The following is a 54,986-nucleotide window of genomic DNA, read 5'->3' on the forward strand; positions in this document are numbered from 1 at the left end:
GAAAAGGTGGGAGAGGCACCACGTGGTACCCGAATCTGGAAAGAAGGTAACCTAACTTTATTGGAAGATACCTTGTCAGGATTACTTTCAGGGCTATCCATTGCGATTGTGGTCATCTTCTTTATGATGTCCGCCTATTACCAATCTGTTCGAGTAAGTCTGGTTATCCTATCTGTAGTTCCTGCAGTGATTGCCGGTTCTTCCATTATGATCTGGATCTCAGGAAGTACCTTGAACCTACAATCCTATATGGGCATCATTATGTCCATCGGTGTGTCGGTTTCCAATGCGGTCTTGTTGATCAATCAGGCAGAATGGTATAGAAAGAAACTGAATCTAACGGCTTCCCGATCGGCTTTATTGGCTGCCAAATCTAGGTTCCGTCCTATTCTGATGACCGCCTTGGCCATGCTTGCGGGAATGACTCCAATGGCATTGGGAATGGGAGATGGTGGTGAACAGGTTGCTCCATTAGGCCAAGCAGTTATTGGTGGACTGCTTAGCTCTACCATAACTATTCTATTGATTATTCCATTGATTTTCAGTCTTATCATGAACAACGCATCTTATGGATCACCTTCATTGGATCCTGATGATTCAAACAGTAAATTTTATTTAGATAAATAAACCATGAAAAAACTTAGCATATTCGGACTTGTCTTATTATTAGCTGGTTGCCAGGCAAACAGCAAAGAGGCAGATACTAAAAAGGAAAGTCCATCCAATAATACGGTTTCGGTCAAGGTTACCCAACCCATTGAACAACAACCTTCGTACAGCTTGAAGTTGCCGGCAGAATTGCATCCCTATGAATCGGTGGATGTCTTTGCAAAGATCAAAGGCTTTGTCCGAAAGATCAATGTTGATGTGGGCGATCAAGTGAGCAAAGGTCAGATCCTTGCGGTTTTGGAAGCTCCTGAAATGGATATCCAATCCACAGCGGACCGAGCAAAATCCCAGCAATTGAGTGCAAATTTCGAAGTTAGCAAAAGCCGGTTCGATCGCTTGAAAAAGGTAAAGAACCAAAGTTCAGGTGCAGTTTCTGACCTAGAATACGAGCAAGCCTATGGTTCGATGTTGCGGGATAGCGCCGCATTGGAAGAGAGTAACTTCTCTTACAAAAAATCAAACCAGATGCGTGAGTATCTGGTGGTAAGGGCTCCATTCTCTGGAGTGATTACCCAAAGGAACTTTTCTGTAGGTGCATTGATGGGCGATATGGGAATGCCATTCTTTAAATTGGTAGACAACAATAATTTAAAGTTAAAGGTGGTCGTGCCTGAATTACATGCACAATCGATCTCAGACAGTACCGTCGCAAGATTCAAGGTGCTGAGCAAACCTGATACGGTATTTACAGCCCAGTTGAAAAGGAACGCTTTGGTGATTGATCCTGTTTCTAGATCCTTGGCATTAGAATTTGATGTGCCAAATAGGAGTAGAGCCTTGAATGGTGGTGATTATACGGATGTGCAATTAAACCTTAAGCGTAAAAGACCTACGGTATTTGTACCCCAATCTTCCGTGGTGAATTCCCAGTCAGGAATATTTGTCCTGAAACTGGTTGAAGGAAACAAGGTAGAACGCGTTCCAGTGGTTTTAGGTCAGGCCCAAGATAAGATGATGGAAGTTTTTGGTGATCTAAAACCAACAGATCAGGTCATTGAAAAAGGCTCAGAAGAAATTAATTCTGGGCAAATAGTTCAAATAATAAAATAATCTAAGCAAATTTAAATATGAAAACGAAGCAAATGATTTTGGGAATCTCTATGTTAGCCCTATTGGCAGTTGGATGTAGTTCCGGGACCAAAAAGGAAGGTTCTGCTGATTCAACGGTTCAGGTTGATAATACAGAAGAAGTTCAGGAAGCAAAAATGGTCGGCAAACAAAATGACCTGAAAGCTAGTTTTACCAATATCAATGGTGAAACTGTTGCATTGAGCGACCTTAAGGGAAAGGTGGTAGTCATGAACTTCTGGGCCACATGGTGTCCTCCATGTATTGCAGAAATGCCTTCCCTGCAAAAATTGCATGAGGAATTGAAATCTGAAAAGGATATCGTCTTTATGGCCATTGAAGTGGATCAAGATATTGATAAGGCCGCCAAATTTATGGCCAAGAACAAATATACCTTGCCCTTGTACACCGTTGGTTCGGAACTCCCTGAGGAGTTAATGTCCAATTCCATTCCAATGACCGTAATCCTTGCCAAAAATGGAGACATTATCGGCAAGCAGGTCGGGATGATGGATTTTAAGTCCGAGAAACTTAAACAAGGATTAATCGACCTTACAAAAGAAAACGAAAGATAATATCAATGAAATACATAATAATTATGGTGCTACTCGCTGGATTACATGCAGATGATGCTTTTGCGCAGTCACGTGAAGAGCTGATCGCAAAAAATCAACAATATATAGGTGCAGATACGCAAAAAGAACAGTATAAAGCCGTGTATCAATTGGATACCGATAATCCTGATATCGTAAAGAAAGCTTTCAGAAACATCAATAACCTCCTCAAAGATCCACGTTTAAGTGGCAAACTAGAAGTCGAACTGGTAACCTTTTCCGGAGGTACGGAAGTGATGCGCAAAGACAATCAATATGAAGAACAACTTTTGGGACTTATTGAAAAAGGGGTACGTGTGGTTCAATGCCTGAATTCTCTTGATGAAAGAGGATATAAAAAGGATGAACTCTTTGACTTTATTGGATACACCCCAAGTGGCAATGGAGAACTCGTGATCTTAAATAATGAAGGCTGGACAGTGATCAAGCCTTAAGGATCATAGCAGAAAATAAAAAAAAGCAACCCAGAAAGGGTTGCTTTTTTTGAACCAGGATGGGGGGTCGACTCCGCTCACCCAACGAGGATTGGAGGATGGGCCAAGATTTACACTTCTAATAGAAAAATAGCAACTTCCAATTCTGAACGGATAGGGAGGAATCTGTACGGTTCCCCTACCAAAGACCCTGACATCTTCAATCGAAGATTGAAGAACTGTACACCATTTTTTTCCATTCTCTTGGCACATCCGGTGGGTGAGCCTGTCGAACCCCCATCCCGTACCCTGAGCTGCGTGCAAAGGCATCCTGGTACAACACATCTTACAGTTCCTGCACCTTTGGTGAAGGATGACATGATTTTAAAAAAAACAGCGAACAGATTCCTCACTGATCGTTCAGAATAGCAGAGAGCTAAAGAAACTTCCTTTTGGTGCTTTAATCTTGTTTCATCCTCTCATCCTTTCCATCCTGGTTCAACCACTTCCCTTTAATCCCACTAAAATTCTATAAATTATGAAGGCTATTTTTCGAACCCTCCTTTGGTCTCATTCGAGACATATTCGGAAAATTCGGAATGTGTCTCGAATAAGGTCAATCCAAAACCCTACAAGAATTCTCAAACGAAAGGCAGGTCGGATCATTGAAAATTCCTTAAAAAAGAGATTGGAAAAAATGTAAAACACTTTTATTTTCTTAATTAATCGACAACACAATGTTAATATTCTCTTAATAAAGCTTTGTTATTTTCGTGACCATAACTTAAGCTGATTAAACTATGAAAATTAAATCTACTCTATTGGGGGCATTGCTTCTTTCAGTAGTTGTTACGCAAGGCCAAACTGATCATGGCATTATGGAATTATCGGAGTTTGCATATCCAGTCAAACGCAAGAACTTAAATATTCCCAATGTCAATGGTTTCCAGGTTTTGAAATGTGATTTTCATATGCATACGGTCTTTACGGATGGTCATGTGTGGCCAAATGTCCGTGTTCAGGAAGCTTGGCGTGAAGGATTGGACGCTATTTCATATACCGAACACATGGAATATAATCCGCACAGTGCGGATGTTAAGGTAGATCATAACCGTTCCCATGATTTAGCCGTAGAATTAGCGAAAGAAAACAATATCCTTTTGGTGAAAGGTACTGAAATCACCCGTCAAACTCCTCCAGGCCATTTCAATGCCCTGTTTATTCAAGACGCCAATACCCTCGTTTCCGATAATAATGCAAGCCTGGACCAAGAAGCGATCGATAAGGTTTATGGCCAGAAAGCCTTTATCTTTTGGAACCATCCTGGTTGGCAAGTAAATAACATACCTGGCTCTTACGAATGGATCGATTTTGTGGAAAAGATGTACCAAGAGAAAAAACTCCATGGCATCGAAGTGGTAAATGGACTTGGATTTCATAAGAAAGCGTTGGATTGGGCGTTGGACCGTAACCTGACCATTATTGGAAACACGGATATCCATAACCTGATTGCCCATGATTATGATATGGAAAAACCAGGGGTCCATAGAACCATGACATTGGTCATGTCAAAGGACCGTTCCGCAGCTGGCATCCGTGAAGCTTTGGAAGCAGGCCGTACCGTAGCTTGGTCAAGTAACTATCTTTTTGGTAAGGAAGAACATGTTAGGGGATTAGTGAACGCCTGTGTTTCGGTTTCAGCATCCTATCATGAAAAAATCAATGGCAAAACAAAAGTAAAGACCCGATACTATGAAATCCAGAACAATAGTGACCTATACTTTGAACTGATACTAAAAGAAGGAAAGGGAACAAAACGATTGGTCCTTTATCCGGAATCCACTCAAATCTTGACTGCCGAAGATGGTCAATCGAAGCTGTCCTATGAAATTGTTTCCACTTATATCAGAAGTGACAAACATTTGCAGTTTGAGATCAATCTTAGATAAGCATACAACCAACAAGTTAATATTAAAAAACCGCTCCGGAAATTCTGTGAGCGGTTTTTGTTTATACCGTATTTTGGATCAATGGATCAGCAGCAGAGAAATGCTTACCAGGATCATCAATAGGATTGAAAAAGCAAATGAATTGACAATAAACACCAATAGCCCAATCAGGATACTCCTTCTTTTCCTAGTCGCATAGAAACGATGGTGTGCAATAAAGAAGTACAGGCCTGCATATATCATGGCAATGCCGTATATCCATGTGGAGAGATGGTTGAACCAGGCATAAGCGTGAAGGCTTGGTTCGATCAGGTTCATGATCAGGAATAAGGTAGCAATCATGAGCAAGAAAGAAAAATAATGAAGTGTAAAAACGCCATGGTCGTAATACCACCATTTTTTCTTGTCATGGAAGAGGTACAGGATCAGTGCAAAGATCGGTAGGTAGAAAAATAGGGCTTTTGGGAAAGTATGCATAAAAACAGTCACAAAGCTCTGTACTATATCATTCAATGGAACCTGATGCTCCTTCAGTTCAAAATATTTATTGACATAAGGCCTGAAAATCTTTCTGATGATGGATGGATTTACGCTGGAGATGGAGTCGTACTCAGCTAAGGAATTAAAATTGAACAGCTTAGTATTGCTTAAATCGGCATTCTTTTCATGCTGTAAGCTATCCAGATTAAAGACTTGTTCAATTTTTGAATTTAATTCCGCAGAATCTAAAACTCCAATGCTTCCATTGTCTAAAAGATCCTGATTTAGCTCCTTACGTAAGATTTCCTTTTGTAAGGAATCTAAGGAAACATTTCCTGAATTGTCATCATGACTATTGGTGCCTACGAAAGAAGCAATAAAGAAGGTTACAAAGGAAATGAAGATATACAATTTGACTGGGGGTACATATCCTTGTCTTTTTCCAGAAAGGAAGATTTTGGTCAACTTTCCTGGAAAGAACAACAGGTACTTCATGGTTTTCCAGAACTGTCCATCATAGTGGGTAAAATCTTCAAAAAAGTGGGTGAAGAGATAATGAAAAGGCTGTCTGTTTTCCGTGTTTTCCTGTCCGCAATGGGGACAGAACCTTTCTTCGACGAAGTGACCGCAGTTTAAGCAGTTTTTTTCTTCACGTAGTTTTCCGTGGCTCATTAATTTGGTTAGTATTTTAATGCAAAATATTAAATATTATTAAAAAAATAAGGCCTTATTCCAACAAAAAAAATTAGCCATGGAGTCTTTGTAAGGACGCTAGTGCTTGGGGTTAATTTTTCTAAATAATAAAAAAATAGAAAGTAATTGAATAAATATTTAACATCGAACCCTGTATTGCAGCCTTATCTTAATGTTTATTTTACAATTCCTTTACACAAAAACATCAATATGCATATTCGTTAATATTGGCTTAATAATTTGTTAATTCTTAATCTTCATTTTTGTGGGGATGAGAAATAGTATAATTCGCTTTTTTCCAATCCTAACTTTGTTAGGTACTACGTTTTTCTATTCATGTAGTAATAATTCCAATTCCATCAAGATGAAGGGGTCTGATACGGAGGTAAATTTGGCGGTTAATTTGGCGGAGAAATTCACCAAGTTGGATCCGACTTTCAGTATTGCCATTTCTGGTGGTGGATCGGGGTTAGGAATCACTTCCTTGATGAATGGACAGGCAGACATTGCCAATTCCTCGAGGCCACTTTCCGAGGAGGAGGTGCAGCAATTCCAAGATAAGAACATCGATATCAAAACGGTTGTTTTTGCCGAGGATGCTACAGCCTTTATTGTTCATAAGGATTTGCCAATTGATTCCATTGATGTAGAAACCTTGGCAAAGATCATGGACGGAAGCATTAAAAATTGGTCGGAGGTTAAGGCAATCAATTCTCCGGTCAACATTTATGGTCGTCAGAGCAGCTCTGGCACCCATTCCTTTGTGAAAAAGAAACTGAAGATTGAATTTGCCAATACGGCAAAGGAGATGACAGGGAACGCCCAGATTATCGAGGGTGTAAAGGCGGATAAGACTGGAATAGGTTATGTTGGCGCTGGTTATGTCTCTCCAGATCCGCAAGAATCGCAAGGCATAAAAATATTAAAGATCAAAAAGGATAAAACCAGTCATTCGATTTCACCATTGGATCAGGATGCCATCAATAATGGTACATACTTCTTCCAAAGACCGCTGTACCAATTTATCCTCGCAAAATCTTGGGAAAAGGTACGCCCATTTATCAATTTCGAACGCAGCCCTGTGGGAAGAATATTGATTGAAGACCATGGTTATTATATCTTAGAAAATCAAAAAAATGAAATATAGAGCAAGATTATCCTTGGACGTTTTTTTCAAATTCGTTTTCAAGGCCACAGGATTTTTGGTGCTGGCTTTACTGGGCGGAATATTAGCCATGTTGATTTACAATTCCTTTTCATTTTTCTTGGATGTCAAACCCTTGGATTTTATTACAGGGATGGAATGGAATCCTACCGGAAAGAATCCGAAATACGGGATGCTTCCATTAATCATTAGTACCACGATCGTCACCTTCGGGGCGATGTTGATCGCTATTCCCTTAGGGATTGGAACAGCTGCCTTTATTGCTGAATATGCCAGTCCGAGGTTGAAGAATTTTTTGAAACCGGCGATTGAAATGCTTGCTGCAATTCCTTCCGTGGTGATCGGTTTCTTAGGTATTGTGGTGGTAAGCCCAGGGATTGCGAGTTTGGCTGATCTTTCGAATGGTTTAAATGCCTTGAATGGTGCCATATTATTGGCGGTAATGGCTTTGCCAACCATCATTACGGTAGCTGAAGATGCCATTCATGCTGTTCCAAAGACCTATAAGGAAGCCAGTTACGGAGTAGGGGCGACTAAATGGCAGACACTATGTAAAGTGGTGATCCCAGCAGCGGCTCCGGGTATTATTGCTGCGGTGATGCTAGGAGTTGGCCGTGCAATCGGTGAAACCATGACCGTATTGATGGCGACCGGAAATGCCTCCATCTTACCGACAAGTATGTTTGATTCCGTAAAAACCATGACAGCGACCATCGCCATTGAAATGGGGGAAGTTCCATATCAAACAACACATTATTTCGCACTATATGCCATTGCAACCGTATTGTTCATCATGACATTAGCGGCCAATATGTTGGGCGAGTATTTTATTAACCGATTCAGAAAATATCATGCAGCGTAGAAAACATAGATTATCAAGTATCATTGAGTGGGGTACTTTATTGACCAGTACCTTATTGGTGTGTTTCTTTCTGGTGGTTGTGATTTGGGAAATTGTTTCCAAAGGCTCTAGTCAACTGTCCTGGGAATTTGTGTCGAAAGTTCCATCCGATGGAATGACCAAAGGAGGGATCCTGACACCTATCATTGGAACCGTTTTGCTTACCTTGATTACGGCATTGTTTTCCATTCCATTTGGAGTTGCCTGTGCCATCTACCTCCAAGAGTATGCAGAGGATAGCTGGTTGACCAGGACGATTCGTGCTTCCATCCGGAACCTTTCTGGGGTACCATCCATAATCTATGGGCTTTTTGGATTGGCATTATTTGTACAGGCCATGCATTTTGGAACATCTTTAATTGCTGCCGGCTTAACCTTAGGGCTCTTGTCCTTACCGTATATCATTACGACAACGGAGGAAGCGCTGATGCGAATCCCGAATTCAACCCGAGAAGCAGCATTAGCTGTTGGAGCAACAAAATTTGAGACCATTAAAGATGTGATCATTCCATCAGCCATGTCAGGGATTTTGACAGGTGTGGTACTGACATTGTCACGGGCAGCCGGAGAAACAGCTCCCATACTATTTACAGGTGCCGCATTTTACATCAATGGTACCAGTGCATTTATCAATCAAGAATTTATGGCCTTGCCATATCACTTATATATGTTGTCAACACAGCATCAATCCATTGATGAAGTCCGTCCGATTGCTTATGGTACGGCTCTCGTATTAATCATTGTTGTGTTCTTACTGAACCTGACCGCATTTTATATTCGTTATAAGTACAGAAAAAATGAAAACTAAGTTATCCGCAGAAAATCTAAACATCAGTTTCGGTACCAAGCATGTGCTGAATAATGTGAACGTGGAGTTTGCAGAGAATGAAATTACAGCCTTGATTGGACCCTCAGGATGCGGAAAGAGTACTTTATTGCGTTCTTTCAACAGAATGCATGACCTTTCAGCAGATGCCAAAATAACAGGCTCGTTGAAGTTGGAGGATCTAGATCTTTATTCCAAAGCCGTTCCTGTTACGGAAATCAGAAAGAGAATAGGTATGGTTTTCCAAAAAGCCAATCCATTTCCCAAGAGTATCTATGAGAATATCGCTTATGGCTTAAAGATCAATAATTTACCGCATGATAAAGCCATCATTGAAAAGGCTTTGCGTGAGGCATTCTTATGGGAAGAGGTAAAGGACGATTTGAAAATGCCTGCCACCCGTTTATCTGGTGGTCAGCAACAACGTTTATGTATTGCACGTGCAGTGGCCTTGAGACCTGAAGTTATTTTAATGGATGAGCCCTGTTCGGCTCTGGATCCCGTGAGTACCTTGAAAATCGAAGAGCTGATCATGCACCTGAAAGAGAAATACACGATTGTCATTGTTACCCATAATATGCAACAGGCGCAGCGTATTGCTGATAAAACTGTCTTTATGTATCTAGGGGAGGTAAAAGAAGAGGGCTTGACCAAGCAAATCTTTGGAAATCCACTGAATGAAGTTACCGCTAATTACATTACCGGCCAATTTGGCTAATCAAACGAGATATTTTTCCGTTCCGTTTATATATTAACATTATCCTTGTGAGAACCTTGAGATTACTTCGGTAAACCAAGGTTCTCTTATTTTTAGGATACCTTCCTCATCTTCAAACCCTTATTAATATTATCCTTAAAACATTTATGTTAGGTTTTTGTTAAACTATTAAAACTTTCTTTGAGTTATGAGAATTTAAACTATATTTAACCGTTAAAATAATTAAGTTATGAGAAAATTAATCGTTTTTTGTGGCCTTTGTGCTTTGGTCCTGAGCAGCTGTGGACTTAAGGGATCAGGTGAAGTCGTAAAAGGCCCTCAATTGTTGACCGTGGAGTTTGTCGGTCAACAAGATTCTGTCCTACAGAATAGCAAAGGAAAAGTGAAATTATTTGCCGTACCAGCAAATGTAGCCGATGTATCAGCGACCATGATAGATGAAGTAGACTTTGAGGCAGCACAAGTGCCCTTTACCGTGGATTTTGAAATCCCAATGGACCATTTAACGTTGATCAAACCTGAAGTACAAGAAGGAGATTCCATCAAATATTATGTTTCCATGGATTGGGATTCCAATGGCGATGGCCAAATTGATTCGATGGATATGTCAATTGATTTTGATAGACAGTTCCCAGATATCGATATCAATCAATTACACCAACAAGTTTTCCTTAAATAAAGGTTGTTGCATTCAAGAATTTTAGTTGTTTTTTAAATTTTTTAGTTAAGGATTTCCGAAAGGGAATCCTTTTTTTGAACCAGGATGCCCTTCGGCGTAGCTCAGGGTACAGCATGGGAGGATGGACCAAGATCATGATTAATTCATTCTCTTTGACCATATACCCTACAATATTCCTTTTAAATGCGTCCAGACGTTTTCTGCTAGGATTTGTTGTCCTTCCTTGGTGGGATGTACGCCGTCTCCTTGGTTCAGGGTTTGGATTCCGGCAACCTTGTCCAATAGGAAAGGTACTAAGGTCATGTTTTGTTCTTTGGCCAATTTCGGGAATATCGCAGCGAAATCCTTGAAATATTGGTCTCCCATGCTTGGCGGAACCATCATCCCTGCAAGAACAAGCTTGCAATCTGGATATGCTTTTTTGACTTTGTCGACAATTTCGTTTAGGTTTTGGTAAGTGGCATCAGGTGAGATCCCACGTAGACCATCATTGGCACCTAATTCAAGGACGAATACATCAATCTTATCTTTTAATAACCAATCGACCCTGTCTTTTCCACCGGCTGAAGTTTCGCCGCTCAGACCTGCATTTATACAGGTGTATCCTAAATTCAGGGAGTCAATTTTGTTTTGTATCAAGGCCGGAAATGCTTCCGACTGGTCATCTAGGCCTAATCCTGCCGTCAAGCTATTGCCGAAAAACAGGATGCGCTTGCTGCTTTCTATTTTGGTCGTATCCAGCGTTGTACTATCAGAAGATGATGGAGATTTCTGCTGTGGGTTGGAGTTATTGCAAGATGCAAGTAAAAAAACAACGGAAACGGCTGATATTATAGATTTGATGTGATTCATAAGGCTAATTTAATTAAAAATAATATATAAATTTATTAGATATGTCATCTACTATGATCCTACAAGTTCAGCATGTCTTCAAGAATTATCAAATTGGAGACCATAAAATCCCAGTCTTAAATGATATCAATTTTGAAATAGAAGAAGGTTCCACCGTTTCTATTGTGGGTCCGTCAGGCAGCGGCAAGACCACCTTATTAGGGTTGTGCGCTGGTCTGGACCAAAGTTCGGAAGGGGATATCCTATTGAATGGAATAAAATTAACAGGGCTGAGCGAGGATAAATTGGCGCAGGTAAGAAATGAACATGTTGGTTTTGTATTCCAAAACTTCCAATTGTTGCCTACGCTCACAGCATTGGAAAATGTATTGGTTCCGATGGAATTGCGGGGAATGAAGAATAAACAAAAGGAGGCTTTGGAACTGTTGGACAAGGTAGGCCTATCTTCTCGTGCGGACCATTATCCTTCCCAGCTATCGGGTGGTGAACAACAACGGGTCTCCTTAGCGCGGGCATTTGCCAATAAACCTAAGATATTATTTGCGGACGAGCCCACTGGAAATCTGGATGCAGAAACCAGTGCGATCATTGAAGACATGTTGTTTCAATTGAATAAAGAATCTGGGACTACTTTGGTTATCGTGACCCATGATCTGGACCTAGCGGCAAAAACGCAAAAGATAATTCCAATTAAGGGAGGAAAGATCCAATGAATTGGCGCTGGATACTCTTAATGGCATGGCGAGACAGCCGTAAAAATAGATCACGGTTATTCCTCTTTATATCTTCCATTATATTGGGGATAGCGGCCTTGGTGGCGATGAATTCCTTTAATGAAAATCTCCGGAAGGACATTGATTCGCAAGCGGCGGAATTGATCGGTGCGGATCTGGAACTGGAAAGTCGAAGGCAGCCTTCTGCAGAAGCCATGAAATTTATTGATTCCCTGAAGGGTTTGAGTGAAGATTTTGCCAAGGAAGAAAGATTTATGTCCATGATCCGATTTCCAAAAGCGGAGGGCTCCAGATTGGTGCAAGTACGTGCCATTGAAGGTCACTATCCTTTTTATGGTGAAGTGGAAACTAATCCATCCAACAGTTATCGGGATTTTGGGACTATGGCCGGGGTATATGTGGAGAATTCACTTTTGTTGCAATTCAATGCTATCGTAAAGGATTCCGTTCAACTCGGGAACAACAGTTACCCAATCTTAGGGAATGTGCTTTCCCAACCTGGACAGGCTGCCATTGCAGGAGCCATGGCACCTTCAGTTTTTGTACCGATTGCCCAATTGAAGAATTCTGGCCTGCAACAGCAGGGCAGTCGTATAGAATACCATTATTATTTCAAATTGCCCAAAGGATTTGCTGTCGATAAGGAGGTTGAAAAATTAGATAAAAGGATTGAGGAACTGCAGTTGAGGGCATCAACCATACAGACTACAAAAGAAAATACCGGCAGGTCTTTTGCCGACATGGCTAGTTTCATGGAACTGGTGGGATTTGTAGCCCTGTTGCTGGGCTGTATTGGCGTATCAAGTTCCGTTCAGATCTATGTTCGCGAAAAACTGCTTTCTGTTGCTGTATTAAGATGTTTGGGTACCACCGCGAAGCAGGCCTTTTATATCTTTTTGGTTCAATTTGCGGGCATAGGACTAATCGGAGGTATCATTGGAGCAGTCTTAGGCTCCTTGATCCAATATTTAATTCCCGTGGTCATGCAAGATGTTATACCAGTCAGCTTAACGACTGGTGTATCCTGGCTAGCTATCTTAGAAGGAATTGGCTTAGGTGTCGTTATTGCCGTTTTATTTGCGTTGTTGCCACTATTGGCCGTACGAAATATATCACCGTTGAACTCTATTCGGATTTCCGATAAGGAGGAAAGCATGTTCAAGGATAAGATGAGCTGGTGGGTTTACCTTTTGATCTTGATCTTTATTACAGGGTTTGCCAGGCTTCAAATGGCAGATTGGATACAGACATTAGTTTTTGTTGCAGGAGTAGGCATTACCTTTTTATTGCTTCACGGCGTGGCAAAGGCTTTCACTTATCTTATCAGGAGGTTCTTTCCCAAGAGATGGCCTTATCTATGGCGACAAGGCCTGTCCAATCTTTACCGTCCTAATAATCAAACGGTGATCTTGATGATATCCATTGGTCTGGGAACGGCTTTGATCTCGACCATGTTTTTGGTGCAGGATCTATTGATCAATCGGGTGAAAATCTCATCTGAACAGAGTCAGGCAAATATGCTGATGTTCGATATTCAACCTTCGCAGCAAGAATCACTTTCCAAAATGGCGAAAGCGGAGGGGTACCCCATATTGGAATCAGTGCCTGTTGTTACCATGCAATTGCAGAGTGTCAATGGTGTGACGTTAAAGGATGTGGTTGCAGATACCAGCAATGAAATTTCTTCTAGAGCGTTCCGCGGGGAAATCCGTGCCACCTATCGCGATTCTTTGACCAAAACGGAAAGCATTACTTCCGGCAGATGGGTAGGGGTTGTGGGAAATAAGGATACCGCCTCGGTTTCTTTGGACCAGAATTATGCCGATAACATCAAGGTTAAGGTTGGAGATAGGTTGTCTTTCAATGTTCAAGGATTGATCATTCCTGCAAAGGTCAGTAGCATCCGGCAGGTAGATTGGAACCGCTTTCAGTCTAATTTTAGGGTTGTCTTTGCCAAAGGTAGCATTGATCAAGCACCTCAGTTTTATCTGATGATGACCAAGGTCCCTACAGAAATAGAATCAAGTAAATTTCAACAGAAGATCGTCAATAATTTCCCGAATGTTTCCGTAATCGATATGAATGCTGTTTTAACGGTATTGCAAGAAATTCTAGATAAAATTGGGTTTATAATCCAATTTATGGGGGCTTTCAGTATCCTGACTGGAATCATCGTTTTGATATCTTCGGTGCGGATCAGCAAGTTTCAGCGGATTCGCGAAAATGTGCTGTTGCGTACATTAGGTGCAAGCAGAAAGCAGATCTATCTCATTACCATCAGTGAGTATCTGTTTTTAGGATTGCTCTCTGCCTTAACGGGCATAATTATTTCACTTCTAGCGAGTTATTTATTAGCTATCTTTGTTTTTGAAAGTGTATTTGTGCCATCTATTGGTATGATCGCTTTGTTGTTGGTGCTGATTGTGGGATTGACCGTTCTGATCGGTTTGATCAACAGTTTGTCTGTCATCAATCGTTCTCCTTTAGAAGCCTTACGAAAAGAATAAAATATTAACCGAAAATATTATAACAATATGTTAAATTTATACACTAACAAATTGAATTTAGATTATGAAAAAATTATTCACATTGCTGTTTGTACTTTTGGGTATGATAAGTACTAAAGCTCAGGTTGCAGGTGATTGGAAGGGGGAACTTGAGGTCCAAGGGACCAAAATGGAGTTGATCTTTCACATCAGTGACAAAGACGGAAATTTAGCGGCAACCATGGATGTCCCTGCTCAAGGAGCGTCGGGATTGCCCATGTCGACTGTAAAGTTCGAGAACAATAAGCTTAATCTGGCGATGGAACAGCCAGCTTTATCCTATGAAGGTGAACTTAAAGGGGATTATCTCGAAGGAATATTTAAGCAATCAGGCATGGAATTTCCATTGAAATTGGCAAAGACCAAGATCAGCAAACCGGGAGATCCAAGTTTAGTTTCATCAGACGCTGAATTGGCGAAATTGATAGAACTTGGGAATGGAAATTACAAATACAAGGTAGAAGACTATTTTGCCAAACCAAAATCCTCAAGTTTTGCCTTGTCGCCAAATGGTAAATACATCTCTTATCGCGAAAAAGACGCCAATAACAAACGCCATGTGATGGTAAAGGAGGTCGCTACAGGCAAGGTGGTCCGAGCTATTGAAGAGAAGGATGAATTGATCCGTGGAATGGGTTGGGTAAATGATGAACGTCTGGTTTACATTATGGATCAGGGAGGAAATGAAAATTACCATTTATACGCTGTCAATATTGATGGCACGAAGAATATTGACCTGACACCATTTGAAGGCGTTCAAGCGGGAATCCTAAATATGCTGAAGGAGCAAAAGGATATAATCATTATCCAAATGAACAAGGATAACAAGCAAGTCTTTGAACCGTACAAGGTCAATGTGCAGACCGGTGAAATGGAGAAATTATTTACCAATACGGATCCTGAGAATGCCATTGTAGGTTATGAATTTGATAAAGATGGAAACTTACGGGGCTATGCCAAGATGCAAAATGGAGTCAATACCCAGTTTTTTTATAAGCCGCACGGAAAAACGGAATTTGAATTGTTTGGCACAACCAAATGGTATGATACTTTTTCAGTATTGTCGTTTAATTATGCCTCTAAAAATCCAGACGAGGCTTACGTGTTAACTAATCTGGATTCGGACAAAGCCAGGATCGTCCTGTATGATCTCGGTCAGAAAAAGTTGATCAAGGAAGTATATTCCAATCCAGATTATGATGCTACCATATTAGGGCTATCCAGGAATAGAAATTGGGAGTTGGACTATGTGGGTTATGAGGGTGAGAAAGTGGAGATTGAGCCTAAAAGTGAAACTTTCAAAGGAATCTATTCCCTGTTCCAGAAGGAATTCCCAAATTATGAATATTCCATAGTTGGGAAGACAGATAAGGAAGATCAATATTTGGTAGTTGTACAAAGCGATAAGTTATACGGAAAGTATTACCATTTAGATGCGGGAACTAAAAAGATCACTTTACTTTATGATCTGATGCCGCAATTGAAGGAAGCAGATATGGCTGAGATGCGTCCGATTTCCTTTAAATCAAGGGATGGACTGACATTGCACGGTTATCTAACCCTACCTAAGGGAGCCGCGGAAGGAAAGAAAGTTCCATTGATCGTCAATCCACATGGTGGTCCACAAGGAGTTCGTGACAGTTGGGGATTCAATCCGGAAGCACAATTGTTTGCAGCTCATGGATTTGCGACCTTGCAAGTCAACTTCCGGGTGTCAGGTGGTTACGGTAAGGATTTTCTAAAGGCTGGATTTAAGGAAATTGGTAGAAAAGCTATGGATGATGTGGAAGATGGTATTCAATACGTCATTGATCAGGGGCAGATTGATAAGGATAATGTGGCTATCTATGGTGGTTCGCATGGTGGATATGCCGTATTAAGAGGACTGACCAAGACGCCGGATCTCTATAAAGCGGGAGTAGATTATGTCGGGGTGTCCAATATCTTTACCTTAATGAATTCCATTCCAGAATATTGGAAACCTTATAAAGAAATGCTCTATCAGGTATGGTATGATCTGGATGATCCAAAAGAAGCGGAAATTGCTAAGGAAGTTTCTCCAATCTTCCATGTAGATAAAATAAAGGCCCCATTATTTGTGGTGCAAGGAGCGAATGACCCGAGGGTAAAAATTGCGGAGGCTGATCAAATTGTTAAGGCTTTGCGTGAAAAGGATGTTGATGTGCCTTATATGGTGAAGTATGATGAAGGACATGGGTTTGGAAAAGAGGAAAATCAGATAGAATTCTATAAAGCCATGATGGGCTTTTTCCACAAACATTTAAATTAATCTGTTGTTATATAAGCGTATAGCTCCTAAATTTAGGAGCTATACTTATTTTATTCAGTTATGAAAATCCTAAACGCAGATCAGTTGAAAACTATAGACCAGGAAACCATCCAAAATGAAGGGATCAATTCTTGGGAACTCATGGAGCGTGCGTCTAGCATAGTCAGCACGGCCATCTTGGATGATTATTTTGATATCATCAAGGAATTGCCCATAGCCATCGTGTGTGGAAAGGGCAATAATGGTGGTGATGGATTAGCCATTGCGAGGCAATTGATGGATTCAGGCTATGATGTTGAAGTTCGATTATTGAAGTCTGATCGGTATACGGCCGACAATCAGTTGAACCAAGATAAATTGGACAATATCCAATATTTCGATTTAGATGATGACCTCGATCTTCCTTTAGAAGGTTTTTTAATAGACTGTTTATTTGGGTATGGATTGAGTGCGGCTCTTTCTGATGAATGGAGAGGAGTCATAGAACAGATCAATGATTTTCAAGGCAGGATAATATCGGTTGATATGCCCTCCGGATTAATGTTGGATGCGGTCGGTCAGTTTGAAGACCTTATTGTCCGTGCCAGCAAGGTCTATACTTTCCAGTGTCCAAAATTGGCACTATTGCTTCCAGAGAATTCCATTTTTGTAGGAGAATTTGAAGTCCTGGACATCGGGTTGGATGAGAATGCGATCCTGAAGCAAAGTACATCATATCGCTATGTTGAAGCAGGCATGCTTGATATCCTATTGCGTTCCAGGTCAAGGTATTCGCATAAGGGCACCTTTGGGCATGTTGCTATCGTTGGTGGCAGTTTGGGGAAAATGGGAGCGGTATTAATGGCTACAAAGGCCGCCTTAAAATCTGGTTGCGGATTGGTAACTGCATATATTCCGAAATGTGGCTATAATGTGTTGCAGATTGGTTTTCCGGAAGCCATGGTCTTACTGGATTCATCGGAAGAAAAGTTAGTAGACTTCCAGGTCCAAGGTGAGTTTTCTGCGTATGGAGTAGGGATTGGGATGGGGAAAGATGAAGAAACCGTTCGCGGTTTTGGAATTTGGTTGCAATCTCTTGCTGAAGACAGTAAAATGGTTTTGGACGCGGATGCCCTCAACATCATCGCTGAGAATGAACATCTGCTGAAGCACCTTCCTATTAATGCCATTCTGACCCCACACCCAAAAGAATTAAAACGCTTGATTGGAGAATGGGAGAATGATTTGGAAAAATTGGAGAAAGTGAAAGCATTTTGCAGTGAAAACCAAGTGATTTTAGTCATCAAAGGGGCAAACACGGCTATTGTTAATCCTGCTGCCGAGGTTTATTTCAATTCTACCGGTAATCCGGGAATGGCAACTGGAGGAACTGGTGATGTACTGACCGGTATTATCAGTAGCTTACTTGCCCAAGGTTATAATGCCTTAGATGCAGCTGTTCTCGGGGTTTATATCCATGGTTCTGCAGGTGATTTTGCGAAAGATTGGGTAGGTGAGACCAGTTTGGTTGCATCTGATCTGATCGATCATCTGGCATCTGCCTTTATGAATCTCTTGAATGAAAGTGAGTAAATATGAAGTTCAAATGATAGCATTGGGCTAGAGGCTAATTTAGGTCCGGTAAAATATCCTTATCTTTATCCAATGCAAGTTCACATCAAAAATATGGTATGTCCTCGCTGCGTTATGGCAGTTGAACAGATCTTGAAAAGGATGGATGTTCCATTCCGTGATGTGAGTATTGGTTCCATTAACTTAAGCAGACCCTTTACAGAAGCAGAACGTGTCCTATTTGGCCAAGAGCTCAAGTTGATTGGATTTGAAGTGCTAAAGGATAGGAAGCAGATTTTGGTCGAAGAGATAAAAATAGCGCTTTCAGAGATGTTGAAGGCGGAGGAGTCCATGTCGATCAAAACATCGAGTTATCTATCGGAAAGGTTCAATCTGGAATATTCCTACCTAAGTAGCGCGTTTTCCGAAATCCAAGGGGAAAGTATCGAAAAATATTTGATCAACCTAAAGGTTGAAAAGGTTAAAGAGCTGTTGAGCTATGATGCCACATTGGCGGAGATTGCGGCACAACTGCAGTATAGCAGTATCGCTCATTTGAGCAGCCAATTTAAAAAGACAACCGGGGTGAGTCCCTCTGTTTATAAGAAACAGTTGGTCTAATCTTGAAAAGTTATATAAAACAGAAAAGCCCGCAAATTGCGGGCTTTTCTGTTTTTGTTCAATTGTTATTTAAGGTTATCACGGTAAACTGTAGCTTTCTTAACTTCAGTTTGGATGTCTTTACGAGATGCATCATAAGTCAAAACTTTCTGATAGTCTGTAATAGCTTTGTTGTACGCATCAGTAGCTGTTGCTTTATTGTAGTTAGCCGCTCCTTTAGTACCTGTAAGGATTCCTAGATCGCGGTAAGCAATAGCGCGGTTTTGATATAATTTAGCATCGTTTGCATTGATAGCGATCGCTTTAGTATAGTCAGCAGTAGCAGATTTCAATAAAGCTTCACGTTCTTGGTTGCTCAATTTCAATTCTTTGTTTACTGCCATGTTGTTGTTCGCTTTTGCTTTGTAGTAGTAAGCAGAAGTGTTTTTGGCATCCAAAGAGATTACTTTGTTGAAGTTAGCGATCGCTTTTTTGTAATCACCATTTTGGAATTGAGAGTAACCTAATAAATACACAACTTCAGGTTCGTTTCCAGCATTAGGTAATGCTTTTTCGAATTGAGTTGCCGCAGTTTTAAAATCACCATCCAATAATGCTTTTTCACCAGCACGTACATTTGGATCGCTGTGTTGTTTTTCTTGTGCTTGTGCACCCATTGTAGCTAATGCCAAAGCAACAGTAGCTAACCCAATCTTAATCGTCTTCATCTGTGTATTCAAGTTATTTAATTTCATGTCTGAATTTTTATGTTGTTTTCCCTGTAAATTTCTATACTCCTACTAATAGAGTAAAAATCTGTTAAATAGTTTAACGCCGCAATCAATAGTTATAAACATTTCCACATTTTGTAACTTGCTTCTAAATTTTGCAGAAATCTATACACAAAGGTGACAAAGAATGTGCTGATTACTGACGATTTAACAGATACAAATCAATAATAGCATAAAATGTACCAAATTTCGGACTTGGCACTTTGCTTGCACTATATGAGTTCATTAATTTTAAAATAAAAAATAGCTGATCGTCTGACAAGATGTCGGCAAGCTGGACATGTACATATGAACAAATTTGATTCATTCAATTTTAATCAAACGTTACCTATCATAAACGAAGAAACTGAATTCTTTCCCTTATTAACCCAACAGGATGAGGATGAAATGAGGAATGCAGAAATTCCTGATCAACTCCCGATTCTACCCCTAAGGAACACGGTTCTTTTTCCGGGTGTAGTGATCCCTATTACAGTTGGTCGGGATAAGTCTATAAAATTGGTAAAGGATGCCTATAAAGGTGATCGCACCATTGCTGTGGTGTCTCAGAAAGATATGACGGTTGAGGATCCTACTTTTGAACAATTGAACAAAGTAGGGACTGTAGCCCATATCATCAAGATCCTTCAAATGCCGGATGGTAACACGACCGTGATCATTCAGGGTAAGCAGCGTGTGAAACTAAAGGAATTGGTTCAAACTGAACCCTACCTGATCGCTCGTGTAGAGAAGTTTCCGGAAGATAAACCAAAAACGAGCAGTAAAGAATTCAAGGCTTTGATCTCTTCTGTTAAGGAAATGGCCTTGCAGATCATTCAACTTTCGCCAAACCTTCCTAGTGAGGCAGGAATTGCTATCAAGAATATCGAAAGTCCTACTTTCCTGGTGAACTTTATCTCTTCAAATCTTTCATTGGAGCTGGAGCAGAAACAGGATCTATTGGAAATAAAGGATTTTGTGAAGCGTGCGAAACAATTGTTGGAGCATTTGACGACTGAAATCCAAATGTTGGAGCTGAAGAACCAAATCCAAAATAAGGTAAGGATTGATTTAGATAAGCAGCAACGCGATTATTTCTTGAGCCAACAACTGAAGACCATTCAGGAGGAATTGGGAGGGAATACTCCGGACCTTGAAATCGAAGAACTGAAGAAAAGGGCAAAAGCGAAAAAATGGAGAGAGGATGTGGGCAAACATTTCCAAAAGGAATTGGAGAAATTGGCCCGTATCAATCCTGCTGCCGCTGATTATTCTGTACAATTAAATTATCTGGAACTGTTGTTGGATTTGCCATGGGGCGAATTTACAAAGGACAATTTCGATTTAGCTCGTGCAGAGAAGATATTGAACAAAGATCATTATGGTCTAGAAAAAGTGAAGCAGCGTATCATTGAATATTTGGCCGTCTTGAAGCTGAAAAATGATATGAAAGCTCCGATCTTATGTTTGGTAGGGCCTCCGGGAGTTGGTAAGACTTCATTGGGGAAATCTATTGCAAAAGCTTTGGGCAGAAAATATACCCGTATGGCCTTGGGAGGTATCCGTGATGAAGCGGAAATCCGGGGACATCGAAAAACTTATATCGGCGCCATGCCTGGCCGTATCATTCAGTCCTTGAAAAAAGCAGGTGCTTCAAACCCTGTGTTTGTTTTGGATGAGATTGATAAAATAGGTTCTGATTTTAAAGGTGATCCTTCTTCTGCTTTGTTGGAGGTTTTGGATCCTGAACAAAACACCCACTTCTACGATCATTATGTAGAGATGGAATATGATCTTTCCAAAGTGATGTTCATTGCCACTGCCAATTCATTGAGTGGTGTGCAGCCTGCGCTCTTGGACCGAATGGAGATTATTGAAGTCAATGGTTATACCATTGAGGAGAAGATTGAGATCGCCAAGAAACATTTGTTGCCAAAGCAACGTGAAATGCACGGTATCCAAGCGAAAGATATTGCTCTGAAACCTAAGATGATCGAGAAAATCATTGAAGAATATACTCGTGAATCGGGTGTCCGTGGTCTGGAAAAGAAAATCGGTTCGATCGTACGTGGTATTGCAACGAGGATCGTAATGGAAAAACCGTATGATCATAACCTTTCGGCAGAAGATGTGGAGGAAATCTTAGGTCCACCGATCTTTGACAAGGACCTGTATGAGAACAATGATATTGCTGGGGTTGTAACTGGTTTAGCTTGGACTTCGGTTGGCGGAGATATCCTATTTATTGAATCTAGCTTGAGCCCTGGAAAAGGGAAGCTGAGCTTGACGGGTAACTTAGGTGACGTGATGAAAGAATCTGCTGCCATTGCCATGGCATACCTACGCTCTCATGCTGATGAATTTGGAATTGATTTTAAAGTCTTTGATCAATGGGACGTGAATATTCACGTGCCAGCCGGTGCAACACCTAAAGATGGACCATCTGCCGGTATCACCATGTTGACTGCCTTGGCATCCTTGTTCACCCAACATAAGGTAAAACCTAAATTGGCCATGACGGGTGAGATCACTTTGCGTGGTAAGGTACTGCCAGTAGGAGGGATCAAGGAGAAAATATTGGCGGCTAAGCGAGCCAACATCAAGGATATCATCTTGAGCAAGTCCAACCAAAAGGACATATTGGAAATCAAGGAAGATTATATCAAAGACTTGAATTTCCACTATGTAAGCGAGATGCGTGAAGTGGTTAAATTGGCGCTTCTGGATGAAAAGGTCAAGAACGCGAAACAACTAAATCGAGAGAATTATTAATTTATATTGCATAATATCCAAGGCACAATTAATTCAAAATTGTGCCTTTTTTATTGTCTTCAGCATCAGCGGTTTCCTTGTTAAGGACTGATTTTCAATTTGGTTTGTCAGGGTCATTCAATCTTATGAGGTTAATTTTAATTATAATTTAATAAACAGTATTTTTGCGGCAATGAATCTCAACAGTAATACAGCGAGGTTTGTCAAGCGGGTCATTACCTCACCTCTATTAATTTATATCATCCGGTGTCTGATTGGTTTTGTTATTGGATACTTAATGTATCTAAGGTTTAAACAGTTCGAGGTCTTCTGGGCATTATTATCCATTATTTTAGTTATTTCTCCTGAGGAGAAGGATTCGAAAAGGCTTTCCATTGAGCGCTTTAAGTCGAATTTTGTAGGGTCTGTCGTAGCCATGGGCTGTGTTTGGCTGTTGCCTAAGTCGGTATATTCTATAATGACAGGTATCGTGCTGACCATCTTTCTATGTTGGGGATTTAAGATCCTGAACATGGCAAGGGTAGCAATCGTGGCCCTATTGATCATTATGATAGAACCCCACCATACCCAGATTGCCTATACGCCAATCTATCGTGCACTATCGACGGGTCTTGGCTGTATTATAGGATTGACGATCGTCATTGTATCTTCAGGTGTGATTCAATTCTTACGGGAAAAATACAAGATATTTACGGAGCCTGCCTAACAGCGAGTTACAATATAAATCCATCACTTACAATTAAATCGTTATTTTTACGGCAATGATTGAATTATATACTGACGGCGCATCCAGCGGAAATCCTGGTCCTGGTGGTTATGGAACTATCCTACGGGCCATTTATCAAGGGGCAAATCCTGAATTTCAAGGTAAACTAATCGAAAAGGAATTTTCTGGTGGCTTTAGGAAAACGACCAATAACCGAATGGAATTACTGGCAGTTATCATTGGTCTGGAAGCCTTGAAGAACCTCAATCAGCAAGTGACCATATTTTCGGATTCGAAATATGTCATCGATGCCATTGATAAAAAATGGGTGTATGGCTGGATTCAGAAAGGATTTCAAGGAAAGAAGAATAAGGACCTTTGGATGCGGTTGATGAATGTATATAAACTGCATAAGGTAAAGTTGGTATGGGTAAAAGGCCATGCTGGGCATCCGCTAAACGAGCGATGTGACCAATTGGCTGTTAAAGCATCAAAAGATAAGTCCACCTGGAAAATAGATTCTGTATTTGAAGCAGAATTGCAAAAAGGCTTAGATATTTAATCTAAGCCTTTTTTGTTTATGTTCGATTGTATGGATTAAATCAGTCCAGCACGTTTCAATAGTGGGTCAACAGACGGTTCTTTTCCTCGGAACTGTTTATAGAGTTTCATTGGATGTTCCGTTCCACCTTTTGAAAGAATATTGTCCTTGAATTTTTTTGCAACTTCCTGATTGAAGATACCTTCCTGTTGAAAATAATCGAAAGCATCCGCGTCCAAGACCTCCGCCCATTTATAGGAATAATATCCCGAAGAGTAACCTCCATCAAAGATGTGGGAGAAAGATGTGGACATGACATTCTCCTTGACATCGGGATAGATCGCTGTTTCTGCGAACTGTTGGGTTTCAAAATCTTTCACCTTGCTGATAGCACTTGGGTCCTGTCCATGCCAGCCTATATCCAAAAGACCGAAGCTCAACTGTCTGACCGTTGCCAGCCCTTCCAAGAAGGAAGCAGAATCTTTGATTTTTTGGATGTATTCCATGGGAATGGTCTCGCCAGTTTCATAATGCTTGGCAAAAAGTTTCAATGCTTCCTCTTCATAGCACCAGTTTTCCATAATTTGACTTGGAAGTTCGACGAAATCCCAAAATACGGAAGTTCCGGAAAGGGTAGGATAGGTCGTGTCTGCCAACATGCCATGTAAGGCATGGCCAAATTCATGGAATAGGGTGGTAACCTCGTTGAATGTTAACAAGGAGGGTTTACTTGAAGTAGGCCTAGTGAAATTGCAGACGATGGAAACATGAGGTCTCTCATTGTGACCATCTTTAATGTATTGCGATTTGTAGGAGGTCATCCATGCGCCATTCCTCTTGCCCTTACGGGGGAAGAAGTCTGCATAGAAAACTGCGACTAAATCACCATCATCTGTACTTACCTCATAGGTCTGAACTTCTGGATGATATTTGTCGATATTCTGGATTTCCTTAAAATTCAAGCCATAGAGGCGGTGGGCAATTTCAAATACACCATTTAATACATTGTCCAGTTTGAAATATGGTCTTAACTTTTCATCATCCAGATTGAAACGTTCTTGCTTCAGTTTTTCTGAATAATAACTGCCATCCCATTTTTCTAAATGGTCTAAACCATCCTTTTCTTTAGCATATTGGCTCAATTCGGCAAATTCTTTTAATGCAGCGGGTTTGCCTTTTGCAAGGAGGTCATTCAAAAATGAAGTAACGGTATTGGGGTTTTGAGCCATGCGTTCTTCTAATTTAAAGTGTGCATGGGAATCATAACCTAATAATTTAGCCCGTTGATGTCTCAGTTTGGCAATTTTTAGAATTATTTCTTCATTGTTATTTGCATTGTCCTGAAAGCCTTTTTTACCAGCTGCAATTGCCAATTCTTTTCGCAATTCACGGTTGCTGGCATAGGTCATAAAAGGGATATAGCTAGGATAGTCCAAGGTGAATATCCATCCTTCTTTGCCCTCTTCTTTTGCGAGTTCATGTGCTGCCTCGATTACAGAATCAGGAAGTCCATCAAGCTCCTCTTTTTTCAAGATGTGTAATTGATAGGCATTGGTATCCGCCAATACATGTTCTGCGAAGTTTAATTTCAATACCGACATTTCCTGGTCGATTTCCCTGAGTTCTTTTTTCTTTTCGTCGGCTAGCAAGGCGCCATTGCGAACAAAATCTCTATAGTTTTTGGTCAATAGCGTTTCTTGTTCAGGGCTAAGATTTAGGCTGTCTTTTTGATCATATACCTCCTTGATCTTTAGGAATAACTCATAGTTCAAGGTGATGTCGGAGCTTAATTCTGCCAACATAGGAGCTACCTGTACAGCAATCTTTTCTAATTCATCATTCGTTTCTGCAGAATGGAGATTGAAAAATATATTGGAAATCCGATCTAATTGCATTCCAGAGAAGGATAGTGCCTCGATCGTATTTTCAAAGGTAGCTGCTTGATTGTTTGTTGCAATCTGTTCAATTTCCCTTTTAGTTTCAGCAATTGCTTCCTGAAAGGCTGGAACGTAATCTTCATTTTTGATTTGGGAAAAGGGAGCTGTATTATAATTCGTCTCGAAAGGCTTTGTAAGAATATTCATAGTATATAAAGTTACAAATAAAAATCTACTGGAAATGGGTCTGGAATAGAGATTTATCAAGATTTTACGGAAACATTACGTATCATTATGCGTTATAACAATAAAAAAAAAGATAAACATGAGAAATATCGCTAAGTCATTATTTGTTGTCCCGGCTCTGTTATTTAGTATGAGTGCTTGTAATAATTCTGGACAGGAGACTAAAGACAATAAACAAAATGATGCTGTGGCAGATGAATGGACCGCTTCAGAACAGGCTGGAAAATATGTGTTTGATGAAAATGGAGATACGATTTTATTGGATCTGAAGAGTCAAAACGACTCCCTTATTGGACCACTAAGCTATAATTTTCAAGAAAAGGACAAGAACCATGGAGAATTCAGAGGGGTAATTAAAGACTCTTTATTGGTGGGTGAATATAGTTTTATGTCAGAAGGTGTAAACTCTGTTAGGGAAACAGTTTTTGGCATTGTTCCAGAAGGATTGATTGAAGGTTTTGGCGATGTGGAAGAAATAGATTCGAAGTTTGTATTCAAAAATATGGATAGTTTGAGGTTTGATCACGGGATGATTTTACATAAAAAATAAGCTTCCAATGGGGGTTTAGTTTATTTTCTTTAAAAAGTTTGGTCATTTGATTAAAATATTTGTTCAATTACTCTAAATGTTCTTACCTTTGGTCAATCTCAAGTGAAAAGCCAAATGATGAATAAGAAGGAAGAGAAGGAATTAGATACATCAACCGAAGACAAAATAAAAGAAGCAGCGCGCATTGTATTTCATAAGAAAGGATATGCAGCGACTAGGACCAGAGATATTGCTGATGAAGCAGGAATCAACTTATCCCTATTAAATTATTATTTCAGAAGTAAGGAAAAGCTTTTCGAACTCATTATGTTGGAAACATTAGGTGAGTTTGTGAAAGGCTTGGTCTTGGTATTAAATGACCGTGAGTCTACCTTACTGGAGAAGGTCAGTGCCATCGCTGAGCATTATATCGATTCGATCAAGGATAAACCCGAGATTCCTGGATTTATCGTGAGTGAGATCCGAAACAATGTCAACAATATTCTTGAGAAAATTCCTGTCCGTGAAATCTTAGGTGAATCATTCTTTGTCCAACAATTGGATGAGGAAATTAAAAAAGGAACCTTGAAGGAGGTTAGTCCTATCCAATTTATCATGAACGTTTTGGGTATGGTCCTGTTCCCTTTTATTGCTCAACCTATGATTATGAGCGGGACGGGGCTCAACAATAATGAATTTTTTGCCTTGATGGAAGAACGTAAAAAGTTGATTCCCATTTGGGTACAGGCTATGTTTAAAGCATAGTCTATTTTTTTGTCTATGAATTGGTCAAATGTTTAAATCAATATATTAAAATATATGATTAAGGTAAATATCTTTACGAAAGTTTTAAGTTTTATTCTATTTATGGGACTGGGGAATAGCCTCGTTATTGCGCAAAGTGAAGTGAGGAACCTGAGTTTGGAGGAGTGCTACACTTTAGCCCGCTCCAATTACCCACTAATCAAGCAACAGGATCTCATATCAAGAACCAATGAGTTTTCCTTGGATAATGCACAAAAGGCTGTCATGCCCCAGTTGTCTGTGGCCGGTCAGGCGACACATCAATCTGATGTGACCTCGATGCCCATTAAGCTTCCCAATATGGAGATTCCAAGCATTAGCAAGAGTCAATATAAGGTTTATGCTGAGCTGACTCAATCTTTGACCGGTCTTTTGAATCTCAAGGACCAAAAGGAAAATCTGAATGCCAATACTGCCGTCGAAAACCAAAAGGTTGAGGTGGAAATGTATAAACTAAAAGAAAGGATCAATAACCTTTATTTTGCCTTATTGCTTTTGGATAGACAAAAAGAACAGATTAATCTGAGTGTTCAAGACCTGCAGAGTGGCATTGAAAAAATGGAAACTGCGGTTGCCAATGGTGTCGCGCTCAGGAGTTCTGCTAGTAACCTGAAAGCGGAAAAACTGAAAGCTGAGCAAAGAATTACAGAATTGGATTTCAATAAGAGAGCTTATCTGGCAGTTCTAGGTGTAATGATTGGTCAACAGCTTGATCCAGACACCAAATTACAGACTCCTGTTTCCTTGCAATGGAATAATGAAATCCATAGACCGGAACAGACCTTGTTTTCTTTACAAAGGAAATCTCTTGATGTTCAGAATAAATTGATTGACAATAAGTCTTTGCCACAATTTAGCCTCTTTGTTCAAGCTGGTGTTGGGCAACCGGCATTGAATATGCTAAATCCCGAAACGCAAGGCTTCTATATTGCGGGATTGCGTTTGGCTTGGAACCTGAACAGTTTCTATACCCAGAAAAATGAAAAGAATATCATAAAGAACAACCAACGAATATTGGATGTGCAGGAGGAAACTTTTCTATTCAATACAAAAATGAACCTTGCGCAACAGCAAACAGAGCTGTCTAAGTTTCAAGAATTGCTGAAAACCGATCAAGAGATAATTGACCTTCGGGAGCAGGTAAGGAATTCTACATTGAACCAGTTGAATTATGGCACTGCCAGCAGCAACGATTACCTTATTTCGGTGAATGTGGTGGAACAGGCAAAACAAAACCTTGCCTTGCATGAAGTCCAACTCATAATGGCACAATATAACTTACAAACAACATCTGGAAAAGCAGAAAACTAATCATAATGAAAAGACTGAAAATTTTTTTGTTCCTAAGTACTGGAATACTGGCTTTGGGATCCTGTAAAAATGATAAAGATACCTTCGATGCCTCAGGTAGCTTTGAGGCAATTGAGACCATCATTTCTGCTGAGGCGAATGGAACTATCAAAGAGTTTAACCTAGAAGAAGGGGACCAGTTAGCCGTGGGGCAACAAATTGGTTATATAGATACGGTGCAGACCTATCTGAAAAAGCGCCAATTAGAGGCTCAGGTTGGTGCTGGATTAAGTAGGAAACCGAATATCCCAGTCCAGCTATCTGCCATTAAAGAACAAATTCAGCATCTTGAAAGGGAGAAAATAAGGACCCAAAACCTGATTGCTGGTGATGCTGCGACACCTAAGCAGTTAGATGATATCAATGCGCAGATCAAATTGCTCAATAGACAGTTAGAAGCCCAACAATCCAGCCTATCGATTTCTAATCAAAGTATCGGGAAGGAAGTCGTGCCTTTGGAAGTGCAGATCTATCAATTGGAAGATCAATTAAAGAAATCGAAAATCGTGAATCCAGTCCAAGGGACTGTCTTGACTAAATATGCCGAAGTGAACGAAACTGCAGGCATGGGAAAACCACTGTATAAGATTGCCGACCTGTCCAGCATGATATTGAGGGCATATATTACCGGCAATCAGCTTCCAAATGTCAAGCTGAACCAAAAGGTTCAGGTGTTGACTGATGATGGAAATGGTGGATACCATACTTCTGAAGGGATCATTACTTGGATTAACAGTAAAGCAGAGTTTACTCCGAAGACCATACAGACCAAAGACGAAAGGGCCAATCAAGTCTATGCTATCAAAGTAAAAGTGAAGAATGATGGAAGGTATAAGATCGGCATGTATGCTGAAATAAAGTTTATCTGATATGGATATGGTGCAAGTAGTTGATCTGGTGAAAACCTACAATAAAGGTGCACTCACCGCAGTAGATCATGTGGATATTTCTGTGAAAAAGGGTGAGCTATTTGGTCTAATTGGTCCGGACGGAGCAGGGAAGACGAGTATTTTCAGGATTTTGACTACCCTCTTATTGCCTACAGAAGGCTCCGCAAGTGTAGCAGGTTTAGATGTTGTCAAAGACTATAAGCAGATCAGGAAGCTAGTTGGCTATATGCCCGGTAAATTTTCACTGTACCAAGACCTAACCATTGAGGAGAACCTTAATTTCTTCGCTTCAGTTTTTGGAACTACAGTTGAAGAAAACTATGATCTGATCAAGGATATTTATGTGCAGATCGAACCATTCAAGGATAGACGGGCGGGCAAATTGTCTGGAGGAATGAAACAAAAACTAGCCCTGTGCTGCGCCCTGATCCATAAACCCGAGGTTTTATTCTTGGATGAACCAACAACAGGAGTGGATGTGGTGTCTAGGAAAGAGTTCTGGGACATGCTAGCGAGGCTTAAGGATCAAGGTATTACGATCTTGGTTTCAACCCCTTACATGGACGAGGCTACGCTTTGCGAGCGTATTGCCTTGATACAAAACGGCAAGATCCTAAGCGTTGAGACTCCAGAAGAAATCATAAAGCAATATCCAGATCCTTTGTATGCCATCAAAGCTAATAATATGGGCAAACTATTGGTTGATCTCAGGAATAATCCCAATATCAAAACCTGCAATGCCTTTGGTGAGTACCATCATATCAGTTTCAAGGAAGATAACGGTCATGCAGAAGAAATGCTGCTGAAATCTCTAGGAAATCAAAGCCATCTGGGATTGGATATCAAGAAAATCAAACCCAATATTGAGGATTGTTTCATTAACCTAATGAACTAACATGACAGACGAAGTTGTAATAAAGACAGATAAGCTCACTAAGAAATTTGGTGATTTCATTGCGACCAACTCCATCAGTTTTGAGGTCTATAAAGGTGAAATCTTTGGTTTCTTGGGTGCCAACGGTGCAGGCAAAACCACCGCCATGAAAATGCTTTGCGGTCTTTCAAAACCAAGTTCTGGAAATGCCAATATTGCTGGTTTTGATATCTATAAACAGACGGAGGAAATCAAGAAAAACATAGGCTACATGAGCCAGAAGTTTTCGCTTTATGAAGATTTGACGGTTAATGAAAATATTGATTTTTTCGGAGGTATCTATGGCCTCAATTACAAGCAGCTGAAAGATAAGCGGACTGAACTGCTAAAGACCTTGGGTCTGGAAAATGAAGCCAAAAAATTGGTAGCCTCCTTGCCCTTAGGATGGAAGCAAAAGTTGGCCTTCTCCGTCGCTGTTATTCACGATCCAAAGATTGTTTTCTTGGATGAACCGACTGGGGGAGTGGATCCCGTTACCCGAAGGCAGTTTTGGGACCTGATATATGCTGCGGCTGCACGTGGAATAACCATTTTTGTGACTACCCACTATATGGACGAAGCGGAATACTGTAACCGGATTTCGATGATGGTGGATGGAGAGATAAAAGCTTTGGATAGCCCGTTAAATCTGAAAAGAACATATAAAGCGGAAACCATGGATGATGTGTTTTATGAACTGGCTCGCGCCGCTAAAAGGAAGGGAGATTAGATGAAACAGTTTATGTCCTTCGTTCGTAAGGAATTCTACCATGTGTTCAGGGATAGAAAGACTTTACTGATGTTGTTTGGATTGCCGATCGTGCAGATCGTATTGTTCGGATTCGCCCTGACCAATGAGGTTAAGAATGCAAAAATCGTGATCTGCGACTATTCTCAGGATATAGCCAGCCAGGAAATAACGAGAAAGTTTGAAGCCAATCGGAATTTCCAAGTCACGAAATCCTTGATGAGCTATGAAGATATCGAGGACTCCTTTCAAAAGGAGAATATAAAGCTAGCTGTGGTGTTTCCATCAAAGTTCAATGAGGATTTAATGCACCTGAAAAAAGCCCAAATCCAAGTGATCTCGGATGGTTCTGACCCGAATACGGCGAGTACCCTTCAGAACTATGCAAATGCTGTCATTATGGATTATCAAATGGACCTGATGCAGGGACAGGAAATGCTTAATTCCATCAATACCGAATTGAGGATGCTCTATAATCCCGAGCTGAAAGGAGCGATGAACTTTGTTCCGGGTATTATGGCATTGGTGCTCATGTTGATATGTGTGCTGATGACAGCAGTTTCTATCGTGAAGGAAAAAGAAATGGGAACAATGGAGATCTTGTTGGTTTCCCCTTTTAACCCCTTTTTGGTGATTGTTTCTAAAGCACTTCCATATTTCATGTTGTCATTGATCAACCTGGCAGTTATCCTGATCATGGCCGTGACGCTCATGGGCATGCCAATTCATGGAAGTCTTATTTTGTTGGTCGCTGAGAGTGCGCTGTTGATCATCTGCGCCTTGTCAGTAGGGCTTTTAATTTCCAATGTCACGAACTCCCAACAGGCAGCAATGCTGATCTCTATGATGGGGATGATGCTGCCGATCCTGTTGTTTACCGGTTTTATGTTCCCTATCGAAAACATGCCCATGCCATTGCAGCTGGTATCCAATTTGGTTCCATCAAAGTGGTATTATATCATCGTAAAATCCATTATGCTGAAAGGTCTTGGAATTACTGCCATATGGAAGGAAACCTTGATTCTGGTTGGGATGACAGTTATCCTCTTGGTATTAAGTTTGAAAAATTTTAAAACAAGGTTAGAATGAGATCATTGTTGTTTTTGTTAAGAAAAGAGTTCAAGCAGATCTTTAGAAATAAAGCGTTGCTTCCTTTGATATTTGTTGCACCGATCATGCAATTGATCATTCTACCTTTTGCAGCGGATTACGAGGTGAAAAATATCAATGTTTCTATCGTGGACCATGACCATTCTCCGGCTTCACAGCAATTGATTGCTAAGATGACAGCCTCTGGATATTTTAGGTTAACCGATTATGGGCAATCCTTTAAAGAAGCACTGAAGCAGATCGAAAGTGAAAAGGCAGACTTAATACTGGAAATCCCGACAAACTTTGAAAAAGATCTGATAAAAGAAAAGTCTGCAGAGCTGTTTATTGCGGCCAATGCCATCAATGGAGTAAAAGCTGGATTGGGATCAAGCTATCTCAGTAGGATCATAAAGGATTTCAATGAAGATATCCGGACCAAATGGGTCAATCAAAATGGAGTTTCTGCCAATTCACTGATAGATGTCACCTCTTCCAATTGGTTCAATCCCTATCTGATTTACAATAAGTTTATGGTACCAGGGATTCTGGTCGCTTTAGTGACCATGGTCTGTTCGTATATGTGCGCCCTAAATATCGTAAAGGAAAAAGAAGTTGGAACCATTGAACAGATCAATGTAACCCCAATCAAGAAATATCAATTCATCCTCGGAAAGCTGATTCCATTTTGGATCATCGGAATGTTTGTCTTTACGGTGGGGTTATTTGTGGTCGGCAGATTTATATATGGATTAGTGCCAGTAGGCAATATGTTTTGGTTGTATGGATACTTGTCCATATACCTTATTGCGATTTTAGGTTTAGGGTTGTTGATTTCTACGATCTCCGAAACTCAGCAACAGGCGATGTCGGTCGCATTCTTTTTCATCATGATTTTTATGATGATGAGCGGCCTTTTCACTTCCATTGACAGCATGCCTCAATGGGCTTATGTGGTGACGAAAATGATCCCTGTAACATACTTCATTGAAGTGGTCCGTATGATAGTATTAAAGGGAAGTGACTTCCAGGATATCCAACATCATTTCTTGATCATTATAGGATTTGCCATTTTGCTGAATGGCCTAGCGATCTGGAACTATAGAAAAACATCATAGGGGTTTATTCAACCCCTATCCACCATTCTTTGGTGTCATTATCTTTATCTAAGTAAATAAGCTGTCCCATTTTTGGAGTCCATATGGGGACATTTTTATTTTTAGCTTCTTTGCTAATCCGGATCATAGGATCATCCCAAGCATGATTGGCAAGAGGGAATTTAGAGTTATGGACAGGAATGATTCTTTTCGCCTGTAAATCCTGAGCCGCTGTAACAGCTTCCTCCGGCATGAGATGAATGTATTTCCATAATTCATTGTATTGTCCATTCTCAAGGATAGCAACATCAAAAGGACCGTATTGCTCACCAATTTCCTTAAAATGTTTGCCATAGCCAGAATCTCCACCTACAAATACCTTCAACGAATCAGATTGAACAACAAAAGAAGACCATAAGCTGGTATTTCTCTTCAACCAACGGCCTGAAAAGTGTCTTGCTGGCGCTGCAGTGAATTGCAAGCTGTCCAGAATTAACTTTTCTCCCCAATATAACTCATGGATTCTTTCAGTAGGATAGCCCCATTTTTCGAAGTGGGCTCCAACACCTAAACTGGTCACGACATCCTTGACCTTGCTTTTCAGTTGCAATATGGAAGGATAATCCAAATGGTCGTAGTGGTCGTGGGTAAGGATAAGGATATCGATTTCTGGAAAATCCTCAGCCTTGTATTTATGGGTCATTTTGAATGCCTTCACGCTGCCTGGAATCGGGGATGCATTCCCATTTAATACGGGGTCCACCAATATTCTTTTTCCATCCAATTGCATGTAATAGGAGGAATGGCCAAACCACACATAGACATCTTGGTCTAATGGAATATTCTTTAAATCAGTAATCTCAACCGGTAATGGTTTTGAAGGAATATTCCTTTTATCCTTTTCAAAGAAAAACGACTTGAATACAGCGACTTGGCTTACACCTTCCTTAATTGCAGGTGTTTTTTCTAGGTTGTCATATATTCCATCTTTAAAAGTGGCGGTATGCTCCATTCTTTTCAATCGATCCGCAGAAGCCAAAGCGCCCATTTGATCGGACCGGCTCAATAAATATACTGCCACAGCGATGATCAAGACTAAGGCAAGGAGGATATACATAAGTATCTTAAATATTTTTTTCATGTTAATGCGGCACAATTTACAGTATTATCTGTAATCTGATTGCAATAAATGAATTAGTTAATGTATTTCGCGTTAAATACCAACAATTATGTAAAAAACAATCAATAAAAAATAAAATATTTAACGAATAGTTAAATATCATTTATAATTTTGCATTAGTTCTTTAACATAAACAGTAAGTCATGTATTTAATTGAAGATTCTTCGATCCAGTCGTTTTTTAAAACAATTAATGATTTGGACAAGAAGTATCAAGAGTACCTCGCTAATGATGGAAAATGGTTAGGCGGAGGATTTCAAAATTTGTTTTGGGTCTTACCAATAGAAGGCTCAAAAAACCTACAACTAAATTTAAAACCCGAGGTATTCATGCAATTGCCTCGACCGTTACGAAAGGAGATCAGTGGGTTAATATTGGTTGAGGGATGAAAGTGAGCATGTTTTAGCGATAAAACAAAAAAGCAAGTTAATTGATATTAACTTGCTTTTTTGTTTTCGAAGTCTTGCCTATTGGTAACCCAATAATTTCATGACTTGTTTTGAGTTTTGCTCTTCGCCAAAAACCTCATAGTTAAATGTTTCATCTCTATTTCTGCGGATCAAAACATGCTTTGGTGATGGCAGTAAACAGTGGTGGATACCTCCGTAACCGCTCAATACTTCTTGATAAGCTCCCGTATGGAAGAATCCAAGGTATTGTACTTTTCTGGTTTTCGGCATAAATACCGAGTTCATATGCGCTTCCTGGTTATAGTAATCTTGGCCATCACAGGTGATACCACCAAGGTTAACACGCTCATATTCTGAATCCCAGTTATTGATCGGTAACAAAATATACTTCTGGTTCAGTGCCCAAACATCTGGAAGGTTGGTAATAAACGAACCATCCAACATCAACCATTTCTCACGGTCGTTCTGTTGTTTTCTGCCCAATACCTTATAAAGGATACCTGAAGCCTCCGCAACAGTGTATTTACCAAATTCTGTAATGATATCTGGTTCTACTACCTCATGGTGTGCACAGATCTGCTTGATGCGGTTTACAATTTCATTGACCATGTATTCATAATCGAAATCATGAACCAATGAGTCTTTAAATGGCATACCTCCACCAATATCCAAGGTGTCTAGATCAGGATTGATCTTTTTGAATTTACAGTAAAGGGTCACATATTTCTCCAACTCATTCCAGTAATAGGGAGTGTCAGAAATACCCGAATTGATAAAGAAGTGTAATAACTTCACTTTAAAGTGTGGGTTATCTACGATCTTGCTGTTGTAGAAGTCGATGACGTCTTCCATACGGATCCCTAATCTGGAAGTATAGAATTGTGAATCTGGCTGTTCTTCCGCAGCAATACGGATACCTAAGTTACAAGGTTCAGACAGCTCAACTTCATCATCATACATGTTGAATTCCTCTTTATTGTCCAGAACTGGAATGATATTGTGGTATCCATCATGCAACATATCGACGATATATTGTTTGTATTGGTAGGTTTTAAAACCATTACAAATCACTGTAATGTCTTTGGTGACTTTTCCTTGTCTCTCCAGCGCATCAATCATGGGCATATCAAAAGCCGAAGAAGTCTCCAAGTGGATGTCATTCTTCAAAGCTTCTTCAACGATATGTTTGAAATGCGATGATTTAGTACAATAACAGTATTTATATGATCCGCGATAATTATATTTCAACATGGCTGTTTGAAATAAGATCTTCGCTTGTTGTATCTTTTTGCTGATAATGGGTAAATAGGTAAAACGTAGGGGAGTACCGTACGTTTCTATCATTTCCATCAAATTCAAATCGTGGAAGTACAATTCGTCATCGATGATATCGAATCCGTCTTGCGGAAAACCAACACTTAAGTCAAGAAATTCCTGATAGCTCTGCATTTTTTATTATTTTTGGCAAAGATATGCTTTCACGATGAATACCTAAATAATCAACGCGTTATTTTTTAAATTCATTATCAGAAAGTTACGAATATTACGAAATATTTACATGGCAAAATCAATCCAAGAGCTGCTTATTGAGAAGACAGTTGAAGCGGTAAATGCATTGTATGGAGCAGAAATCCCTGCTTCTCAACTCGCATTACAAGAGACTAGAAAAGAGTTTGAAGGTCAAATCACTTTAGTAGTATTTCCGGTTACCCGATTTTCTAAAAAATCTCCGGAAGTTACTGGAAATGAAATAGGTACTTATCTAAAAGAAAACATCCAAGAGATCAGCGACTTCAATGTGATCAAAGGTTTCTTGAACCTGAGTTTCTCTGATGATTACTGGATAGAACTGTTGAACAAAACCATCCTCCCTGATTCATTCGGAAAATATCCTCAAAACGGTAAAAAACTGATGGTGGAATATTCTTCACCCAATACCAACAAACCTTTGCACCTAGGTCACATTCGTAACAACTTATTGGGCTATTCCGTGGCCGAAATCCTTAAAGCTTACGGTTATGAGGTGATAAAAGCCAACTTGGTCAACGACCGAGGGATACATATCTGTAAATCCATGCTTGCTTGGCAAAAGTTCGGTAACGGTGAAACACCTGAATCCGCAGGTTTAAAGGGTGACCATTTAGTTGGTAAATATTATGTAGTTTTCGATAAAGAATACAAAAAGGAAATTGACCAACTGAAACAAGAAGGCCAAACCGAAGATGAAGCTAAAAAGAATGCTCCATTGATGAAAGAGGCACAAGTGATGCTCCAAAAATGGGAGGCAAACGATGCTGAGGTCATCAACCTTTGGAAAACCATGAATGGCTGGGTATATGCAGGATTTGATAAAACCTACAAACAGCTGGGTGTAGACTTCGATAAATTCTATTATGAATCTGAAACTTACCTTTTAGGTAAAGATATCATCCAAGAAGGTCTTGAAAAAGGAGTTTTCTTTAAAAAAGAAGACAACTCTGTTTGGATTGATTTAACCGATGAAGGCCTTGACCAAAAGCTGGTGCTTAGAGGGGATGGGACTTCCGTATATATCACTCAGGACTTAGGAACTGCACAATTGAAATATGATGAATTCAAGATGGATGAATCCATCTATGTCGTAGGAAATGAGCAAGATTACCATTTCAAGGTGTTGTTCGCTATCTTGAAAAAACTTGGCAAGGAATGGGCAAATGGCCTTAACCATTTATCCTATGGTATGGTGGACCTTCCTTCTGGAAAGATGAAATCCAGAGAAGGAACAGTCGTAGATGCCGATGATCTAATGGTTGAAATGATCGAAACGGCGAAGGAAAGAACAGAGGAATTAGGGAAGACTGAAGGCTTTAATGAAGAAGAAAAAACTTCGCTATACCAAACCATCGGTATGGGAGCCCTTAAATATTTCTTGTTAAAGGTAGATCCTAAAAAACGCTTGCTTTTTGATCCAAATGAATCGGTAGACTTCCAAGGTCATACCGGCCCATTTGTACAATATACCCATGCAAGGATTAAATCAGTGCTTCGCAAAGCGGAATATACTGGCGCCGATGTGAAAACTCCTGCGTCTATTTCACCGTACGAACGCGACCTGATCCAGGCATTGGCAAATTATCCTGCTATCATCGAAGCTTCTGCGCAAGAATTCAGTCCGGCGCAATTGGCTAATTATGCTTATGATCTAGCAAAACTTTATAATAAATTTTATCACGAGGAAACGATCCTAAAAGCTGAAGACGAAAATGTCAAAGGTTTCCGTCTGCAAATGTCTGCTTCGGCAGCCAGGATTATTGCAGAAAGCATGAACATGCTAGGGATCCAAGTACCGGAAAGAATGTAACTATGAAAAATCTTAAAGTCGGATTAATCGGATTTTCAATAGGGGGGCATGTTTTTCATGCCCCATTTATTGATGGCAATCCTGATCTGGAATTATACAAAGTCACTGCACGCAAACCTGAACAACAGCAAATGTTGGCCGAGCGCTATCCCAATGCTATTGGGGTATTGTCTGCAGATGATATCATCAATGATCCTGAAGTGGATATCGTAGCGATCGCTACATCCAATGATGTGCATTACAGTCTAGCGAAAGCAGCTCTTGAAGCTGGTAAGCATGTGGTCGTTGAAAAACCGTTCACGAATTATAGTGCTGAGGCCGATGAATTGATTGCATTGGCAAAAGGAAAGGGACTTCTACTTTCCGTACATCACAATGCCCGCTTTCATTCAGACTTCAAAACCGTTAAGAAAGTAATTGAATCTGGAAGATTGGGACGGGTGGTGAATTATGAAGCACGTTACGACCGTTTCAGGAACTTTTTGAGGGCTGGAGCTTGGCGTGAAGAGAACCTTCCGGGGTCAGGCATACACTATGACCTAGGTGCTCATTTGATCGATCAGGCATTGCAGGTCTTTGGAAAACCAGAGTCCATTTTCGCTGACCTCCGTGTCCAACGCGATGGGGCCAAGGCTATCGATGATTTCGAGTTTATCCTGTCCTTTCCAGGCATCAAGGTGTCCCTCAAAGGACAGATGCTGGCAAAAATCTCCACCGCTCGGTACGCTGTCTATGGAATGAACGGCTGTTTTGTAAAATGGGGCGTAGATGCTCAGGAAGCTTTATTGCGCGATGGAGCAGTTCCTGCAAATATCCAGGACTGGGGCAAGGAAGATCCAGCCTTTCAGGGTACCCTTTCCATTCTGGAAAATGGAAAAGATGTGGAAGAGAAAATTGAAAGCGAATTTGGTTCAGGCCAGGATTTCTATAAGAATATTGTCGCAGCCATCAAAGGTGAGGAAGACCTGTTTATCAAGCCTGAGCAAGCTCGCGATGTTATTCGCATATTGGAGCTCGCAGAAAAATCTTGGGCAGAACAAAGAACCATTTCTTTGGAAGGAGAGCTGATTTCCTAATGAAAGATTATGACGCGATAATCATTGGAGCTGGTGCCTGCGGACTGATGTGTGCGGTGCAGGCAGGAATGCTGGGAAAAAGGACTTTATTGATTGAACGCAATGAAAAACCTGGTGCCAAGATCCTGATCTCTGGTGGTGGTCGATGTAATTTTACAAACCTATATACCTCAACAGATAATTTCGTTTCAGAAAATCCGAAATTCCTTAATGCCGTGTTTTCCCAATGGACGGTGGAAGATACCATTACCTTCTTCGAACAGTTTGGGAATATTGAAGGCCAGGAAAAGACCTTAGGTCAGTTATTTCCAGTCTCTAATAAAGCCAAGGATATTGTCGCTGTTTTTACCAAGTTGATGTATGATACAGGACAGGATATCTGGTTAGATACCTTGGTGACTGATGTACAGAAAACAGATGCCGGATTCGAAATAAGCTATGAGAAAAACGGCAAAAAAGAAAAAATATCTGCACCTAAGGTCGTTTTAACTACCGGAGGTTTACCTGTTGCTAAACTAGGGGCATCCGATTTTGCCATTAAGCTGGCACGTAAGTTTAACCATAGAATAGTAGAAACAGCACCGGCATTGGCCCCATTGACCATTACCGGCAAAGATGCGAACTGGTATGCTTCACTTGCTGGAAATTCCGTATTCTCTAGGGTATATAACGATAAGATCTCCTTTGAAGAAAATATACTCTTTACCCATTGGGGACTAAGTGGACCAGCAATCTTGCAGATTTCATCCTATTGGAAACCGGGAGAACAGTTTACCATTGATCTTTTGCCCAAATTCAATTTGGACAACCTGATCAAGGAAGAAAGAAACAATGCTGGAAAAAGGACCATTGGGCAGTTGTTGAACGACCATTTTACCAAAAAAATGGTGGATGCACTTGGCGAGTTCCTGCCTGTTCAGCTAAAAATAGCCTCCCTGAGCAAGGCTGATGCTAAATTGGTATCAGACAGCATCCATCAATTTAAAGTGAAGCCTGCCGGCGATAAAGGTTATGATAAGGCTGAAGTTATGCGAGGAGGGATAGCCACTGATGAATTGAACCCTAGGACCATGGAAAGCAAGAAGCAGGAAGGCCTTTATTTCGGTGGCGAGGCTGTGGATATCACAGGCTGGTTGGGCGGATACAATTTCCAATGGGCTTGGGCAGCTGGTTTTGCCATCGCCCAAGATCTATAATCAGAACTTTCGGATATTAAAAAAGGCTGCAACCTATGAGGTACAGCCTTGGTAATTATTTTGGAAAAAAGTAGTTTCTTGTTCTTGGGTTTATGTGATTAAAACTTGTGCTCTAAAAGGCCTTCTTTTTTAATGTCAGTAATGTTAGCCTCTAATTTTTTTACTGATTTATTGTCAACCAAAATTTCTAGGTTCACTTTTCCTGGTTTGTCTACGGTAGTTTTGATCTTCAATGCAGCGTTCTTTGCCGGAGCCGGTCTTCTCAATCTGATTTCTCTTGGAAGTTTGTCCGTGTCTTTAACTACGATAGTTGAATCTTGACCTTTGTATCCAGTTACCACTAAAGATTTTAACTTCAAATCTTTTACCTGCGAGTTAATTCTGTAGACCACATTTACTATCTTGGTCTTTTTCTTTGTTGGTTTTGGATCCTCCTTCTTCGTGCAAGAAATAGTAGTCAATGCGCCTGCCATTGCTGTAACAGCTAATAATGTCCTTAAAAATGTAGTAGTTTTCATGTTAAGTTATAAATAATGTTTAATAAATAATTAAAAAGAACATCTCGTCGACTTATGTTTTATCATATAACGACAATAAAAATCTTCATGCTACAGCGGGATGAAAAAATATTTTCTCTTTTTGTTATTTATTTTTCAATTCTATCAAATATGTATGTTTAGCCTTATTCCATTGAATTTTTCGTAGTTTTGCACATTGAAGCAAACTGGTTCTATCGCTGCATGTTACATGGAGAGGAAAGTCCGGGCAACATAGGGCGATACGCTTCCTAACGGGAAGGCTGATTTTTATCAGACAGCAAGTGCCACAGAAAATATACCGCCCTTCGGGGTAAGGGTGAAAACGTGAGGTAAGAGCTCACGGATTTGTATGGCGACATACATCTCGGTAAACCTCGTATGTTGAAAGACCAAATAGGTTGCAAGATTAGAAAGCGGCTCGTTTTCTGCCTTCGGGCACTTGCAATGGGTAGGTTGATGGAGTCTGTGTGTGAATGCAGACCTAGATAAATGATAGAGATTCTTATTTTAGAATACAGAACCCGGCTTACAAGGTTTGCTTCTTTTTTTGATTATTGTACATTTTCTATTGCCTATAAACAAGTGTGTTAAGTTATGACAACAATTTTAATTATAGATGATGAGCGCCCAATCCGTAGCTCGTTACGTGATATCTTGGAATATGAAGACTATAAAGTCCTAGATGTCGACAACGGTGAGGACGGACTGAAGATCTTGCAGAAAGAAAAAATCGACCTGGTATTATGTGATATCAAGATGAACAAAATGGACGGTATGGAAGTACTGACCGCTGCAAAAGAATTTTCGGACATCCCGTTCATCATGATCTCAGGTCATGGTACCATCGAAACAGCTGTTGAAGCTGCTCGTAAAGGTGCTTTCGACTTCCTGGAAAAACCTCTTGACCTCAACAGGTTATTGATTACCGTAAGGAATGCCCTGGAAAAAGGCTCCTTGGTCAAGGAAACAAAAGTCCTGAAACGTAAAATCTCCAAAACTAAAGAAATCCTTGGTGACTCTTCGGGTATCAATTTGATCAAAGATACCATTGACAAAGTTGCCCCAACAGAAGCCCGTGTATTGATCACCGGAGCCAATGGTGCCGGAAAAGAATTGGTCGCGCGTTGGCTGCACGAGAAATCCTCTCGCTCTAGCTCTACCTTGGTCGAAGTTAACTGTGCCGCAATCCCTTCCGAATTGATCGAATCTGAATTGTTTGGCCATGAAAAAGGATCCTTTACCTCAGCGGTAAAACAGCGTATCGGAAAATTCGAACAAGCTAACAATGGTACCCTTTTCTTGGATGAAATCGGTGATATGAGCCTTTCTGCGCAAGCAAAGGTATTGAGGGCATTGCAGGAAAATAAAATCACTAGGGTAGGTGGCGAAAAAGAAATCGATGTCAATGTACGTGTGATTGCTGCGACCAACAAAGATCTTTTGAAAGAGATTGAAGAGGGCAACTTCCGTATGGACTTGTACCACCGTCTTAGTGTTATCTTGATCCATGTGCCTTCTTTGGCCGAACGTAAGGACGATATCCCAACTTTAGCCAATGCCTTCTGCGAAGAAGTGTGTGCAGAATATAGCATGCCTGTCAAAGCTTTTACACCAGATGCCATGAAAGCCCTACAATCTTTGCCTTGGAGTGGTAACATCCGTGAGCTAAGGAACATGATCGAACGCTTGATCATCTTGTGTGATAAGAAAATCACTGAAGAAGATGTGTTGAAATTTGCTAACCCAGGCGGTCCGATCACTGCAAATAGCCTTGCCGGAAACCATACGAGCAATGGATTTGATATGGAACAATTTACCTCTTTCCAAGACTTTAAGGACTTCTCTGAATGCGAATTCATTAAATATAAATTGGAAAGAAACAATTGGAATGTCTCCAAAACAGCTGATGACCTGGATATACAAAGAAGTCACCTGTACAGTAAGATCGAAAAATTCGGACTGAAAAGAGACTAAGCATAATATCCTGAAATATTATACAAACACAATACAAGGAAAAAGGCCTGATCTAATCAGGCCTTTTCTTATTATACGTATATTTTAATACGTTGTTAATCGTTGAATTTCCGTTTTTGTCGACTATATAACATATATATAGCAACGGTCAAAACTATAATTCCGATTATTAAATACGGTAATGCAGATCCCTCACTCGTGCTAGCGTTGGTGTTGTCCTGTGCAAACAAACCAATAGATACTGCATTTAGTAGTACTAACACATTCCACTTTCTCATGATCAATTTGTTTTTTAAGTTTATATAATAATATACGAATAATATAACGCAAAAACCATGACAAAGCAAATGTATTAACAATTATTTAACCTATTAAATGCCAAAATCCGCTATTGTAATGATAATGTTACCCTGAAAACCTAATTATCATCTATTTAGTTGCTTTTTTATTTCAAAAAACAAAAATTTTCAAATATTATAGAAGATATCTGATTGAATTTCAACCTCTTTATGACCTAAATAGAAATCGTTCCGAAATAAAAAAAGTGTTAATCCTTTTCAGGAAAAACACTTTCTATCTTAATTTAAAATGGAATTAAATGATTTCAGCTAAAAAATTACCCTGTTGATGGATAATTTCGCGCTTGGCGATAATTTCTTGAAGATTAATGGTTCCAATCACATATTTGTGATCATCGCTAAAGAACCGCTCGGAAATACTGATAAAATCAATGTTTTCCAAAACATCTTCATCTTCATATCGGAAGTAAACTTTTAGAGCATAGTCAGTCGAATATTCAACCTGTTGCGCCTCTAAATGTTTTTTGTACTCATATTTGTAATCATATCTTAATGCAGCAATATCTGACAGTACCGCAGAACCCGTCGGGTGGCCACCGGCTCCTTTACCATAGAAAAATTGCTCATCGGCAAAGGCAGCTTTAACCAATACCCCATTGTATTCGTTTTCCACATTCTGCAGGATATTGCCTTTGGAGATAAATTTAGGAAGCACATAAAGGACAACCTTGTTATTTGTTATCTCCTTGGCCAAAGGGATCAATTTGATTTTATAGTTTTTCTCTCTGGCATATCTGATATCGGCATTGCCCAAAGTGTCGATCCCTAGATTTAAGATCTCATCTGGGTTGATGTAAATGCCATAAGCATGAGAAGCTACAATGGCCAATTTGTATTTTGGATCATAACCACCAACATCCAATGTAGGATCTGTTTCTGCAAATCCTAATTCCTGTGCTCTTTTCAATGCCTCATCATAGCTTTGGTTTTCATTGAAGATCTTGGAAAGGATGTAGTTGGAAGAACCATTGAAGATACCGCTTACAGAGTGCAAAAGCTCGTTGTCATAGTATTCTTCTAAGTTTCTGATGATAGGGATACTACCACAGACTGCACCTTCATATAATAGGGAAGTACCATGTTGATTTTGGATCTCGGTCAATTCCTCTAGATGGGTGGCGATCATTTTTTTATTGGCAGAAACAACATTCTTTCCTGTTGTCAATGCTCTTTTTGTAATCTCAAAAGCAGCTTCGGCATCATCGATCAATTCAACCACGGTATTGATCTCTGGGTCTTCCAGAATAGCATTGGCATCTGTGGTAAACAATTCTGCAGGCAAGGTCCTTTTTTTGTCTGCGTTCTTGATAACAAATTTCTTGATCTCTAAGTTTAAGTGCTTTGTTTTTATGATATCGTATAAACCTTGTCCCACCACACCAAATCCAAACATCCCGATGGTAAGTTTCTTACTCATTATTCTTTAATTAAATTTAAGTGATTTTCTGCTTTTGTATTATGTTTCTCAAGAAAGTTGCCTATGACTTGAGTCAGGGTTTTTGTTTCAATTAAGAAGCCATCATGTCCAAAAAAGGAATGCAGCTCATAGTATTCCGCATTTGGAATATGTTTCGCGATAAATTCCTGTTCTTGAGGAGGGAATAGCACATCCGATGGAATACCGATGATCAGGGCATTGACGCCCTCAATCGAGCTTAATACTTGCTCCACCTGCCCACGGCCTCTGCCTAGATGATGGCTATCCATGGCCTTGGTCAAATACCAATAGGAAAATGCATTGAATCTCTTGACTAATTTGTCTCCCTGATAGGCTTGGTAGGAGGATGCCTTGTAAGCATCTGTTTTGTCATGGTCCGATTCCACTTGGGTCGTTCCATAGGCATTGTAAGTCCTATAGGACAATAATGCCATACTGCGGGCCGCCTTTAATCCGTTCAATCCAGCATCATCCCTTTGCTCTTTAAAGCTGGCATCTGCCTCGATCGCGAGCCTTTGGCTTTCATTGAATGCGATTCCCCAAGGTGAGAAAAACGCATTCGTCCCGATAGCAATTAGATTATGGATCTTTATGGTTTTGGACACCGTCCATTCCAAAGCTTGTTGACCGCCTAGGGAACCACCAATCAAAGTGTTGATTTCTTGGATCCCTAGATGATCAGCTAATAGTCCATGTGCTTTAACAATATCTCTGATCGTGAACTGAGGAAAGTCCGAATAATAGGGTAGATTGGTATTAGGGTCAATGGATAGGGGATTCGTCGTCCCATAATGTGAGCCCAATACATTGGCACAGATAATGAAATAATCCTTATCATTAAATAATTCATTCTCGCCAAATAATCCTGGCCACCAGTCAAAAACATCTGAATTTGCAGTCAATGCATGGCATACCCAAATCACATTGGACTTGTCCTCATTTAGCTGACCATAACTATGGTAGGCTATCTGTAGATTTGCCAGTTTTTTTCCACTCTCTAATTCGAAGTCTTGGCTATATCCGAAAGTCTTTACACTCATTCTCTTTAATTATCTTCCTCCTAAAAAATCAGTTAAGCCCCCACTTACTTGATTTTGTCAAATGCTTGTGTTAAGTCTGCTTTAATATCGTCGATGTGCTCAATACCCACCGATAGTCTCAATTGACCTGGAGCGACTCCAGCTGCTTTCTGCGCTTCAGCGCTCAATTGCTGGTGTGTGGTTGCCGCAGGATGGATGATCAAGGATTTTGCATCTCCTACGTTCGCCAAATGGCTGATCAATTCCAAAGAGTCGATAAACTCATTCGCCTTATCTACGCCGCCTTTGATGGTAAATGATAATACCGCACCATATCCATTTTTCAGGTATTTTTGTGCATTCTGATGGTAAGGGTGGTTCTTCAATCCTGGGTAGCTTACTTGCTCTACTTGAGGATGTGCCTCCAACCATTGTGCAATTTCCAAGGTATTGTCAACATGGCGTTGAACACGTAGTGACAAGGTTTCCAGACCTTGTACCAAAAGCCATGAGTTAAATGGAGATAGGGCAGGGCCGAAATCTCTTAATCCTTCAACGCGAGCACGGATAGCAAATTGAATGTTCCCAAATGGTCCACCTTCACCGAATACATCGGAGAATACTAAACCATGGTAACCTTCAGAAGGCTCTGAGAATTGTTTGAATTTACCATTTCCCCAGTTGTAGTTACCGCCATCGATAATCACTCCACCAATACTAGTTCCATGTCCACCGATCCATTTTGTTGCCGATTCTACCACCACGTTAGCACCATGCTCCAATGGTTTGAACAGATAACCACCAGCACCAAAAGTGTTGTCCACGATCAATGGTAGGTCATGTTTCTTGGCAACCGATGCGATACGCTCGAAATCAGGAATATTGTAACTTGGGTTCCCAATGGTTTCCACGTAGATCGCTTTTGTTTTATCGTCGATCAAGGCTTCAATTTTATCAGCATCTGAATCTTCAGCAAATCTTGCCTCAATGCCTAATCGCTTAAACGAAACCTTGAACTGATTATAGGTACCACCGTAAAGATTTGATCCTGAAACAAAGTTTTCACCCGCCTCAAGGATATTGGTCAATGCCAAGAACTGTGCTGCCTGACCGGAAGATACAGCTACTGCTGCCACACCACCTTCTAATGCCGCGATACGTTTTTCAAAAACATCCGTGGTTGGATTCATGATCCGGGTATAGATGTTTCCAAATTGCTTAAGGGCAAATAAATTCGCGCCATGTTCCGCATTCTCGAAAACGTATGAGGTAGTCTGATATATAGGTAATGCTCTTGATCCAGTTGTAGGGTCTACATCCTGACCTGCGTGCACTTGTAGTGTTTCAAATTTAAGATTTTTGTTGTCTGCCATTTTTATGTTGATTATTGATGTTAGTAAATTGAATATATGATTTCCTTTCTTGCTGTGCTATTGGTCGTCTGTTTGCTATTATTTTTGCACTTTTTCCTCGTGCTCAAACATAGTGACGACTATCGCATTCGGGTAATGCAAATAATACAGCTGGAAATAAATTGAATGTTGGGATCTGTTGCTGGTTTTCCAACAAGATACACTAATTCCGATTTTGAAAATTTTGAAGTCATAGTCTATTTCATTTATATGCTCCTGGGCTTTATTGCCTCGGACAGGAATTGGCACCTTTTCAATCCTTATTGAAGGTTGCCAGTGGGTCATTGAGCCAGTCTCTCGCCACTTCTTTATAAATCAAGACCATCTTTTTAGAGAGGTAATGATTAGCGTACCACTATCGAAGTACTCCGCAAATATAGTTCACGAAATTTAATTTTGCAATCTTTTTCTGAAAAGTTTATTCTTTGGCAGTTCCCTTTACCACTTTTCCCTATAAAGACCAGGGCTTCAACCTTTGTTAGTCCCTTCTCTAACGTCGGTTGAAGCCCCAATATTTTTCTGATATCTATTTCCGATCAACTAAAAGGTAGTTGTCTTCGCATCGCGCATTTGAATGATTTTGTCTACCACGTAGCGTGTATTCCCACGCCATGGTAATACGCCATGATATTCCTTATAATGAAGGTCAAAGGCTTTCCCACTATTCAGTTCCAAGATATGGAAAACTGAGTCGTTTTCAATGGAGAATTCAAATTCATTGCTCGAAAGACCGGTCCCCGTCTTCTGTGAACGGATTCCCTCTTGGATCAGCTTCCCTTCATAGGTTTTGAATAAATTTCCCTTTTTTACCGCATAATTCAAAACACCAGATTTAACGCCTTCTCCAAATACAAAATAATATTTGAAATAAACAAATCCGGCAAATGCCAGAAATAGAATAAGTAAAAACCAGCTGATAAATTTCTTGAACTTTGAACCTTTAGTGCTAGGTTGTGGGTTAGTTGTTTCCATTTTTTTTGATTCAGTTTCTATTTGGTAACAAAAAGAATACCTAAAAATAAAAAAGGTTGGCGAATTTCCATTGCCAACCTTATATTTTTTTTAACCGAGTAGCTGCATCTCTGCATCGATCGCTTCTTTGGTCTTATCACTTACCGGAACCAATGGAAGCCTAACATGGTCTTTGCCAATCCCTTTCTTTTCTAGGATATATTTGACACCAGCAGGATTTCCCTCAATAAAACAAAGGTCGATGATCTTCAATAATTCCGAGTGAATGGCTCTTGCTTCCACATAGTTTCCTTCGCGACATAGATGTGCCAAGGCTGAAACTTTGGTAGGGTAGGCATTGCCGACAACCGAAATGATTCCGGCAGCACCCATCGCCATCATAGGCAATGTAACAGGGTCATCCCCAGAAATCAGGAGAAAGTCATTTGGTTTGTCCCGAAGGATCTCACTGAACTGTGCAAAATTACCCGATGCTTCCTTGGTCGCTACAATATTCTTGAAATCCTTGGCCAAACGAACCGTGGTCGCCGGACTGATATTGCTGCCCGTCCTTCCTGGTACATTATAAAGGATAATAGGAAGTTTAGAAGCCTCCGCGATTGCTTTATAATGCTGATAAATGCCTTCTTGTGTTGGTTTGTTATAGTATGGAGAAACCGAAAGGATCGCAGCATAGTCAAGGACCTCAAAGTTCTTGATCTGCTCCACGATTTCATAGCTGTTGTTTCCGCCAATACCAGCAACCAATGGAATACGCTTATTTACGTGCTTCGAAGTAAATTGCCACAGCTTCTTTCGCTCATCTTGGGTTAGGGTAGCTGTTTCTCCAGTGGTACCCAATGAAACCAAATAATCAATGCCACCTTCAATCTGAAAATCTATCAGATTGCCGAGGCTTTCGTAATCTACTGTGCCGTCTGCGTGAAATGGAGTGACTAATGCTACTCCCGCACCTTGAAGCTCGTTCATCGTTTATGTATATTTATTTATTTTATTCTTATTTATTGATCATCGCCAGCAGCTGAACATCCGAGATCATCGGTACCTGTAGTTTTTCTGCCTTCGCTAATTTCGATGGTCCCATTTTGTCCCCTGCCACCAGATAGTTCAGTTTTGAAGAAATACTGCTTAACATCTTTCCGCCATGCGACTCAATCAGTTCTGTCAATTCTTCCCGGGAATGGTCCGCAAATACGCCCGATATCAAAAAGGTTTTGCCCAAGAGGCTATCGCCGGCTAATAACACTTCCTTTTCTTCAATCTCAAACTGTAAGCCCATGGCCTTTAGTTTTTCGATCTCTTCCCAATGCTCTGGATTAACCAGATAGGCATTGATGCTTTCGGCTATGCGCAAGCCTATATCCTGAACAGAAAGAATTTCATCTACCGTAGCAGCACGGATCGCATCGATGTTCTTGAAATGCTGCGCCAATTTCTTGGCTACGGTCTCACCGATATGGCGGATGCCCAAGCCAAACAATACTTTCTCAAAGGGCTTGTTCTTCGACTGTTCGATGCCTTTCAACATATTATCTATGGACTTTTGTCCAAATCGTTCTATGCCGACCAATTCAGGCTCCCTGTCTTTTAGGGTATAGATGTCCGAAATTTTTCGGATCAGACCTAGCTTGAAGAAAGTTTCGATGGTTTCGTCGCCTAAGCCTTGTATATCCATCATCTTTCTGCCGATGAAATGTTGCAGCTTGCCAACGATCTGCGGTTTACATCCATCCTCATTCGGACAATAATGAACCGCTTCGCCTTCTTCCCTGATCAAGGCTGTGCCACATTCTGGACAGTGAGTAGGGTATACAAATGGTTTAGCTCCTTCGCGACGCTTTTCAACGTTTGCTGAAATAATCTTCGGAATGATCTCACCGCCCTTTTCTACAAAGACCGTATCATGTTCGTGCAAGCCCAGTCGCTCGATTTCATTGGCATTGTGCAGAGAAGCACGCTTTACTGTTGTTCCAGCCAACAGGACTGGTTTCAGGTTCGCTACGGGAGTCACTGCCCCTGTACGCCCAACTTGATAGCTGATGCTGTTCAAGATCGTTTCAACCCGTTCCGCTTTAAATTTATAGGATATTGCCCAACGCGGAGATTTTGCCGTAAAGCCCAATTCTTCCTGCTGTGCAAAGTCATTTACCTTGATCACGATTCCGTCGATCTCATAGGAAAGTTGGTGTCTGGCCTCATCCCAATGATGGATGAATTCCAATACCTCCTCGATGGAATTGCACAGTTTACTATGTTCGCAAACTGGAAATCCCCATGATTTCACTTCCTCGATGCTATGCCAATGGTCGTGGAATAATTTGTTTCTGTTATCGCAGTACAGAAAATATAGGAAACAGTCCAAAGGTCTTTTTGCTACTTCCGAGGAGTCCTGTAATTTGATGGTTCCAGAAGCAAAGTTCCTTGGATTGGCATAGGTCTGCTCTCCATTTTCTTCCCTTTCTTTGTTCAACCTCAAAAAGGCCGATTTATGCATGAATATCTCCCCACGGATATCAAAGCTTTCAGGATAGTCGCCTTTCCTCAGTTGATGCGGTATGCTGCGGATGGTCTTCACATTGTTGGTCACGTCATCGCCTTGAGTTCCATCCCCACGGGTGACTGCCTGAACCAATTTTCCGTTTTCATATGAAATAGAAATGGATAGACCATCAAATTTCAATTCAGCAACGTATTGAACCTGATCACCAACCACCTTCCTGACCCTGTTGTCAAAGTCTTTTAACTCCTGTTCGTTATAGGTATTGCCCAATGACATCATTGGCCATTTATGACGAACAGTTTGGAATCTTTGTGTGATATCTCCGCCAACTTTTAGGGTAGGGGAGTTAGGATCTCTGAATTCAGGATATTGGAGTTCCAACGCTTCCAGTTCCTTTAATTTATGGTCAAAATCGTAATCGGAAATGGAGGGTTGCGCTAAAACATAATATTGATAATTATATTCGTTCAGCTCACGTGTAAGTTCTGCTATCTTCGCTTGAATATCTATTGACATAGACCACGAAAATACAAAATATATTAAGGGTAAAATAATTTAAAACAAAATTTGGCAACTACCGTAAAGTGTTGCAAAACAATGAAAATTATCTGGGAAAAGATAATTCAGGACTTTCGCGATTAATGGAAATTATTATCATGAAGGTCACTGTATTTGTGGATTTTATTCATGTAATAATCCCAAATAATGGAATTCTTATATTGTCCTTTTTTGTTCTCTTTTTGCGCATATTTCTTTCTTTTCTTTGCTGTTTTAAAGAAATTCCGAAAAAAATACTGATGACCACGGCTTACAGCCCAGGCATCCGCCGTTTTTCCATCAAAAAGAAACTTGATTAAAGCAAATAAGTCCCACCATAATCGCAACGATATTTTCCAAATCCCAGCAGCAACCGATAGGTTCTTTTGCATCATGACCAAATTGTTCCGGAAGTTGAGGTAGGTCTTCTGGGGATTGCTGGTTTTTAAGGTTCCGCCGCCCACATGGTAGACAATTGAATCTGGACAATAGCCCACCTTATAGCCCATTCGCTTTAATCTCCAGCAAAGATCGATTTCTTCAAAATGGGCAAAGAAATCAGCATCAAATCCTTCTGCTTCTTTCCAAGCCTTGGATTTAATGAACAGAGAGGCACCTGTCGCCCAGAACACTTCTTGGGCATCATTATATTGGCCTTGGTCTTTTTCTACTTTATCCAAGATCCGTCCTCGACAGAATGGAAATCCAAAATAATCAATATAGCCTCCGGCAGCGCCTGCATGCTCAAATTCACCCTTGCTATGGTATGCCTGAATCTTAGGTTGACAGGCTACCAATAATGGGTCTTGCTCCATATAAGCGATGACTGGCTCAACCCAGTTCTCTGAAACTTCTACATCGGAATTCAATAGGATGTAATAATCCGCTTCCACTTGCTTCAGGATTTCATTGTACCCGCCAGCGAAACCTAGGTTCTCGCTGTTGCGAATGATCTTGAACATGGGGAAGTTCTCCTCCACATAACTAATGGAATCATCGGTCGATCCATTGTCGCCGATAATAAACTCTATATTTGGGTATGTACTATTAAATACCGAAGGAAGGAATTTCTCCAAGAAATACTTCCCGTTCCAATTTAATATGACAACGGCAACTTTCGGGTAATTTGACATTTAATTTCTTCTTTTACGCTTCCATCTACGATGGGACCATAACCAATAGGCAGGTTCGGAACGGATGATTTCTTCCGTAAACCTATTATGGATATGGGTAATCTCATGTTCTGGATAGGCATCTGGATTTTCCACCAAGGTGGTAAACTTACAGCTGTAATATCCTCTTTTCTTCTTTCTCCTGACCTCACAGAAAACCACCGGAAACTTCGTCAATCTTGAAATACGCTCGGCACCTGTATAAACCAAGGTGTCTTGGTTCAAAAATTCCATGAAATAATCAGAATCCTGATAGGTAGGTGTCTGGTCCGCTACAAACATACTAATATGCGGAACATTTTTCAACTTTATAATATGTCTTAAGATCTGTTTCATGGGGACCATTTCTGCTCCAAACCGCGAACGGATCTGATTATGAATCTTATTGAAGACTTTATTGTTTAAAGGTTTGTAGACAATCAGCTCGGGTACATCCATCATCAACGATAACCGGTGGATCGATAACTCCCAGTTCCCATAATGCGAGGTCACCCCGATCACACCTTTCCCTTGATCAGTAAATTGATACACTTCCTCAGGATTCAATAATTCAATGCGCTTGATGACTTCTTCGGGCCTGATGGTCGCCATTTTTACCGATTCCACCAATAGATCGGGGAAATAACGGTAAAATTTATAGGCTATTTGTATGATCTCCTCCTCGGGTTTCTCTGGAAATGCATTCCTCAGGTTCTCAAAGACCACTTTCTTGCGATAGCCGAACACATAGTAAATCAGGACGAAAAGGAAGTCGGAGATCAGGTAAAGGCACCAAAAGGGCAGAAGTGATAGCAAATACAATGTCCCGTAAATCAGTTTTTCCTTCATGCCTATTTTAAAGTACTTTACAAATATCCCCAAATAAAGTTATTTTTGCGGACAAATTGAAGTGAATATTCGTTTATGTCAACAGGAATTCTTTTACCGGCACTCTACCTGCCTAATATCAGTTATTTACAAACCATAAAAAATAACGATGGTCCCATTGTCGTGGAACAGTTTGAAAACTTTCCCAAACAGACCTTCCGTACCCGAACTCAAATTGCTACTGCAAATGGGGTGCTGGATTTGTTAGTGCCTATACAGCACGGTAAAAAACAGAGACAGGTCATGAAGGATGTTTTGATCAATTACGACCATCCTTGGCAAAGGCTGCATTGGTTAAGTATTCAGACAGCTTACCGTAGCTCGGCCTATTTTGAATACTATGAGGACGATTTCCGTGAATTTTACGAAAAAGAATATAGCCATCTCCTAGAGTTTAATGTGGACCAATTGAAGCTGATTCTCAAACTGCTCAAGATCAACCGTGAAATTGTGCTCAGTGAAAAATATGAGGCAGAATCGCCTAACGAAATAGATTTTCGGAAAGCAATCCATCCTAAATTGCCGTCTCTAATACAGCAACAAAAGCCATATTATCAGTTGTTTGAGGATAAGAATGGGTTTCTCCCTAATTTGAGTAGCATAGACCTTTTGTTCAGTCAAGGCCCACAGTCGAAAAACTATTTCTAATCAGTTTTTATTTTCTTCTTGAAACAATTTCTTTATGTTTAGCGTTCTGTGTTTAAACCGTCTATTTCATGAAGAAAATTGTATTGATCTGCTTTTGCTTTTTTATGGCGATTTCAGCATTTGCACAAACCGGTGCTGATACCCTACATTACCGTAAAGTGTACTATTTTGGAGGAACTGGCCTGTCATTCCCTTTGGGGAAAACCAAGAACGTCCTCACTACAAAGCTATTTACAGGAAGTATGGGATTGGATATCTCCTTGAAAAATCCAAAATATTACCTGCAACCCACCTTGTATATGTTGAGTTTTGGCTACGATCAATTATTGGATGATTCAGAATACAACCGGGTCTTAAAGAATGCAAGGTCTACGATGTATGTATTGAGTTTGGCAGGAGGGATGCGTAAGCAGTGGGAAAGGTTGAATACCTACGCCTATCTTGGTCCTTCCGGAGCTCTTAATATGGAACCCCGTTCTGAAGATAAGGGAGATGGTACGGTAGAGCTTAATTATGAGTACAGTATATCCCCGGCCATAAAAATGGGGGTAGGATCAGATTATAAATTCAAGGGATTTTTCTTGGGCATGGAGATAGGTTATCTACACAATTTCAGGAAAATGCAGGGTAATCCGGTGAATGTGCTTTCAATAATGGTCGGTCTGAAGTCCGATATTACTAAATTAAGCGATAAAGTTGTAGAAGTTATTTCAAAATAATATAAAACTATTTAACTGAAAATCAACAACTTATATGTTTTCTTCAAAAAAAGTGGTCTTTTTTTTATGATTTCGTACAATATGGCAAGGTATATGTCGTTAATACACTATCTAGATAAATAGAAAATATTTAGGTTAATAATTGGTTTGGTAAAATACCTGGAGTTCTCCGCTCCGGGTATTTTTGTTTTTAGACCTTCCAGAAAAAAATAAAAAAATTCAATCCCTTATAATAAAGATATTTAGTTACCGTTTAGATAGTAAATTCATAATTTCATAATTTAGGTTAATAATTGGTTTGGAAAAATACCTGAGATTCCCAATCTCAGGTATTTTTATTTTTATACATTCCTAGCAATGACAAGATTTTAAATTTTAGTGAAACCTTGGGGGTGAAATATTTTTCAATAAATCTTTCTGAATGGACACAAATCAGAAAAAATAGCTTTCTCATCTTACGATTTCGAAATGACCAAATTTTCCTTAAAAAAACAAAAATAGATTCTTCGTTTCACTCTGAATCCCTCTTTAGCGCATTTTTATTCTGA

The 54,986-nt window shown here is 40.2% G+C and carries 48 protein-coding genes, 1 other RNA gene and 1 riboswitch (1 of these 50 only partly in view); of the genes, 33 read left to right on the top strand and 16 right to left on the bottom strand.

Features of this window, described 5'->3' with window-relative positions:
- The 4 genes in view from RT138_RS16445 to RT138_RS16460 are tightly spaced (at most 17 nt apart) and all read left to right on the top strand, a layout consistent with a single transcriptional unit that may run on beyond the window.
- Positions 1-627, top strand: partial view of an efflux RND transporter permease subunit gene (locus tag RT138_RS16445; protein ID WP_313191544.1) — the end only. It extends 2,529 nt beyond the left edge of the window; 627 of the gene's 3,156 nt are visible here — the last part of the coding sequence; its start codon lies off the left edge, out of view; it ends in the stop codon at positions 625-627.
- A 3-nt stretch (positions 628-630) separates the two neighbouring features.
- Entirely contained in the window at positions 631-1,719 is a 1,089-nt protein-coding gene (locus RT138_RS16450; RefSeq protein WP_313191545.1) for an efflux RND transporter periplasmic adaptor subunit, read from the top strand.
- A gap of 17 nt (positions 1,720-1,736) precedes the next feature.
- Positions 1,737-2,312, top strand: a complete 576-nt coding sequence (locus RT138_RS16455; protein WP_185213608.1) for a TlpA family protein disulfide reductase — start codon at positions 1,737-1,739, stop codon at positions 2,310-2,312.
- 5 nt (positions 2,313-2,317) lie between these two features.
- On the top strand, positions 2,318-2,785 hold the full coding sequence (locus tag RT138_RS16460; RefSeq protein WP_313191546.1) for a DsrE family protein: 468 nt from the start codon (positions 2,318-2,320) through the stop codon (positions 2,783-2,785).
- A gap of 110 nt (positions 2,786-2,895) precedes the next feature.
- Here the strand turns inward: RT138_RS16460 and RT138_RS16465 are convergent, their stop codons facing one another.
- A complete protein-coding gene (locus tag RT138_RS16465; RefSeq protein WP_313191547.1) occupies positions 2,896-3,144 on the bottom strand; it encodes a hypothetical protein in 249 nt (82 codons plus the stop codon).
- Between the two features lie 420 nt (positions 3,145-3,564).
- Between RT138_RS16465 and RT138_RS16470 the strand changes: the two genes are divergently transcribed.
- Positions 3,565-4,713 (top strand): Sb-PDE family phosphodiesterase, encoded by a 1,149-nt coding sequence (locus RT138_RS16470; protein WP_313191548.1) that lies wholly within the window; start codon positions 3,565-3,567, stop codon positions 4,711-4,713.
- A 78-nt stretch (positions 4,714-4,791) separates the two neighbouring features.
- Here RT138_RS16470 and RT138_RS16475 read toward each other — a convergent pair whose 3' ends face one another.
- Positions 4,792-5,865, bottom strand: coding sequence for a DUF3667 domain-containing protein (locus RT138_RS16475; protein ID WP_313191549.1), 1,074 nt, complete (start codon positions 5,863-5,865; stop codon positions 4,792-4,794).
- 292 nt (positions 5,866-6,157) lie between these two features.
- On the opposite strand from RT138_RS16475, the gene RT138_RS16480 reads away from it, so the two are divergent.
- From RT138_RS16480 to RT138_RS16500, 5 genes are all read left to right on the top strand, one after another.
- The gene (locus RT138_RS16480; protein WP_313191550.1) at positions 6,158-7,033 is read left to right on the top strand and encodes a PstS family phosphate ABC transporter substrate-binding protein; all 876 of its coding nucleotides are present in this window, start codon (positions 6,158-6,160) and stop codon (positions 7,031-7,033) included.
- The gene (pstC, locus tag RT138_RS16485) at positions 7,023-7,913 is read left to right on the top strand and encodes a phosphate ABC transporter permease subunit PstC (RefSeq protein WP_313191551.1); all 891 of its coding nucleotides are present in this window, start codon (positions 7,023-7,025) and stop codon (positions 7,911-7,913) included. The genes RT138_RS16480 and pstC overlap by 11 nt, the downstream gene beginning before the upstream one ends.
- Positions 7,903-8,760, top strand: coding sequence for a phosphate ABC transporter permease PstA (gene pstA, locus RT138_RS16490; protein WP_313191552.1), 858 nt, complete (start codon positions 7,903-7,905; stop codon positions 8,758-8,760). The genes pstC and pstA overlap by 11 nt, the downstream gene beginning before the upstream one ends.
- Positions 8,750-9,496 (top strand): phosphate ABC transporter ATP-binding protein PstB, encoded by a 747-nt coding sequence (gene pstB, locus RT138_RS16495; RefSeq protein ID WP_313191553.1) that lies wholly within the window; start codon positions 8,750-8,752, stop codon positions 9,494-9,496. The genes pstA and pstB overlap by 11 nt, the downstream gene beginning before the upstream one ends.
- 229 nt (positions 9,497-9,725) lie before the next feature.
- Positions 9,726-10,175 carry a hypothetical protein gene (locus RT138_RS16500; protein WP_313191554.1) on the top strand — a complete coding sequence of 150 codons (450 nt, stop codon included), beginning with the start codon at positions 9,726-9,728 and terminating at the stop codon, positions 10,173-10,175.
- Between the two features lie 165 nt (positions 10,176-10,340).
- On the opposite strand, the gene RT138_RS16505 is transcribed toward RT138_RS16500, so the two are convergent.
- Entirely contained in the window at positions 10,341-11,027 is a 687-nt protein-coding gene (locus tag RT138_RS16505) for an arylesterase (protein WP_313191555.1), read from the bottom strand.
- A gap of 41 nt (positions 11,028-11,068) precedes the next feature.
- Between RT138_RS16505 and RT138_RS16510 the strand changes: the two genes are divergently transcribed.
- The 5 genes from RT138_RS16510 (at position 11,069) to RT138_RS16530 (ending at position 18,769) form a co-directional block, all read left to right on the top strand.
- Positions 11,069-11,740, top strand: a complete 672-nt coding sequence (locus RT138_RS16510; RefSeq protein ID WP_313191556.1) for an ABC transporter ATP-binding protein — start codon at positions 11,069-11,071, stop codon at positions 11,738-11,740.
- A 20-nt stretch (positions 11,741-11,760) separates the two neighbouring features.
- Positions 11,761-14,268: an ABC transporter permease gene (locus RT138_RS16515; protein ID WP_313191557.1), complete on the top strand. Its 2,508-nt coding sequence runs from the start codon at positions 11,761-11,763 to the stop codon at positions 14,266-14,268.
- A gap of 64 nt (positions 14,269-14,332) precedes the next feature.
- Complete coding sequence (locus RT138_RS16520) at positions 14,333-16,597, top strand: S9 family peptidase (protein ID WP_313191558.1); 2,265 nt, start codon at positions 14,333-14,335, stop codon at positions 16,595-16,597.
- Positions 16,598-16,657: 60 nt separating this feature from the next.
- On the top strand, positions 16,658-18,169 hold the full coding sequence (locus tag RT138_RS16525; RefSeq protein ID WP_313191559.1) for an NAD(P)H-hydrate dehydratase: 1,512 nt from the start codon (positions 16,658-16,660) through the stop codon (positions 18,167-18,169).
- Between the two features lie 72 nt (positions 18,170-18,241).
- Entirely contained in the window at positions 18,242-18,769 is a 528-nt protein-coding gene (locus RT138_RS16530) for a helix-turn-helix domain-containing protein (RefSeq protein WP_313191560.1), read from the top strand.
- 65 nt (positions 18,770-18,834) lie between these two features.
- Here RT138_RS16530 and RT138_RS16535 read toward each other — a convergent pair whose 3' ends face one another.
- Complete coding sequence (locus RT138_RS16535; protein ID WP_313191561.1) at positions 18,835-19,503, bottom strand: tetratricopeptide repeat protein; 669 nt, start codon at positions 19,501-19,503, stop codon at positions 18,835-18,837.
- 324 nt (positions 19,504-19,827) lie between these two features.
- On the opposite strand from RT138_RS16535, the gene lon reads away from it, so the two are divergent.
- The 3 genes from lon to rnhA all read left to right on the top strand — a co-directional run bounded on the left by lon (position 19,828) and on the right by rnhA (position 23,558).
- The gene (gene lon, locus RT138_RS16540) at positions 19,828-22,290 is read left to right on the top strand and encodes an endopeptidase La (RefSeq protein ID WP_313191562.1); all 2,463 of its coding nucleotides are present in this window, start codon (positions 19,828-19,830) and stop codon (positions 22,288-22,290) included.
- 172 nt (positions 22,291-22,462) lie between these two features.
- On the top strand, positions 22,463-22,996 hold the full coding sequence (locus tag RT138_RS16545) for an FUSC family protein (protein WP_313191563.1): 534 nt from the start codon (positions 22,463-22,465) through the stop codon (positions 22,994-22,996).
- Between the two features lie 55 nt (positions 22,997-23,051).
- Positions 23,052-23,558, top strand: coding sequence for a ribonuclease HI (gene rnhA / locus RT138_RS16550; RefSeq protein ID WP_313191564.1), 507 nt, complete (start codon positions 23,052-23,054; stop codon positions 23,556-23,558).
- 35 nt (positions 23,559-23,593) lie between these two features.
- Here rnhA and RT138_RS16555 read toward each other — a convergent pair whose 3' ends face one another.
- Positions 23,594-25,621 carry a M3 family metallopeptidase gene (locus RT138_RS16555; protein WP_313191565.1) on the bottom strand — a complete coding sequence of 676 codons (2,028 nt, stop codon included), beginning with the start codon at positions 25,619-25,621 and terminating at the stop codon, positions 23,594-23,596.
- Positions 25,622-25,739: 118 nt separating this feature from the next.
- Here RT138_RS16555 and RT138_RS16560 point away from each other — a divergent pair, with 118 nt between their 5' ends.
- The 8 genes from RT138_RS16560 to RT138_RS16595 all read left to right on the top strand — a co-directional run bounded on the left by RT138_RS16560 (position 25,740) and on the right by RT138_RS16595 (position 33,101).
- Positions 25,740-26,210: a hypothetical protein gene (locus RT138_RS16560; protein ID WP_313191566.1), complete on the top strand. Its 471-nt coding sequence runs from the start codon at positions 25,740-25,742 to the stop codon at positions 26,208-26,210.
- A gap of 114 nt (positions 26,211-26,324) precedes the next feature.
- The gene (locus RT138_RS16565) at positions 26,325-26,954 is read left to right on the top strand and encodes a TetR/AcrR family transcriptional regulator (RefSeq protein WP_313191567.1); all 630 of its coding nucleotides are present in this window, start codon (positions 26,325-26,327) and stop codon (positions 26,952-26,954) included.
- Between the two features lie 54 nt (positions 26,955-27,008).
- Entirely contained in the window at positions 27,009-28,304 is a 1,296-nt protein-coding gene (locus tag RT138_RS16570; protein WP_313191568.1) for a TolC family protein, read from the top strand.
- A gap of 5 nt (positions 28,305-28,309) precedes the next feature.
- A complete protein-coding gene (locus RT138_RS16575) occupies positions 28,310-29,212 on the top strand; it encodes an HlyD family efflux transporter periplasmic adaptor subunit (RefSeq protein WP_313191569.1) in 903 nt (300 codons plus the stop codon).
- Positions 29,213-29,219: 7 nt separating this feature from the next.
- Positions 29,220-30,128 (top strand): ABC transporter ATP-binding protein, encoded by a 909-nt coding sequence (locus RT138_RS16580; RefSeq protein WP_313191570.1) that lies wholly within the window; start codon positions 29,220-29,222, stop codon positions 30,126-30,128.
- A 1-nt stretch (position 30,129) separates the two neighbouring features.
- Positions 30,130-30,876, top strand: a complete 747-nt coding sequence (locus RT138_RS16585; protein ID WP_313191571.1) for an ABC transporter ATP-binding protein — start codon at positions 30,130-30,132, stop codon at positions 30,874-30,876.
- On the top strand, positions 30,877-31,983 hold the full coding sequence (locus tag RT138_RS16590) for an ABC transporter permease (protein ID WP_313191572.1): 1,107 nt from the start codon (positions 30,877-30,879) through the stop codon (positions 31,981-31,983). It abuts the gene before it with no gap.
- Positions 31,980-33,101, top strand: coding sequence for an ABC transporter permease (locus RT138_RS16595; RefSeq protein ID WP_313191573.1), 1,122 nt, complete (start codon positions 31,980-31,982; stop codon positions 33,099-33,101). The genes RT138_RS16590 and RT138_RS16595 overlap by 4 nt, the downstream gene beginning before the upstream one ends.
- 4 nt (positions 33,102-33,105) lie before the next feature.
- On the opposite strand, the gene RT138_RS16600 is transcribed toward RT138_RS16595, so the two are convergent.
- Together RT138_RS16600 and RT138_RS16605 are read right to left on the bottom strand one after the other, a co-directional pair.
- Positions 33,106-34,221 carry an MBL fold metallo-hydrolase gene (locus tag RT138_RS16600; protein WP_313191574.1) on the bottom strand — a complete coding sequence of 372 codons (1,116 nt, stop codon included), beginning with the start codon at positions 34,219-34,221 and terminating at the stop codon, positions 33,106-33,108.
- 506 nt (positions 34,222-34,727) lie between these two features.
- Positions 34,728-36,119 carry an arginine decarboxylase gene (locus tag RT138_RS16605; RefSeq protein WP_185213637.1) on the bottom strand — a complete coding sequence of 464 codons (1,392 nt, stop codon included), beginning with the start codon at positions 36,117-36,119 and terminating at the stop codon, positions 34,728-34,730.
- A gap of 109 nt (positions 36,120-36,228) precedes the next feature.
- Here RT138_RS16605 and argS point away from each other — a divergent pair, with 109 nt between their 5' ends.
- The 3 genes from argS to RT138_RS16620 are packed head-to-tail and all read left to right on the top strand — an operon-like array spanning position 36,229 to position 40,282.
- Entirely contained in the window at positions 36,229-38,010 is a 1,782-nt protein-coding gene (argS, locus tag RT138_RS16610) for an arginine--tRNA ligase (RefSeq protein WP_313191575.1), read from the top strand.
- Between the two features lie 2 nt (positions 38,011-38,012).
- On the top strand, positions 38,013-39,086 hold the full coding sequence (locus RT138_RS16615) for a Gfo/Idh/MocA family oxidoreductase (RefSeq protein WP_313191576.1): 1,074 nt from the start codon (positions 38,013-38,015) through the stop codon (positions 39,084-39,086).
- On the top strand, positions 39,086-40,282 hold the full coding sequence (locus RT138_RS16620) for an aminoacetone oxidase family FAD-binding enzyme (RefSeq protein WP_313191586.1): 1,197 nt from the start codon (positions 39,086-39,088) through the stop codon (positions 40,280-40,282). Before RT138_RS16615 ends, RT138_RS16620 begins: the two co-directional genes overlap by 1 nt.
- 98 nt (positions 40,283-40,380) lie before the next feature.
- On the opposite strand, the gene RT138_RS16625 is transcribed toward RT138_RS16620, so the two are convergent.
- Positions 40,381-40,800 (bottom strand): hypothetical protein, encoded by a 420-nt coding sequence (locus tag RT138_RS16625; protein ID WP_313191577.1) that lies wholly within the window; start codon positions 40,798-40,800, stop codon positions 40,381-40,383.
- Between the two features lie 199 nt (positions 40,801-40,999).
- Here RT138_RS16625 and rnpB point away from each other — a divergent pair.
- Positions 41,000-41,366: RNase P RNA component class A (gene rnpB, locus RT138_RS16630), an RNA gene on the top strand.
- A gap of 49 nt (positions 41,367-41,415) precedes the next feature.
- Positions 41,416-42,795 carry a sigma-54 dependent transcriptional regulator gene (locus RT138_RS16635; RefSeq protein WP_185213641.1) on the top strand — a complete coding sequence of 460 codons (1,380 nt, stop codon included), beginning with the start codon at positions 41,416-41,418 and terminating at the stop codon, positions 42,793-42,795.
- Positions 42,796-43,389: 594 nt separating this feature from the next.
- Here RT138_RS16635 and RT138_RS16640 read toward each other — a convergent pair.
- The 8 genes from RT138_RS16640 to RT138_RS16675 all read right to left on the bottom strand — a co-directional run bounded on the left by RT138_RS16640 (position 43,390) and on the right by RT138_RS16675 (position 53,032).
- Positions 43,390-44,571: a homoserine dehydrogenase gene (locus RT138_RS16640; protein ID WP_313191578.1), complete on the bottom strand. Its 1,182-nt coding sequence runs from the start codon at positions 44,569-44,571 to the stop codon at positions 43,390-43,392.
- Positions 44,571-45,632 carry a homoserine O-acetyltransferase gene (gene metX, locus RT138_RS16645; RefSeq protein WP_313191579.1) on the bottom strand — a complete coding sequence of 354 codons (1,062 nt, stop codon included), beginning with the start codon at positions 45,630-45,632 and terminating at the stop codon, positions 44,571-44,573. The genes RT138_RS16640 and metX overlap by 1 nt, the downstream gene beginning before the upstream one ends.
- A 44-nt stretch (positions 45,633-45,676) precedes the next feature.
- Complete coding sequence (locus RT138_RS16650; protein WP_185211467.1) at positions 45,677-46,984, bottom strand: O-acetylhomoserine aminocarboxypropyltransferase/cysteine synthase family protein; 1,308 nt, start codon at positions 46,982-46,984, stop codon at positions 45,677-45,679.
- Positions 46,985-47,226: 242 nt separating this feature from the next.
- Positions 47,227-47,340, bottom strand: a riboswitch (SAM riboswitch).
- Positions 47,341-47,563: 223 nt separating this feature from the next.
- Positions 47,564-47,995: a hypothetical protein gene (locus RT138_RS16655; RefSeq protein WP_185211468.1), complete on the bottom strand. Its 432-nt coding sequence runs from the start codon at positions 47,993-47,995 to the stop codon at positions 47,564-47,566.
- Positions 47,996-48,085: 90 nt separating this feature from the next.
- A complete protein-coding gene (gene dapA / locus RT138_RS16660; protein ID WP_313191580.1) occupies positions 48,086-48,964 on the bottom strand; it encodes a 4-hydroxy-tetrahydrodipicolinate synthase in 879 nt (292 codons plus the stop codon).
- Between the two features lie 28 nt (positions 48,965-48,992).
- On the bottom strand, positions 48,993-51,011 hold the full coding sequence (ligA, locus tag RT138_RS16665) for an NAD-dependent DNA ligase LigA (protein ID WP_313191581.1): 2,019 nt from the start codon (positions 51,009-51,011) through the stop codon (positions 48,993-48,995).
- Positions 51,012-51,133: 122 nt separating this feature from the next.
- Positions 51,134-52,165, bottom strand: a complete 1,032-nt coding sequence (locus RT138_RS16670) for a glycosyltransferase family 2 protein (RefSeq protein ID WP_313191582.1) — start codon at positions 52,163-52,165, stop codon at positions 51,134-51,136.
- Positions 52,166-53,032 carry a lysophospholipid acyltransferase family protein gene (locus tag RT138_RS16675; RefSeq protein WP_313191583.1) on the bottom strand — a complete coding sequence of 289 codons (867 nt, stop codon included), beginning with the start codon at positions 53,030-53,032 and terminating at the stop codon, positions 52,166-52,168. It lies immediately after the preceding gene.
- A gap of 75 nt (positions 53,033-53,107) precedes the next feature.
- Here RT138_RS16675 and RT138_RS16680 point away from each other — a divergent pair, with 75 nt between their 5' ends.
- Entirely contained in the window at positions 53,108-53,719 is a 612-nt protein-coding gene (locus tag RT138_RS16680; RefSeq protein WP_313191584.1) for a WbqC family protein, read from the top strand.
- Between the two features lie 68 nt (positions 53,720-53,787).
- Positions 53,788-54,438 (top strand): hypothetical protein, encoded by a 651-nt coding sequence (locus RT138_RS16685; protein WP_313191585.1) that lies wholly within the window; start codon positions 53,788-53,790, stop codon positions 54,436-54,438.
- The last annotated feature ends 548 nt before the right edge of the window (positions 54,439-54,986 follow it).

The sequence above is a fragment of the Sphingobacterium sp. genome, assembly GCF_032065005.1.
GTDB lineage: Bacteria > Bacteroidota > Bacteroidia > Sphingobacteriales > Sphingobacteriaceae > Sphingobacterium.

Bases quoted from the DNA above. Each gene is read 5' to 3' on its own strand.
- RT138_RS16480 (WP_313191550.1), top strand. From the start codon at position 6,158: ATGAGAAATAGTATAATTCGCTTTTTTCCAATCCTAACTTTGTTAGGT.
- RT138_RS16670 (WP_313191582.1), bottom strand. From the start codon at position 52,165: ATGTCAAATTACCCGAAAGTTGCCGTTGTCATATTAAATTGGAACGGG.
- RT138_RS16565 (WP_313191567.1), top strand. From the start codon at position 26,325: ATGATGAATAAGAAGGAAGAGAAGGAATTAGATACATCAACCGAAGAC.
- argS (WP_313191575.1), top strand. From the start codon at position 36,229: ATGGCAAAATCAATCCAAGAGCTGCTTATTGAGAAGACAGTTGAAGCG.
- RT138_RS16505 (WP_313191555.1), bottom strand. From the start codon at position 11,027: ATGAATCACATCAAATCTATAATATCAGCCGTTTCCGTTGTTTTTTTA.
- pstB (WP_313191553.1), top strand. From the start codon at position 8,750: ATGAAAACTAAGTTATCCGCAGAAAATCTAAACATCAGTTTCGGTACC.
- RT138_RS16680 (WP_313191584.1), top strand. From the start codon at position 53,108: ATGTCAACAGGAATTCTTTTACCGGCACTCTACCTGCCTAATATCAGT.
- rnhA (WP_313191564.1), top strand. From the start codon at position 23,052: ATGATTGAATTATATACTGACGGCGCATCCAGCGGAAATCCTGGTCCT.
- RT138_RS16675 (WP_313191583.1), bottom strand. From the start codon at position 53,032: ATGAAGGAAAAACTGATTTACGGGACATTGTATTTGCTATCACTTCTG.
- RT138_RS16450 (WP_313191545.1), top strand. From the start codon at position 631: ATGAAAAAACTTAGCATATTCGGACTTGTCTTATTATTAGCTGGTTGC.
- RT138_RS16520 (WP_313191558.1), top strand. From the start codon at position 14,333: ATGAAAAAATTATTCACATTGCTGTTTGTACTTTTGGGTATGATAAGT.
- pstA (WP_313191552.1), top strand. From the start codon at position 7,903: ATGCAGCGTAGAAAACATAGATTATCAAGTATCATTGAGTGGGGTACT.
- lon (WP_313191562.1), top strand. From the start codon at position 19,828: ATGAACAAATTTGATTCATTCAATTTTAATCAAACGTTACCTATCATA.
- RT138_RS16685 (WP_313191585.1), top strand. From the start codon at position 53,788: ATGAAGAAAATTGTATTGATCTGCTTTTGCTTTTTTATGGCGATTTCA.
- RT138_RS16465 (WP_313191547.1), bottom strand. From the start codon at position 3,144: ATGTCATCCTTCACCAAAGGTGCAGGAACTGTAAGATGTGTTGTACCA.
- RT138_RS16580 (WP_313191570.1), top strand. From the start codon at position 29,220: ATGGTGCAAGTAGTTGATCTGGTGAAAACCTACAATAAAGGTGCACTC.
- ligA (WP_313191581.1), bottom strand. From the start codon at position 51,011: ATGTCAATAGATATTCAAGCGAAGATAGCAGAACTTACACGTGAGCTG.
- RT138_RS16460 (WP_313191546.1), top strand. From the start codon at position 2,318: ATGAAATACATAATAATTATGGTGCTACTCGCTGGATTACATGCAGAT.
- RT138_RS16590 (WP_313191572.1), top strand. From the start codon at position 30,877: ATGAAACAGTTTATGTCCTTCGTTCGTAAGGAATTCTACCATGTGTTC.
- RT138_RS16595 (WP_313191573.1), top strand. From the start codon at position 31,980: ATGAGATCATTGTTGTTTTTGTTAAGAAAAGAGTTCAAGCAGATCTTT.
- RT138_RS16575 (WP_313191569.1), top strand. From the start codon at position 28,310: ATGAAAAGACTGAAAATTTTTTTGTTCCTAAGTACTGGAATACTGGCT.
- RT138_RS16635 (WP_185213641.1), top strand. From the start codon at position 41,416: ATGACAACAATTTTAATTATAGATGATGAGCGCCCAATCCGTAGCTCG.
- RT138_RS16585 (WP_313191571.1), top strand. From the start codon at position 30,130: ATGACAGACGAAGTTGTAATAAAGACAGATAAGCTCACTAAGAAATTT.
- RT138_RS16470 (WP_313191548.1), top strand. From the start codon at position 3,565: ATGAAAATTAAATCTACTCTATTGGGGGCATTGCTTCTTTCAGTAGTT.
- RT138_RS16615 (WP_313191576.1), top strand. From the start codon at position 38,013: ATGAAAAATCTTAAAGTCGGATTAATCGGATTTTCAATAGGGGGGCAT.
- RT138_RS16535 (WP_313191561.1), bottom strand. From the start codon at position 19,503: ATGAAATTAAATAACTTGAATACACAGATGAAGACGATTAAGATTGGG.
- RT138_RS16570 (WP_313191568.1), top strand. From the start codon at position 27,009: ATGATTAAGGTAAATATCTTTACGAAAGTTTTAAGTTTTATTCTATTT.
- RT138_RS16600 (WP_313191574.1), bottom strand. From the start codon at position 34,221: ATGAAAAAAATATTTAAGATACTTATGTATATCCTCCTTGCCTTAGTC.
- RT138_RS16545 (WP_313191563.1), top strand. From the start codon at position 22,463: ATGAATCTCAACAGTAATACAGCGAGGTTTGTCAAGCGGGTCATTACC.
- RT138_RS16515 (WP_313191557.1), top strand. From the start codon at position 11,761: ATGGCATGGCGAGACAGCCGTAAAAATAGATCACGGTTATTCCTCTTT.
- RT138_RS16555 (WP_313191565.1), bottom strand. From the start codon at position 25,621: ATGAATATTCTTACAAAGCCTTTCGAGACGAATTATAATACAGCTCCC.
- RT138_RS16655 (WP_185211468.1), bottom strand. From the start codon at position 47,995: ATGGAAACAACTAACCCACAACCTAGCACTAAAGGTTCAAAGTTCAAG.
- RT138_RS16530 (WP_313191560.1), top strand. From the start codon at position 18,242: ATGCAAGTTCACATCAAAAATATGGTATGTCCTCGCTGCGTTATGGCA.
- RT138_RS16640 (WP_313191578.1), bottom strand. From the start codon at position 44,571: ATGAGTAAGAAACTTACCATCGGGATGTTTGGATTTGGTGTGGTGGGA.
- RT138_RS16525 (WP_313191559.1), top strand. From the start codon at position 16,658: ATGAAAATCCTAAACGCAGATCAGTTGAAAACTATAGACCAGGAAACC.
- RT138_RS16625 (WP_313191577.1), bottom strand. From the start codon at position 40,800: ATGAAAACTACTACATTTTTAAGGACATTATTAGCTGTTACAGCAATG.
- RT138_RS16510 (WP_313191556.1), top strand. From the start codon at position 11,069: ATGTCATCTACTATGATCCTACAAGTTCAGCATGTCTTCAAGAATTAT.
- pstC (WP_313191551.1), top strand. From the start codon at position 7,023: ATGAAATATAGAGCAAGATTATCCTTGGACGTTTTTTTCAAATTCGTT.
- dapA (WP_313191580.1), bottom strand. From the start codon at position 48,964: ATGAACGAGCTTCAAGGTGCGGGAGTAGCATTAGTCACTCCATTTCAC.
- RT138_RS16620 (WP_313191586.1), top strand. From the start codon at position 39,086: ATGAAAGATTATGACGCGATAATCATTGGAGCTGGTGCCTGCGGACTG.
- RT138_RS16455 (WP_185213608.1), top strand. From the start codon at position 1,737: ATGAAAACGAAGCAAATGATTTTGGGAATCTCTATGTTAGCCCTATTG.
- RT138_RS16650 (WP_185211467.1), bottom strand. From the start codon at position 46,984: ATGGCAGACAACAAAAATCTTAAATTTGAAACACTACAAGTGCACGCA.
- RT138_RS16500 (WP_313191554.1), top strand. From the start codon at position 9,726: ATGAGAAAATTAATCGTTTTTTGTGGCCTTTGTGCTTTGGTCCTGAGC.
- RT138_RS16560 (WP_313191566.1), top strand. From the start codon at position 25,740: ATGAGAAATATCGCTAAGTCATTATTTGTTGTCCCGGCTCTGTTATTT.
- metX (WP_313191579.1), bottom strand. From the start codon at position 45,632: ATGAGTGTAAAGACTTTCGGATATAGCCAAGACTTCGAATTAGAGAGT.
- RT138_RS16605 (WP_185213637.1), bottom strand. From the start codon at position 36,119: ATGCAGAGCTATCAGGAATTTCTTGACTTAAGTGTTGGTTTTCCGCAA.
- RT138_RS16475 (WP_313191549.1), bottom strand. From the start codon at position 5,865: ATGAGCCACGGAAAACTACGTGAAGAAAAAAACTGCTTAAACTGCGGT.